Annotated in this window: 55 protein-coding genes (1 of these 55 cut by a window edge); 13 read left to right on the forward strand and 42 right to left on the reverse strand. The window is 61.8% G+C overall.

The features are described from left to right. The 11 genes from EOA16_RS21915 to EOA16_RS33565 all read right to left on the reverse strand — a co-directional run. Positions 1-832 (reverse strand): biotin/lipoyl-containing protein (locus tag EOA16_RS21915; protein WP_127260138.1); only part of this gene is annotated, 832 nt, incomplete at its 3' end. An 18-nt stretch (positions 833-850) separates the two neighbouring features. Beyond that, entirely contained in the window at positions 851-2,236 is a 1,386-nt protein-coding gene (locus EOA16_RS21920; RefSeq protein ID WP_127260139.1) for a pyruvate dehydrogenase complex E1 component subunit beta, read from the reverse strand. A 15-nt stretch (positions 2,237-2,251) separates the two neighbouring features. Next, complete coding sequence (pdhA, locus tag EOA16_RS21925) at positions 2,252-3,289, reverse strand: pyruvate dehydrogenase (acetyl-transferring) E1 component subunit alpha (RefSeq protein WP_127260140.1); 1,038 nt, start codon at positions 3,287-3,289, stop codon at positions 2,252-2,254. 194 nt (positions 3,290-3,483) lie between these two features. Next, complete coding sequence (locus EOA16_RS21930) at positions 3,484-3,807, reverse strand: septum formation initiator family protein (RefSeq protein ID WP_027038975.1); 324 nt, start codon at positions 3,805-3,807, stop codon at positions 3,484-3,486. Positions 3,808-4,083: 276 nt separating this feature from the next. Further along, the gene (gene eno / locus EOA16_RS21935; RefSeq protein WP_127260141.1) at positions 4,084-5,358 is read right to left on the reverse strand and encodes a phosphopyruvate hydratase; all 1,275 of its coding nucleotides are present in this window, start codon (positions 5,356-5,358) and stop codon (positions 4,084-4,086) included. Positions 5,359-5,840: 482 nt separating this feature from the next. Continuing rightward, positions 5,841-6,206: a PRC-barrel domain-containing protein gene (locus EOA16_RS21945; protein ID WP_127260143.1), complete on the reverse strand. Its 366-nt coding sequence runs from the start codon at positions 6,204-6,206 to the stop codon at positions 5,841-5,843. Between the two features lie 86 nt (positions 6,207-6,292). Further along, entirely contained in the window at positions 6,293-6,496 is a 204-nt protein-coding gene (locus EOA16_RS21950; protein ID WP_127260144.1) for a dodecin family protein, read from the reverse strand. 96 nt (positions 6,497-6,592) lie between these two features. After that, entirely contained in the window at positions 6,593-7,453 is an 861-nt protein-coding gene (gene kdsA, locus EOA16_RS21955; protein ID WP_127260145.1) for a 3-deoxy-8-phosphooctulonate synthase, read from the reverse strand. Continuing rightward, the gene (locus EOA16_RS21960) at positions 7,450-8,337 is read right to left on the reverse strand and encodes a VOC family protein (RefSeq protein ID WP_127260146.1); all 888 of its coding nucleotides are present in this window, start codon (positions 8,335-8,337) and stop codon (positions 7,450-7,452) included. Before EOA16_RS21960 ends, kdsA begins: the two co-directional genes overlap by 4 nt. A gap of 116 nt (positions 8,338-8,453) precedes the next feature. Beyond that, the gene (locus tag EOA16_RS21965; RefSeq protein WP_127260147.1) at positions 8,454-8,744 is read right to left on the reverse strand and encodes a Dabb family protein; all 291 of its coding nucleotides are present in this window, start codon (positions 8,742-8,744) and stop codon (positions 8,454-8,456) included. A gap of 100 nt (positions 8,745-8,844) precedes the next feature. Next, entirely contained in the window at positions 8,845-8,979 is a 135-nt protein-coding gene (locus EOA16_RS33565) for a hypothetical protein (RefSeq protein ID WP_263495447.1), read from the reverse strand. Between the two features lie 59 nt (positions 8,980-9,038). On the opposite strand from EOA16_RS33565, the gene EOA16_RS33665 reads away from it, so the two are divergent. From EOA16_RS33665 to EOA16_RS21975, 3 genes are all read left to right on the forward strand, one after another. Beyond that, on the forward strand, positions 9,039-9,380 hold the full coding sequence (locus EOA16_RS33665; RefSeq protein ID WP_348630361.1) for a DUF1365 family protein: 342 nt from the start codon (positions 9,039-9,041) through the stop codon (positions 9,378-9,380). Beyond that, positions 9,325-10,581, forward strand: a complete 1,257-nt coding sequence (locus tag EOA16_RS21970) for a cyclopropane-fatty-acyl-phospholipid synthase family protein (RefSeq protein ID WP_127260235.1) — start codon at positions 9,325-9,327, stop codon at positions 10,579-10,581. The genes EOA16_RS33665 and EOA16_RS21970 overlap by 56 nt, the downstream gene beginning before the upstream one ends. Positions 10,582-10,702: 121 nt before the next feature. Then, complete coding sequence (locus EOA16_RS21975) at positions 10,703-11,704, forward strand: glycerophosphodiester phosphodiesterase family protein (RefSeq protein ID WP_127260148.1); 1,002 nt, start codon at positions 10,703-10,705, stop codon at positions 11,702-11,704. A 33-nt stretch (positions 11,705-11,737) separates the two neighbouring features. Here the strand turns inward: EOA16_RS21975 and EOA16_RS21980 are convergent, their stop codons facing one another. Next, positions 11,738-13,717, reverse strand: a complete 1,980-nt coding sequence (locus EOA16_RS21980; RefSeq protein ID WP_127260149.1) for a bifunctional 2',3'-cyclic-nucleotide 2'-phosphodiesterase/3'-nucleotidase — start codon at positions 13,715-13,717, stop codon at positions 11,738-11,740. A 147-nt stretch (positions 13,718-13,864) separates the two neighbouring features. Next, the gene (locus EOA16_RS21985; protein ID WP_127260150.1) at positions 13,865-15,130 is read right to left on the reverse strand and encodes an NAD(P)/FAD-dependent oxidoreductase; all 1,266 of its coding nucleotides are present in this window, start codon (positions 15,128-15,130) and stop codon (positions 13,865-13,867) included. A 166-nt stretch (positions 15,131-15,296) separates the two neighbouring features. Here EOA16_RS21985 and EOA16_RS21990 point away from each other — a divergent pair, with 166 nt between their 5' ends. Beyond that, a complete protein-coding gene (locus tag EOA16_RS21990) occupies positions 15,297-15,947 on the forward strand; it encodes a 5-formyltetrahydrofolate cyclo-ligase (RefSeq protein WP_127260151.1) in 651 nt (216 codons plus the stop codon). Here the strand turns inward: EOA16_RS21990 and EOA16_RS21995 are convergent. Next, entirely contained in the window at positions 15,944-16,417 is a 474-nt protein-coding gene (locus EOA16_RS21995; RefSeq protein ID WP_013531467.1) for an Lrp/AsnC family transcriptional regulator, read from the reverse strand. The genes EOA16_RS21990 and EOA16_RS21995 overlap by 4 nt on opposite strands. 155 nt (positions 16,418-16,572) lie before the next feature. Between EOA16_RS21995 and ald the strand changes: the two genes are divergently transcribed. Together ald and EOA16_RS22005 are read left to right on the forward strand one after the other, a co-directional pair. After that, complete coding sequence (ald, locus tag EOA16_RS22000) at positions 16,573-17,688, forward strand: alanine dehydrogenase (protein ID WP_023812057.1); 1,116 nt, start codon at positions 16,573-16,575, stop codon at positions 17,686-17,688. 202 nt (positions 17,689-17,890) lie between these two features. Beyond that, positions 17,891-19,198 carry an outer membrane beta-barrel protein gene (locus EOA16_RS22005; protein WP_127260152.1) on the forward strand — a complete coding sequence of 436 codons (1,308 nt, stop codon included), beginning with the start codon at positions 17,891-17,893 and terminating at the stop codon, positions 19,196-19,198. Between the two features lie 236 nt (positions 19,199-19,434). Here EOA16_RS22005 and EOA16_RS22010 read toward each other — a convergent pair whose 3' ends face one another. From EOA16_RS22010 to EOA16_RS22035, 6 genes are all read right to left on the reverse strand, one after another. Next, complete coding sequence (locus EOA16_RS22010) at positions 19,435-19,902, reverse strand: DUF1203 domain-containing protein (RefSeq protein WP_127260153.1); 468 nt, start codon at positions 19,900-19,902, stop codon at positions 19,435-19,437. Positions 19,903-20,057: 155 nt separating this feature from the next. After that, the gene (locus EOA16_RS22015; protein ID WP_127260154.1) at positions 20,058-20,615 is read right to left on the reverse strand and encodes an OmpA family protein; all 558 of its coding nucleotides are present in this window, start codon (positions 20,613-20,615) and stop codon (positions 20,058-20,060) included. A 110-nt stretch (positions 20,616-20,725) separates the two neighbouring features. Then, complete coding sequence (locus EOA16_RS22020; RefSeq protein WP_127260155.1) at positions 20,726-21,289, reverse strand: GNAT family N-acetyltransferase; 564 nt, start codon at positions 21,287-21,289, stop codon at positions 20,726-20,728. Positions 21,290-21,294: 5 nt separating this feature from the next. After that, the gene (gene sseA, locus EOA16_RS22025; RefSeq protein ID WP_127260156.1) at positions 21,295-22,146 is read right to left on the reverse strand and encodes a 3-mercaptopyruvate sulfurtransferase; all 852 of its coding nucleotides are present in this window, start codon (positions 22,144-22,146) and stop codon (positions 21,295-21,297) included. A 38-nt stretch (positions 22,147-22,184) separates the two neighbouring features. Beyond that, entirely contained in the window at positions 22,185-22,928 is a 744-nt protein-coding gene (locus EOA16_RS22030) for an alanyl-tRNA editing protein (protein WP_127260157.1), read from the reverse strand. Continuing rightward, positions 22,928-23,962: a cysteine synthase A gene (locus EOA16_RS22035; RefSeq protein WP_127260158.1), complete on the reverse strand. Its 1,035-nt coding sequence runs from the start codon at positions 23,960-23,962 to the stop codon at positions 22,928-22,930. Before EOA16_RS22035 ends, EOA16_RS22030 begins: the two co-directional genes overlap by 1 nt. 227 nt (positions 23,963-24,189) lie before the next feature. On the opposite strand from EOA16_RS22035, the gene EOA16_RS22040 reads away from it, so the two are divergent. Both EOA16_RS22040 and EOA16_RS22045 read left to right on the forward strand, forming a co-directional pair. Then, a complete protein-coding gene (locus EOA16_RS22040) occupies positions 24,190-25,011 on the forward strand; it encodes an SDR family oxidoreductase (protein ID WP_023812065.1) in 822 nt (273 codons plus the stop codon). Positions 25,012-25,086: 75 nt separating this feature from the next. Further along, positions 25,087-26,061 carry an alpha/beta fold hydrolase gene (locus EOA16_RS22045; RefSeq protein ID WP_127260159.1) on the forward strand — a complete coding sequence of 325 codons (975 nt, stop codon included), beginning with the start codon at positions 25,087-25,089 and terminating at the stop codon, positions 26,059-26,061. Positions 26,062-26,162: 101 nt separating this feature from the next. Here the strand turns inward: EOA16_RS22045 and EOA16_RS22050 are convergent, their stop codons facing one another. Beyond that, a complete protein-coding gene (locus tag EOA16_RS22050; protein WP_127260160.1) occupies positions 26,163-27,587 on the reverse strand; it encodes a DEAD/DEAH box helicase in 1,425 nt (474 codons plus the stop codon). A 408-nt stretch (positions 27,588-27,995) separates the two neighbouring features. Here EOA16_RS22050 and EOA16_RS22055 point away from each other — a divergent pair, with 408 nt between their 5' ends. Continuing rightward, positions 27,996-29,528 (forward strand): acyl-CoA carboxylase subunit beta, encoded by a 1,533-nt coding sequence (locus EOA16_RS22055; protein ID WP_127260161.1) that lies wholly within the window; start codon positions 27,996-27,998, stop codon positions 29,526-29,528. A gap of 12 nt (positions 29,529-29,540) precedes the next feature. On the opposite strand, the gene EOA16_RS22060 is transcribed toward EOA16_RS22055, so the two are convergent. Beyond that, positions 29,541-31,541, reverse strand: coding sequence for a hypothetical protein (locus EOA16_RS22060; protein WP_127260162.1), 2,001 nt, complete (start codon positions 31,539-31,541; stop codon positions 29,541-29,543). Then, positions 31,538-33,082 carry an NAD(P)H-hydrate dehydratase gene (locus EOA16_RS22065; RefSeq protein ID WP_127260163.1) on the reverse strand — a complete coding sequence of 515 codons (1,545 nt, stop codon included), beginning with the start codon at positions 33,080-33,082 and terminating at the stop codon, positions 31,538-31,540. The genes EOA16_RS22060 and EOA16_RS22065 overlap by 4 nt, the downstream gene beginning before the upstream one ends. Before the next feature lie 358 nt (positions 33,083-33,440). On the opposite strand from EOA16_RS22065, the gene EOA16_RS22070 reads away from it, so the two are divergent. Both EOA16_RS22070 and glnA read left to right on the forward strand, forming a co-directional pair. Beyond that, a complete protein-coding gene (locus EOA16_RS22070; protein ID WP_006205430.1) occupies positions 33,441-33,779 on the forward strand; it encodes a P-II family nitrogen regulator in 339 nt (112 codons plus the stop codon). A gap of 64 nt (positions 33,780-33,843) precedes the next feature. After that, entirely contained in the window at positions 33,844-35,253 is a 1,410-nt protein-coding gene (gene glnA / locus EOA16_RS22075) for a type I glutamate--ammonia ligase (protein WP_112395089.1), read from the forward strand. Between the two features lie 723 nt (positions 35,254-35,976). Here glnA and EOA16_RS22080 read toward each other — a convergent pair. Then, positions 35,977-37,017, reverse strand: a complete 1,041-nt coding sequence (locus tag EOA16_RS22080) for a glutamine synthetase beta-grasp domain-containing protein (RefSeq protein WP_127260164.1) — start codon at positions 37,015-37,017, stop codon at positions 35,977-35,979. 317 nt (positions 37,018-37,334) lie between these two features. On the opposite strand from EOA16_RS22080, the gene EOA16_RS22085 reads away from it, so the two are divergent. After that, complete coding sequence (locus EOA16_RS22085) at positions 37,335-37,532, forward strand: DUF2735 domain-containing protein (protein WP_127260165.1); 198 nt, start codon at positions 37,335-37,337, stop codon at positions 37,530-37,532. Positions 37,533-37,624: 92 nt separating this feature from the next. Here the strand turns inward: EOA16_RS22085 and EOA16_RS22090 are convergent, their stop codons facing one another. The 10 genes from EOA16_RS22090 to EOA16_RS22135 all read right to left on the reverse strand — a co-directional run bounded on the left by EOA16_RS22090 (position 37,625) and on the right by EOA16_RS22135 (position 49,272). Next, positions 37,625-39,514 (reverse strand): MFS transporter, encoded by a 1,890-nt coding sequence (locus EOA16_RS22090; protein ID WP_127260166.1) that lies wholly within the window; start codon positions 39,512-39,514, stop codon positions 37,625-37,627. A gap of 191 nt (positions 39,515-39,705) precedes the next feature. Further along, the gene (locus tag EOA16_RS22095) at positions 39,706-40,497 is read right to left on the reverse strand and encodes an ATP12 family chaperone protein (RefSeq protein WP_127260167.1); all 792 of its coding nucleotides are present in this window, start codon (positions 40,495-40,497) and stop codon (positions 39,706-39,708) included. An 11-nt stretch (positions 40,498-40,508) separates the two neighbouring features. Continuing rightward, entirely contained in the window at positions 40,509-41,381 is an 873-nt protein-coding gene (locus EOA16_RS22100) for a DMT family transporter (protein WP_164754358.1), read from the reverse strand. 47 nt (positions 41,382-41,428) lie between these two features. Continuing rightward, positions 41,429-42,409, reverse strand: a complete 981-nt coding sequence (locus EOA16_RS22105; RefSeq protein ID WP_127260169.1) for an RluA family pseudouridine synthase — start codon at positions 42,407-42,409, stop codon at positions 41,429-41,431. A gap of 62 nt (positions 42,410-42,471) precedes the next feature. After that, positions 42,472-42,846 carry a fluoride efflux transporter CrcB gene (gene crcB / locus EOA16_RS22110; protein ID WP_127260170.1) on the reverse strand — a complete coding sequence of 125 codons (375 nt, stop codon included), beginning with the start codon at positions 42,844-42,846 and terminating at the stop codon, positions 42,472-42,474. A gap of 76 nt (positions 42,847-42,922) precedes the next feature. Then, positions 42,923-44,581 carry a hypothetical protein gene (locus tag EOA16_RS22115; protein ID WP_127260171.1) on the reverse strand — a complete coding sequence of 553 codons (1,659 nt, stop codon included), beginning with the start codon at positions 44,579-44,581 and terminating at the stop codon, positions 42,923-42,925. A gap of 170 nt (positions 44,582-44,751) precedes the next feature. Next, complete coding sequence (locus tag EOA16_RS22120; protein ID WP_127260172.1) at positions 44,752-45,582, reverse strand: aspartyl/asparaginyl beta-hydroxylase domain-containing protein; 831 nt, start codon at positions 45,580-45,582, stop codon at positions 44,752-44,754. A 161-nt stretch (positions 45,583-45,743) separates the two neighbouring features. Further along, positions 45,744-46,424, reverse strand: coding sequence for a DUF930 domain-containing protein (locus tag EOA16_RS33300; RefSeq protein ID WP_245455996.1), 681 nt, complete (start codon positions 46,422-46,424; stop codon positions 45,744-45,746). 5 nt (positions 46,425-46,429) lie between these two features. After that, positions 46,430-47,737 (reverse strand): replication-associated recombination protein A, encoded by a 1,308-nt coding sequence (locus tag EOA16_RS22130; protein WP_127260173.1) that lies wholly within the window; start codon positions 47,735-47,737, stop codon positions 46,430-46,432. A gap of 47 nt (positions 47,738-47,784) precedes the next feature. Continuing rightward, a complete protein-coding gene (locus EOA16_RS22135; protein ID WP_127260174.1) occupies positions 47,785-49,272 on the reverse strand; it encodes a DegQ family serine endoprotease in 1,488 nt (495 codons plus the stop codon). A gap of 112 nt (positions 49,273-49,384) precedes the next feature. On the opposite strand from EOA16_RS22135, the gene EOA16_RS22140 reads away from it, so the two are divergent. Next, positions 49,385-50,038 carry a hypothetical protein gene (locus EOA16_RS22140; RefSeq protein ID WP_127260175.1) on the forward strand — a complete coding sequence of 218 codons (654 nt, stop codon included), beginning with the start codon at positions 49,385-49,387 and terminating at the stop codon, positions 50,036-50,038. 66 nt (positions 50,039-50,104) lie between these two features. Here EOA16_RS22140 and rplQ read toward each other — a convergent pair whose 3' ends face one another. The 8 genes from rplQ to rpmD form a co-directional block, all read right to left on the reverse strand. Further along, the gene (gene rplQ / locus EOA16_RS22145; protein WP_127260176.1) at positions 50,105-50,536 is read right to left on the reverse strand and encodes a 50S ribosomal protein L17; all 432 of its coding nucleotides are present in this window, start codon (positions 50,534-50,536) and stop codon (positions 50,105-50,107) included. Between the two features lie 104 nt (positions 50,537-50,640). After that, complete coding sequence (locus EOA16_RS22150) at positions 50,641-51,651, reverse strand: DNA-directed RNA polymerase subunit alpha (RefSeq protein ID WP_013531438.1); 1,011 nt, start codon at positions 51,649-51,651, stop codon at positions 50,641-50,643. 101 nt (positions 51,652-51,752) lie between these two features. Next, positions 51,753-52,142 carry a 30S ribosomal protein S11 gene (gene rpsK, locus EOA16_RS22155; protein ID WP_006205444.1) on the reverse strand — a complete coding sequence of 130 codons (390 nt, stop codon included), beginning with the start codon at positions 52,140-52,142 and terminating at the stop codon, positions 51,753-51,755. A gap of 140 nt (positions 52,143-52,282) precedes the next feature. After that, complete coding sequence (gene rpsM, locus EOA16_RS22160; RefSeq protein ID WP_013531437.1) at positions 52,283-52,651, reverse strand: 30S ribosomal protein S13; 369 nt, start codon at positions 52,649-52,651, stop codon at positions 52,283-52,285. 210 nt (positions 52,652-52,861) lie between these two features. After that, the gene (locus tag EOA16_RS22165) at positions 52,862-53,458 is read right to left on the reverse strand and encodes an adenylate kinase (RefSeq protein ID WP_013531436.1); all 597 of its coding nucleotides are present in this window, start codon (positions 53,456-53,458) and stop codon (positions 52,862-52,864) included. Continuing rightward, the gene (secY, locus tag EOA16_RS22170) at positions 53,455-54,795 is read right to left on the reverse strand and encodes a preprotein translocase subunit SecY (RefSeq protein ID WP_127260177.1); all 1,341 of its coding nucleotides are present in this window, start codon (positions 54,793-54,795) and stop codon (positions 53,455-53,457) included. Before secY ends, EOA16_RS22165 begins: the two co-directional genes overlap by 4 nt. Positions 54,796-54,987: 192 nt before the next feature. Next, positions 54,988-55,464 carry a 50S ribosomal protein L15 gene (rplO, locus tag EOA16_RS22175; RefSeq protein ID WP_127260178.1) on the reverse strand — a complete coding sequence of 159 codons (477 nt, stop codon included), beginning with the start codon at positions 55,462-55,464 and terminating at the stop codon, positions 54,988-54,990. A 22-nt stretch (positions 55,465-55,486) separates the two neighbouring features. Continuing rightward, on the reverse strand, positions 55,487-55,657 hold the 3' portion of the coding sequence (gene rpmD / locus EOA16_RS22180; RefSeq protein WP_006205449.1) for a 50S ribosomal protein L30. Its footprint extends 27 nt past the window's final position; the window shows 171 of its 198 coding nt (coding positions 28-198); its start codon lies beyond the right edge, outside the window; its stop codon occupies positions 55,487-55,489.

Genomic DNA, 55,657 nt, shown 5'->3' on the forward strand with positions numbered 1-55,657 from the left:
TCTGCGTGCGCAACGCCAGCAGCGCATCGAGCTCGCAGTCGAGCGTCAGGTAGAAATGCGGGATGGTGGTCTTGGCCTCGACCAGGCGCCGCGCAATGGTCTTGCGCATATTGTCATGCGGGACGAGGTCGTAGGAGCCTTGTTCGAACAGCTTCAGCACCTGATCGTCCGACATCGCCTTTACCGCAGGCGCAGGAGCAGGAGCGCCGGCCGGAGCCTTGGCTGCGGGTGCTGCCTTGGCGCCACCGCCGGCAATCGCGGCATCGACATCGGCCTTCACCACACGGCCATGCGGGCCTGTGCCGGTCACACCGGACACATCGACGCCGGCCTCCTTGGCGATGCGGCGTGCAAGCGGCGAGGCGAAAGTGCGGCCTTCACCCTCCCCCTTGTGGGGAGGGTCGGCCGGCCTTCCGGCCGGGGTGGGGGTCGCGGCGGTGGGTTCACCCCCACCCGCGCCTGCGGCGCGACCTCCCCCATCGGAGGGGGAGGTGGGAGCCTGCGCCTTTGGGCCGTCATCCTTCTTTGCGGATGCTTCAGCCTTGGCCGGAGCAGCAGCACCGCTTTTCGCGGCAGCGCCTGCATCCTCACCTTCGGCGGCGAGCACCGCGATCAGCGCGTTGACCTTGACGCCTTCGGTTCCGGCGGGAACGACGAGCTTTGCAACCGTGCCCTCATCGACCGCTTCGACTTCCATCGTCGCCTTGTCGGTCTCGATCTCGGCGATGACATCGCCCGGCGAAACCTTGTCACCTTCCTTGACCAGCCACTTGGACAGATTGCCCTCTTCCATCGTGGGCGACAGGGCCGGCATGGTGATGTTGATTGGCATTTTGTCCTCCCGCCCGGTTCAGCGATACGTGACGGCTTTGACCGCCTCGATGACTTCGCCGACATTCGGCAAAGCCAGTTTTTCGAGGTTGGCCGCGTAGGGCATCGGCACATCCTTGCCGGCGATGGTGATTACAGGCGCATCGAGGAAATCGAAGGCGCGCTGCGACACCTGGTTGGCGATGTGATCGCCGACCGAGCTTTGCGGATAGCCCTCTTCCACCACGATCAGCCGGTTGGTCTTCTTGACCGAGGCGATGATGGTGTCGAGGTCAAGCGGACGGATCGTGCGCAAATCGATGATCTCGGCATCGATGCCCATGCCACGCAATTCTGCCTCGGCTTTGACCGCATAGGTCATGCCGATGCCGAACGAGACGATGGTAACGTCCTTGCCGGTCTTGTGAATACGCGCCTTGCCGATCGGCAGCACGAAATCATCCAGCTTCGGCACGTCGAAGGACTGGCCATAGAGGATCTCATTCTCGAGGAAGATGATCGGGTTCGGGTCGCGGATCGCTGCCTTCAGCAAGCCTTTGGCGTCGGCGGCGGTATAGGGCATCACCACTTTCAGGCCCGGAATGTGGCTATACCAGGCGGCATAGCACTGTGAATGCTGAGCGGCGACGCGTGCTGCGGCACCGTTCGGCCCACGGAACACGATCGGCGCGCCCATCTGGCCGCCAGACATGTAGAGCGTCTTGGCGGCGGAGTTGATGATCTGGTCGATCGCCTGCATGGCGAAGTTGAAGGTCATGAACTCGACGATCGGCTTCAGGCCGGCCATCGCCGCACCGACGCCGACGCCGGCAAAGCCGTGCTCGGTGATCGGCGTGTCGACGACGCGCCGCGGCCCGAACTCCTGCAGCAGCCCTTGCGTGATCTTGTAGGCGCCCTGGTATTCGGCGACCTCCTCGCCCATGACGAAAACATCGCCGTCGCGGCGCATTTCCTCGGCCATCGCATCGCGCAGCGCTTCACGCACCGTGGTCGAGACCATCTCCGTGCCGGCCGGAATATCCGGATCGGCGGCGATTTCCGTCTTTGGTGCAGCAGCCACCGGGGCGGCGGCCTCGCTTTTGGCCGGCGCCGGCGCAGGCCCCGCCGCTTCAGCCTTGACAGGCTCTTCGCCGATGCCTTCGCCAGCCTTGTCGACGTCCTCTCCGTCAACCGCGAGCACGGCGATCACGGCATTGACCTTGACGCCTTCGGTGCCGGCAGGAACCACGATCTTGGCAAGCGTGCCTTCATCGACGGCCTCGACTTCCATCGTCGCCTTGTCGGTTTCGATCTCGGCGATGACGTCGCCGGCGACGACCTTGTCGCCCTCGTTCTTCAACCACTTGGAAAGATTGCCCTCTTCCATGGTCGGCGAGAGAGCGGGCATGAGAATTTCGATCGGCATGTCCTTGCCCTCCCGTTACAATACGATATCGGTCCAGAGTTCGGACGGATCCGGCTCTGCATCGTTCTGGGCAAATTCGGCGGCGTCGGCGACGATGTCGCGGACCTCCTTGTCGATGGTCTTGAGCTCGTCTTCGGTCGCCCACTTCTTCTCGATCAGCCGCGCCTTGACCTGTTCGATCGGGTCATGGTCGGAGCGCATCTTCTGCACTTCTTCCTTCGAGCGGTATTTTGCCGGATCGGACATCGAGTGGCCGCGGTAGCGGTAGGTCTGCATTTCGAGAATGATCGGTCCGTTGCCGGTGCGGCACCATTCGGTCGCCTGGTCGCCGGCGGCCTTGACAGCGCGGACGTCCATGCCATCGACTTGGATGCCGGGAATCTTGAACGAAGCGCCACGGTGCGAGAAATTGGTTTCCGCCGAAGAGCGCGACACCGAGGTGCCCATGGCATAGCGGTTGTTCTCGATGATGTAGATCACCGGCAGCTTCCACAGCGAGGCCATGTTGAAGCTTTCGTAAACCTGGCCCTGGTTGGCCGCACCATCGCCGAAATAGGTCAGCGAGACATTGTTGTTGTCGCGGTAGCGGTTGGCGAAGGCCAAGCCCGTGCCGAGCGACACCTGCGCGCCGACGATGCCGTGGCCACCGTAAAAGTGCTTTTCCTTGGAGAACATGTGCATGGAGCCGCCCTTGCCCCGCGACAGGCCGCCGCGACGCCCGGTCAGTTCGGCCATGACGCCACGCGGCGACAGCTCCATCGCCAGCATGTGGCCGTGGTCGCGATAGGCGGTGATCATCTGATCGCCGTCGATCAGCGCCATCTTCATGCCGGTGACGACCGCTTCCTGGCCGATATAGAGGTGGCAGAAGCCGCCGATAAAACCCATGCCGTAGAGCTGGCCGGCCTTTTCCTCGAAGCGGCGGATGAGCAGCATGTGCCGGTAGGCGGCAAGCTCTTCGTCCTTGGTGAATTCGACAGGCTTGGGCGCGGAAAGCCCCGATTTGCCGTCGGATTTGGATTTGGCAGGCGCTTTTCTGGCTGCGGTGGCCATGCATCACTCCCTATTGGCGTCTCTTCGTGGACATTAGAGCAGGATCAAATCTGCTCTGGGGAGATCAGCTCCTCCCCACCGATTTTAGGGAGGCTAACACGCGTTAAAGCGTTGCGCCATGCCGAATTTGCATAGCTGGCATGCGCCTAAGCGATTAAAATCATTGAAAATATTGGCGATTAACTTAAAATCAGTTATTTCGCCGAGGTCGGCAACATAATGGTGATTTCGTCAGCCTGGGACAGATTGAGTGCCTTGCGCGCCTGCTCATCGAGCATGTCCTTCTCGAGCGTGCCTTCATGCATCAGTCGAACGCGGCGCTCAAGTTCCATGCGGCGCGCCTTGATCGCATCGAGCTGGCCTTGCAGCGCAACAGTCTGGGCTTCCAGCTGATATTTCGAGTAGATGCCGAATTCGCCGTGATAGGCATGAAAGCCGAAATAGGCCAGGAACGCCACGCAAAGCGAGGGAATGATCAGCCGGCCGGTGTTTCTCTGCTTGTGCTGACGCGTCCACATCGCCCGATTCCTCTAGAGCATGAGGCCGAAAAGCGTGAAGCGGTTTTCGGACGACATCATGCTCTATCTCTTTGATTTAGAGTCGGATTCAGATTTCAGGTCGAACAGACCTGAAATCATCCGGCTCTAGGCCGCGAACTCAGGCGGCTCACGATCTTTTTCGCCCGATTGTGCTTAACGGACGGTTACAGGCGGCCTGTTTGGCGGCGCCGAAACGAAAAAGGGCGAGAATGCTCCCGCCCTTTTGTCCGGTATCGATGAGCCGGCGTTTCCGGATCAGCCCTTGACCACCGACTTGCCGGCGTAGCTTGCCTGCTTGCCGAGTTCTTCCTCGATGCGGATCAGCTGGTTGTACTTGGCCATACGATCCGAGCGCGACAGCGAGCCGGTCTTGATCTGTCCGCAATTGGTGGCGACGGCGAGATCGGCGATGGTCGAATCCTCGGTTTCGCCCGAGCGGTGCGACATGACGGCGGTATAGCCGGCCTTGTGCGCGGTCTCGACGGCATCGAGCGTTTCCGTCAGCGAACCGATCTGGTTGACCTTGACCAGGATCGAATTGGCAACGCCCATGCGGATGCCGTCGCGCAGCCTTGCGGTGTTGGTGACGAACAGGTCGTCGCCGACCAGCTGGGTCTTGTTGCCGATCAGGTCGGTCAGGTACTTCCAGCCTTCCCAGTCGTCCTCGGCCAAGCCGTCCTCGATCGAAATGATGGGATAGTCGGCGGCAAGCTTGGCCAGGTACTTGGCCTGCGCCTTGGGGTCACGCGTCTTCTTCTCGCCCTCATAGACGTAGTTGCCGTCCTTGAAGAACTCGGTCGCGGCGCAATCGAGGCCGAGCGCAATCTCTTCGCCCGGCTTGAAGCCGGCCTGCTCGATCGATTCCATGATGAAATCGAGAGCCACCGGCGCGCTCTTCAAATTCGGGGCGAAGCCGCCCTCGTCGCCGACATTGGTGTTGTGGCCGGCATCCTTCAGCTTCTTGCGCAGCGTGTGGAAGATTTCCGAACCCCAGCGCACCCCTTCGCGCAGCGTCGGCGCGCCGATCGGCATGATCATGAATTCCTGGAAGTCGATCGGGTTGTCGGCATGCGCGCCGCCATTGATGATGTTCATCATCGGTACCGGCAGGACATGCGCCTTGGTGCCGCCGACATAACGGTAGAGCGGCAGACCCGAAGCATCGGCCGCGGCCTTGGCCACCGCCAGCGACACGCCGAGGATGGCGTTGGCGCCGAGCCGGCTCTTGTTGGGCGTGCCGTCAAGCTCGATCATGGTCTGGTCGATATGGATCTGGTTTTCGGCTTCCATGCCGCCGATCGCCTCGAACAGCTCGCCGTTCACCGCTTCGATCGCCTTGAGCACGCCCTTGCCGAGATAGCGGGCGCCGCCGTCGCGCAGTTCAACGGCCTCGTGGGCACCGGTCGAGGCGCCCGACGGCACCGCCGCGCGGCCCATCGAGCCGTCTTCGAGAATGACATCGACCTCGACGGTCGGATTTCCACGGCTGTCCAGGATTTCACGCCCGACAATGTCGATGATGGCGGTCATTTGCGATGTCCTCGATTGATCTGAAGAATGCCGCACGTCTTAGCCAAAGCGCCGCAAAAGGCAATCGGCCGGCTGGCAATTATTGCCGCGGCATCGGCCCAAAGTGCGCTGCGTTTAAACGGATTCAGTCGCCGCGCTTTAAGTTTTTCTTGTCAAGCATGTCGTTCTCCCAAAACCGGGATCACTTTTGGGCGATATGCATCAGGCGATTCACGAAGCGCAAATCGCTGTCATCATAAGTCATGTACGGCAGGCCGGCTTCCGGTTAAGGTGCAGCGCGCGGGGCGAAACAGGAGGAGTTTCGCCATGTCCCAGTTGAGTGGTATCGTGAGTCTGTTCCTGATCGCGGCGGCCTTCCTGACGTCGTGCGACCATCAGCAGTCACCATCCAAGGCGATGGTCCCCTCGCACCTCAGCGAGTAGCTGCCGCATCAAACCAAAAACGGCCCCGTCGCAACGGGGCCATTTTTGGTTTTGGGCCGTCAGTGCCAGTAAGGCGTGACTTTGTAATATTCGTAGGATGCGTCGCGAGCGGTCTCGCCATTCGCGTCGGTCAGTTCGTTGATCGAATAGGCGGGTGCCGCCTTCAACTGCTCCTTGGAGAACGGCACGACATAGCCGCCCATGTCCTCATCATAATCGAGGCTGGCCCACGGAATGGCGTGATATTTCTCGCCGATGCCGAGGAAGCCGCCAAAACCGATCACCGCGAACATAATGCCGTTCGCCATCTTGTCGAGCATCACATCCTCGATACTGCCGATGCTCGTGCCTTCGGTGTTGTAGACCGATGTGCCGATCACCCGGGAAGCGGCGATGGCTTGGGTGTGGCCTGTCTGGGTTGTCATCATTGTGCTCCTCATTGTGGTTTCGAACCATACTTGGACAATGAGGGGCGGGGGCGAAGGTTCCCGACTTTTTCGGCGTCGACCGATCACTCCGCGAGAATGAAGGTAACCTTCCTATTGACGCGATAGGCAGCAATCTTGCCGTCTTGGACGACGATCTTCTGGTCCTGGATCCAGGCGCCCTCGACGTTCTTCAGGGTTTTGGATGCGCGCGCAATTCCCTGTTCGATGGCGTCCTGAAAGCTCTTCTTGGACGACGATGTGATTTCGGTGGCGCGGGCGACAGACACATAGCTTCCTCCTGCCAAAACGCTCATTTCCCGGTCGAGCGTTCAGGCGGCTTGCGCCTCCACAAGCATCGGCGCTCAACAGAGGATATGGCCGGCCTAGAGACCCTTGGCGATGCGGTCGAATGCCATCAGCCGCTCGAGCAGGGCGGGCATGTCCTTCAACGGCAGCATGTTCGGGCCGTCGGAAGAGGTCGAATTGTCAGGATCCTCATGGGTCTCGATGAACACGCCGGCGACGCCGACAGCGACGGCCGCGCGCGCCAGCGTCTCGACAAAGCGGCGCTCGCCGCCCGAGGAGCCCCCCTGCCCGCCCGGCTGCTGCACCGAATGGGTAGCATCGAAGATCACCGGCGCGCCGATCTCGGCCATGATGGGAAGAGCGCGCATGTCGGAGACCAGCGTGTTGTAGCCGAAGGACGCGCCGCGCTCGGTGGTCAGCACATTGGCGTTGCCCGATCCGGTGATCTTGGCGACGACGTTCTTCATGTCCCAGGGGGCGAGGAACTGCCCCTTCTTCACGTTGATCACCTTGCCGGTTTTCGCCGCGGCGACCAGCATGTCGGTCTGGCGCGACAGGAAAGCCGGAATCTGCAGGACATCGACATGCGGCGCGACGATGGCGCACTGCTCCTCGGTGTGGACATCGGTCAGCACGGGGAGCGAAAATTCCTTTCGCAGTTCGTCGAAGACGGGAAGTGCCGCGTCCATGCCGGCGCCGCGCGTCGCCGACAGCGAGGTGCGGTTGGCCTTGTCGTAGCTGGTCTTGTAGACGAGGCCTATGCCGAGCCTGCCGGTCAGTTCCTTCAGCGCGCCGGCCATGTCGAAGGCGTGCTGCCGCGATTCGAACTGGCACGGGCCGGCGATCAGGGACAAAGCCGCCTTGTTGTCGAAGACGACATTGCCGACGGTTACAGACGGATTGGGCGTCATCGAATTGGACGCTTGCGGCTTGCTCATGGGATCTCCCGGAAGATGAAAGCCGCGCCCTGTCCGGGTGCGGGCCGCACGACAATATCATTGCCCGTTATATCGTGTTGGACGGAATTGGCTGCAAGCAGCCTCGATGTCACATCGGCGTTCCGAACCGAAAAGACCACCGCTGCGAAGCGTAGATCTGTCGGCGCACCGGCCGGCAGGCCAAAGCGCGCGGTGAAAGCCGCGCGGTCAAGCACGCTCAAATCTGCATTCGGCAAGGGAAACATGCCGCCCTGCCTGTCGGCGGCCGGATCATCCACCGCCACGGAAATCAGCCCATGCTGTTTTCCAGGCGCATCGCTGACCGCCAAGATCTCGACAATTCCGGTCGCGCCGTTGGCGTGGGCCTGCAAAGCCGTGCGGTCAACATCAGGCGCGTTGACGCGCTCGCAGGCAAACAGAAAGGCGTCCGTGGCTTCGGCTCCGGCCGCGAAGGCGAGCTTGAACGATGCGATGTCGCTTCTGCCGGCCGGGTCGGTGAAGGCGCGCGAAAAACCCAGCATGTCTCCCGCCGAGACGCCGGCATCGACATAGCGTGCATGGTCGGCATCGGCATTGCCCGTACCTAGAACAATGGCGGAAAATCCCTCGTCGCCGTTGCCGTCGCGATAGGCGCGATCACGCGTGACGAAGACATTGCCGTCTGCGATGGCCTTTGTCGCCACCTGTTCGTCGCCGACCGCCAGCGGTTCGAGATAGGGGCCGTCGGCCAGGAAAACACAGCAGTTTTCCGTTCCGAAGGGATGGATGCCGGTCGGGGCCACGACGAAGCCAAGAGCGGCGAGCCGGGCTCGCGCCACCTCCAGGCTCTGCGTCGGCAGCACCAGGTGATCGAGCGGATGAGTGCCAAGGGTGGTTCGGGTCATGCAGCCGCGATGTGCATCATTCCGCAAATCGGTTCAAGACTTGATCGCAATCCCGGCTAGTTCATCCGCCAGTTCACCGGACATCGAAAAAGGCACTAACTGGGACAAGGCCTCAATCAGCTTCCGGCAACGACATCGGCGGAATAGCGCAGCTCGCGCATCGGTTTGACCTTGCTGGTGGTCTGCGCATAGAGCGGGTGCGCCTTGTAGGCGGCCAGCGCGGCGTCATCGGCGAACTCCGCGTAGACGACCACGTCGACCTCATCCGACAGCGGATCGACCTTGGTGTTGAGCGTGACCTCGAACAGGCTGGAATGGGGAATCTCGCCGAGCGCCAGCAGGCCGGTGCGCACGGCCTCGACATCCTCTTTACGCCGCGCGCTGAAGAAAACGATATGCCGGATCAACGCCGCCTCCTCGATCGAAAATGCCGGGGTTCTTTTGTGACGGCAGGACTGTGGCGTCAATCGACAAGGATGTCGCGGGTGCCGATCGTTCGAATGGATGCTAGATCTGGCCGGTGATGGATCGCACGACGTGCGAGACACCCCTCACGGTGGCGTCGAGATACCGGCCCTCACGGTACATGCCGTCCCAGATCAGGAAGAACGCGATGGCGGCGATGACGATTACATAACGCATGGCTAAATCTATCGCACAAGCAAGGGAGCAGCCATAGGCGTTTTCGGCGCGCACGGCCTTTGCTGTGCAAAAGGCGGATCCATGCCAACGAGAGCAATCCGCTTGGCACAGCCCCGCTTACAGCCTGCCTCTTGAAGTCCCCCCTCATGACGTGGAAGATTGTCGCAGGGATTCACTGGGAAGTGCTGAAGCTCCGGTTAAGGGGCACGCGCTTTCGTTCGACCCGCCCGCCGCCGAACCGGGCAGCTACCGGATCAAGGCAACGGCGTTCGGACCTGGCGAATGATCCAAGAGAACCGCGGGTCGGCAATTTGCGCCGGCATCGCGGAAATCCAGGGGCGCGAGATGGCACAAAAGGAACATTTTGGCGTAGTGTTGAGCGATGCGATCCGGCTCGATGAATTCAATTTCGCCGAGATCGTCAGGGGCCTGCCGGCCAAGGCCCGCATGGTGCTGTCGGCGGCGATGAACCTGCCGCGCGGGTCGCTCAAGGTCAGGATGCCGGATGGCCGCGCCGTCCTCGTCGGCGGCAAAGGACCTGGCCCGGACGCCGAACTGGTGCTCAAGAACTGGCGCTTGCCCGGCCGCGCCTTTTCCGGCGGCACGATCGGCGTTGCCGAGTCCTATATGGACGGCGATTGGGAAAGCCCCGATGTGACCAGCTTCCTGGAGCTGTTCGTGGTCAATTCGGTCGTCGGCGAGCGTATCGCGGGCGGCACCAGCTGGCTGATCAACACCGTCCAGCGCATTCGCCACTGGTTCAACCAGAACACGCGCACCGGCTCGAAGCGCAACATCTCGGCGCATTACGACCTCGGCAACGCCTTCTACAAGGAATGGCTCGATCCGAGCATGACCTATTCCTCGGCGCTCTACGCGACCGGCGCCAACGACCTGGAAAGTGCCCAGGCCGCCAAATATCGCGCCTTGGCCAAGGATATAGGAATCGGCCCGAAGGACCACGTGCTGGAAATCGGCTGCGGCTGGGGCGGCTTCGCCGAATTCGCGGCGCGCGAGATCGGCTGCCGCGTCACCGGACTGACGATCAGCCGCGAGCAGCACGACTTCGCCACGGCGCGCATCGCCAAGGCCGGGCTTGCCGACAAGGTCGACATCAAGCTGCAGGACTATCGCGACGAAACCGGCACCTATGACCGCATTGCCTCGATCGAGATGTTCGAAGCGGTCGGCGAGAAATACTGGCCGGTGTTTTTCGGCAAGATGAAGGCATGCCTGAGGCCCGGCGGCACCGCCGGCCTGCAGATCATCACCATCAACGAAGCTTCTTACGACACGTATCGCGCAAGGCCGGATTTCATCCAGCGCTACGTGTTCCCCGGTGGCATGCTGCCGACGCCGTCGATCCTGAAGGCACTGGGCAAGGATCACGGCCTCGCCCATCTGCGAGAGCGCGTGTTTCCGGACGACTACGCGCGCACACTCGCCGAATGGCGCCTCCGGTTCTGGGCGTCATGGGAGAAGATCGTCCCGCTGGGCTTCGACGACCGCTTCAAGAAGCTGTGGGAATTCTACCTGCATTATTGCGAGGCCGGATTCCGCGCCAGCTACATCGACGTGCGCCAGGTGATCTACAAGGCGTAAGCCGACACGCTCTTGACCAGGCTATGTCGAGCATGATCTCGACATCGCCGCGCCGTCGCCGTCAAAAAGTCCGATCGTGAAGCAGGATGCCGCGCGGGACCGACGAATCGGAAATCACCTGATGCGCAAACGGACGATCTTCTTCGGTGTCATTGTTGTCGCTGCGGTGGGAATCTGGCTCAACAACACCTCCCTGTTGTCAAGCCGCCCCGCCGGCAGTCCGGAGATGCTTGCCCATCGCGGCCTTGCCCAGGACTATTTGCGCGCAGGCATGACAGGGCAGACTTGCACGGCCAGTCGCATGTTGCCGCCGCGCCATGGCTACCTCGAAAACACAATTCCCTCGATGGAGGCCGCCTTCGCGCTGGGCGCTGACGCGCTCGAACTGGATGTTCACCCGACGACGGATGGCAAGTTCGCCGTCCTCCATGACTGGACGCTGGATTGCCGCACGGAAGGCAAGGGAGAAACGCGCAGCCATTCCATGGCCGAGTTGAAGACCCTCGATGTCGGCTATGGCTACACCGCGGATGGCGGCAAGACCTTTCCATTCCGCGGCAAGGGTATCGGCATGATGCCATCCTTGGATGAGGTTCTGGCGCACTTCCCGGCCCGCCGCTTCAACATCAACGTCAAGAGCAACGATCCGGGCGAAGGCGAAAAGCTGGCCGCATGGCTTGCCACGCTGGCACCAGCCGAGCGCGGTTATCTCTCGGTCTATGGCGGCGACAAGCCGATTGCCGCGGTCAAGGCTGCGCTGCCGGACATGCATACGCTAAGCCGCGCATCGCTGACGCAATGCATCCTGCGCTATACCGCGATTGGTTGGACCGGCTATGTACCGGATGCTTGCCGCAAAGGCACTCTGCTCATCCCCGTCAACATCGCGAAATGGATGTGGGGTTGGCCGAACCGGTTTCTCGATCGCATGCAAGGCGTCGACAGCCGCGTCTATCTGCTCGGCCCTTACACCGGCGGTGACTTTTCGCAAGGGCTCGATGATCCCGAACTAATCGAGCAACTGCCGGACGGCTATTCCGGCGGCATTTCCACGGATGCACTGGATCTTGTCATGCCAGTGATCAAGGAACGTTTCTCATCGCCGGCTCAATCCACGCCATAGAGGTTTGGATCGAGCCGACCCACAAACCACCCTTCAAAGCAGGATGCGGTATTTCGCGAAGCCTGCCTCGCCCTCGCCCGCCGGTTCGATCTTCAGCGATTTCACCTGCGCAATGAAATCCTTCGCCCTGGCGCCGGTTTCGAACACGGCGCTGGTTCCAGGCAGCGGCGCGAACGACCAGTTGCCGTCCGCCGACGGGTTGATCGTGCCCTCGCTGACGATATAGCGGACGATGACGTCGCGATTGGTGTCCGGTGCTTCGTAGATGATCTTCGAAGCATTGATATCGGGGAAATTGCCGCCGCCACCGGCCCGGTAGTTGTTGGTCGCGACGACGAATTTCTGTTTGGGATCAATCGCTTTTCCATCGAAACTCAGGTCGACAATGCGATTGGCGCCAGCGTTAGCCGGCCCGCCCTTGGCATCGTATTTCGACGGCTGCGACAGGTCTATTTTATAGGTCACACCGTCGATGACGTCGAAATTGTAGGATGGGAAGTCGGTGTTGATAAGGGCCTGATCGGCCTTCCCTGGCTCGATCCGGTTGAAGATGCCGGCCGACATTTCCAGCCATTCCTTGACCTGCGCCCCGGTGATTTCGACCGCACGCACGGTGTTGGGATAGAGGTAGAGGTCGGCAACGTTCTTGATGGCGATGTCGCCGGCCGGCACGTCGGTGTAGTAGTCGGCGCCGTTGCGCCCACCGGCCTTGAACGGAGCGGCGGCCGACAGCAGCGGCACATCCTTCCATTGCGTGTTCTTGAGAATGTCTTTGAGGTACCAGGTCTGCGCCTGGCTGACGACCTGCACCGACGGGTCGTCGGCGACCAGCGCGAAATAGGAATAGAGCGGCGCGGAGGTCTTGCCGACAGGACGCCGCACATAGGCCAGCGTCGCCTGGTGGTCCTGCTCGAGCGCCGCGATGATGCGCTTGTCGTCCTGGACAGTCGGCTTGTTCTTGTTGTCGACGCGCTCGAAGATCGGCCGCGCCTCGGAAGTGGCTGAAACGACCTGCCATTTCGACCCGTCGCGTTCCAGCATCAGGTCGATCAGCCCCATATGCGAGCCCCAGAAGCCGCCCATGACGGCGGGTTTGCCCTGCAGGGTGCCTTTTTGCGTGTCGACACCATCGAGCGACTGGAAATCCTTCTTGCCGGGAAACACCAGATGCTGGTGACCGGTGAACACCGCATCGATGCCGTCGACACCGGCGACGAAGAACGAGGCGTTCTCCATCGTGTCGCCCTGCTTCACGTCGATGCCGGAATGCGACAGCGCAATGACGATGTCGGCGCCCTCCTCCTTCATCTGCGGCACCCAGGCCTTGGCCGCCTCGACGATGTCGCGTGTCTTGACGTTGCCCTCCAGATTCTTGAGATCCCAGACCATGATCTGCGGCGGCACAAAGCCGATGATGCCGATCCTGATCGGCTGCTCGGCGCCCGAGCCGTCCTTGATCTTCTTGTCGAGGATGACGTAGGGCTTCAGATAGAGCTTGTCGTCGCGCGGGTTCGCGGCAAGCTCGGTGCCTCGGATCAGATTGGCGCAGACGAAGGGAAAATTGGCGCCGGCCAGTACCTTGTCCAGGAACGACAGGCCGTAGTTGAACTCGTGATTGCCCAGCGTCGAGCACTCGTAGCCGAGCAGGTTCATGCCTTTCATGATCGGATGCAGGTCGCCGTCCTTCAGCCCCCTCTCATAGGCGATGTAGTCACCCATCGGATTGCCTTGCAGCAGGTCGCCATTGTCGATCAGCATCGAATTGATGGCTTCCTTGCGCACTGCGTCGATCAGGGAAGCCGTGCGCGACAGGCCCATCGTGTCGTTCGCTTTGTCGGCGTAGTAGTCGTAAGGCAGCACGTTCACATGGATGTCGGTGGTCTCCATGATCCGCAGATGCGCCTGGTTACCTTGAGCCCTGGCTGAGAACGGATGCAGCATGATCAGTGCCCCTGTGGCGGCGGCGCCCGCAAGGAGATCACGACGGGAAACGGGACGGAGCAGTTGCGACATGTTTTCTCCTTCGACAACCTGACAAGCCCTGCCCCGAAAGCGAATTTCGCTCTGAAACCCGCTCAAGTCCACTCAACAAGTCGCGCGCATGAAGCCGCCACTCGATCAGCAACAGATGACGTGCGGATGAACGATCCCGGTGAAAAATCAGCCCTTGTCGTCGTCGCCTTGGGTGATCAGCCGCGCGCTGCGTTGCCCCGTCGCGTAGATCCATAGCCAGCTCAGCGAAACGGCAAGCCGGTTGCGAAAGCCGATCAGGAAATAGATGTGGGCCACGCCCCATAGCCACCAGGCGAGCCAGCCGGTGAGCTTGATCCAGCCGAAATCGATGGCGGCGGCGCGTTTGCCGATCGTCGCAAGATCACCGGCATGCCTGTAGTGGAAAGGACGCTCGGTCGTGTCACCGCCGAGCCTGGCCTTGATGGTAGCCGCAACATGTCGGCCCTCCTGCTTGGCGGAAGGCGCCACGCCGGGAACCGGCCGCCCGTCCGGCCGCAGCACATAAGCGGCGTCGCCGATGACGAAGATCTCCGGGCTGCCGGGCACGCTGAGGTCAGGCTCGACCAGCACCCTGCCCGCGCGGTCCGCCTTCGCTCCCAGCCATTCGGCGGCTGGCGAAGCGGCAACGCCGGCTGCCCACAGGATCGTTCGGGCTGCCAGTTGCTTATCGCCAAACACAACACCTTCGGCGTCGCAGCGCGTGACGGCCCGGCCGAGCTCCACCTTCACGCCGAGCCGCTCGAGCGCCTTCGATGCATAGTCGGAAAGCTTCGGTGCGAAATTGGCCAGGATGCGGTCACCGGCCTCGATCAGCACCACGCGCGTCTGCCGCGTGTCGATGTTGCGGAATTCGCCGCGCAGCGTGTCATGCGCCAGCTCGACGATGGTGCCGGCAAGCTCGACGCCGGTCGGCCCGCCACCGACGATCGCAATGGTCAGCAACGCCTGGCGTTTGGCGGGATCGGTCTCCCGCTCGGCCTGCTCGAATGCCAGAAGAATGCGGCGCCGAATGGTGGTGGCGTCCTCCAGCGTCTTCAGGCCAGGTGCGAAAGGTTCCCATTCGTCATGGCCGAAATAGGCATGGCGGGCACCGGTGGCGAGCAGCAGCGTGTTGTAGGCGACGGCGCTGCCGTCATCGAGCAGCACGCGCTTGCCGGCGCGGTCGACACCGGTGACATTGGCGAGCAGCGTTGTCACGTCCTTGCGCTTGCGCAGGAGGTGGCGGACCGGCCAGGCAATTTCGGAGGTCGCCAGCGCCGTGGTCGCCACCTGGTAGAGCAGTGGCTGGAAGAGGTGATGGTTGCGCTTGTCGATCATGGTGATGCGCACCGGCGCGCCAGCAAGCGCGCGGGTGAATTCGAGACCGCCGAAACCCGCGCCGACTACAACGACATGATGGCTGGCCTGGTTCATCTTATTCACCCCTGACGGGCAATATTGCCTGGCTGAAATGTAGGTGCTTTTGTGCAATGCAGCAACAGACCGCCGGTGCCCGAGACTCGTCGTTGCATGTCGTGAATGCACGTGTTGTATCGTATCGCGAGGTATAGCGTCATCGAACACGCTTACGAGGTAACGCATGGCCAACGATCATGACGACCCAAGTCCGGCGCAGTATTCGTCGCCGCCCTGCTTCATGCACGAGCTCGATCCGGAATTCCGTGCGCCGCTGTCCGACTGGACCGATGTCAGGCGCTGGCGCAAGGCCGAGCGCGAACGGCTGATCGCCGCCCGGCTGGCGGTTTCGGCCGACGCGCGAACGGTGATGTCGCAACGCATCGCCGAAGGCCTCGACGCGATCATCGGCGAGATCGCCGGCCGCATGGTCAGTCTTTACTGGCCGTTTCGCGGCGAGCCGGATTTGCGGCCTTGGATGGCATCCATAAACGAACGCGGCGGCCGCACCGCCCTGCCCATCGTCATCGAGAAGAGGCAGCCGCTGATCTTTCGCGCCTACAAAGCGGGCGACCGGCTGGAGAAAGGTGTCTGGAACATCCCGATCCCGGCCGAGGGCGATCCGGTGCTGCCGGATATCGTCATCTCGCCGATCGTCGGCATCGATCCCCAGAACTACCGCCTCGGTTATGGCGGCGGTTTCTTCGACCGCACGCTGGCAGCGATGCCGTTCAAGCCGCTGGTCATCGGCGTCGGCTACGAACTGCAGCGCATCGCGACGATCTACCCGCAGCCGCACGATATCCCGATGGATCGGGTGGTAACGGCGGTCTAAGCCATTTCCGGCTTCATCCCCATGGCGGTCCTATCGACGATTTCGCGTAGGGCAAAGGACGAATTGATCTTGGTCACGTGCGGCATCGCCGACAGCCACTCCTTGTGGATCCGCTCATAGTCGACGAGATCCTTCGCTGCGATCCGCAGGATGTAGTCGTATTCGCCCGACATCAGGTGACAGGACAGCACGTTCGGACAGCGCTTGATCGCCGCCTCGAAATCCGACAGCGTCTTCTCGAACTGTCCCGACAGCGATATGTGCACGATCGCCGTCATCTGATGGCCAAGTGCTGCATTGGAAAGCCGGGCATGGTAGCCACGAATGGTTCCGGATTTCTCCAGATTGTCGAGCCGGCGCGAACAGGCCGACTGCGACAGGCCGACCTTCTCGGCCAGCGCCGCATTGGGTATCCTGCCATCCTTCTGCAAAGCCTCGAGAATGGCGATATCAATCCTGTCGAGCGGCATTATTCGTGAATCCTGCGAATATCCTGTTGTTTTGCGCAACGATTATCGAAACCGGCCAGTTGACGCAAGCGCATTCGCAAACACCTGCGCAACGATTCGTGGTTCACTCCATCCATACAGGGAACGAGCCCTAAGGGCCGGATCAGGAGAAGAAAATGCGCGTCGGCTGCCCCAAGGAAATCAAGAACCACGAATACCGCGTCGGCCTCACCCCCGGCTCGGTCCGCGAATATGTCGCCCATGGCCACGAAGTGCTGGTTGAGACCGGCGCCGGGGCCGGCATCGGCGCCGATGACAACGCCTATCGCGCCGCCGGCGCCACGATTGCCAAGACGGCCGCCGAGGTGTTCGCCAGGTCGGATATGATCGTCAAGGTCAAGGAGCCGCAGCCTAGCGAATGGGCGCAGCTTCGCGAAGGCCAGATCCTGTACACCTATCTTCATCTTGCCCCGGATCCGGAGCAGACCAAGGGCCTGCTTGCGTCCGGCGTGACCGCAATCGCCTACGAGACCGTGACCGACGACCGTGGCGGCCTGCCGCTGCTGGCGCCGATGTCGGAAGTTGCCGGACGCCTGTCGATCCAGGCCGGCGCCACGGCGCTGCAGAAGGCCAATGGCGGCCGCGGCGTGCTGCTCGGCGGCGTGCCCGGCGTGCTGCCCGGCAAGGTCACCGTGCTCGGTGGCGGCGTCGTCGGCCTGCACGCTGCCAGGATGGCGGCGGGACTTGGCGCCGACGTCACCATCATCGATCGCTCGATCCCGCGTCTGCGCCAGCTCGACGACCTCTTCGCCGGCCGCGTCCATACCCGTTACTCGACTGTCGAGGCGCTCGAAGAAGAGTGTTTTTCAGCCGACATCGTCGTCGGCGCGGTGCTGATCCCGGGCGCCGCGGCACCAAAACTGGTTTCGCGCGAAATGCTGTCGGGCATGAAGAAGGGCTCGGTTCTGGTCGACGTCGCCATAGACCAGGGCGGCTGCTTCGAGACCTCGCACGCCACCACTCATGCCGAGCCGACCTATGAGGTCGATGGCGTCATCCACTACTGCGTTGCCAATATGCCCGGCGCCGTGCCGGTCACCTCGGCCCACGCGCTCAACAACGCGACGCTTCACTATGGCCTGCAGCTTGCCGACAAGGGCCTGAAGGCGCTGGTCGACGATCATCATCTGCGCAACGGCCTCAACGTCCATAAAGGCAAGATCACCAACCGGGCGGTCGCCGAGGCGCTCGGCTACGAACTGGTGGAGCCGAAAGCCGTTCTCGCCGCCTGATTTTCACGAAAACAGCTCCTTTCAGCCCGCCGGTTCCATGCCGGCGGGTTTTTTCTTGCGAGCCTGTTTTTCAGGCAAAGCATGGCGTGGAAAAATGTGACGCAACGGCACTTTGCTCATCATTGTTGCATATTTGTCATTCCCGCACCGGCCGACTCCCTGCTAGAGACATTTCTGGGTTTACTCATTGGGGTACGGGCATATGTTCATTCGCACATCCGCGAAATCTTTTCTTCTTGGTGCTGTTTCTGCCGTGGCTTTGATGTCTGCTGCTCATGCAGCTGACGTCGTGCAGCCGGTAGAAGAAGCTGCCGGCTTTAACTGGAGCGGTCTGTACGTTGGTTTTGGCGTCGGTGCCGGTGCTAACGTACACAAGCTCAGCAGCGATTTTATTCCAGTATCGCTGAATGGCATTGGTGGCGAAGGCGTCTATGGTGAGCTGACGGTTGGCTATGACTATATGGTCTCGCCCCGGTTCCTCATCGGCGGTCTGCTCGACGCTCACGTCGGCAATATCGGGACCACGCTGGACATTACGGGGTTCGACGCTTCGATCAAGGAAACCTACGGTTTCGACGCTGGTCTGCGTCTCGGCTACCTCTTGACGCCAAACACTCTGGGCTACGTGCTGGGTGGCTATTCCTGGCAGAAGTACAAGCTCGATACGGACGCTGGCTTCGGCTTCGATTGGGACCAGAGCGGATACTTCGTCGGCGGCGGCATTGAAACGGCCCTCAACAGCAATTGGACGATCAAGACCGAATATCGCTATACGAGCTTCGGCACCAAGGGAGATCTTCTTTCCGAGGCTGGCCTTATCGGAGCTCCGGATGGCCTCCTCAATCTCGATACGTCGCGGCATACTTTCCAGATCGCAGCCAATTACCGTTTCGGCGCCCAGAACGGCGGCGGCGCCGCCTTCGAGACGCCCGCTTACAACTGGACCGGCTTTTACATCGGTGGCGCCGGTGGTGCCGGTGCGTCCGTGCATCAGATCAACGTTCCGCCGCTCGGCGACCTGGAATTCAATGGTCTCGGTGGCGAAGGTGCCTTTGGTGAGCTGAACGTCGGTTACGATCATGACTTCGGCAGCTGGGTCGCAGGCGTCATGGTCGATGCACGCTACTCCGGCATGACTTCCAAGCTGGATCTCGGCGGCGGATCGATCAACGTCGATACCGACTATGGGTTCGATGTGTTGGGCCGCGTCGGCATGAAGATGAACGAATCGACCCTTGCCTATGCGCTTGCCGGCTACAGCTGGCAGCATTTCGATCTGAATGCTTCCGATCCGATCGGCGACATTCTCGACTGGGGTTCCAGCGGCTTCTCGGTCGGTGGCGGACTGGAAACAGCTTTGTCCAGCAATGTCACCGTCGGCCTCGAATATCGTTATTCGCAGTTCGCCAAGAAGGACTTTTCTTCGGAATTCGGCGCACCTGACGACACCCTTACCTCGACTTCCTCTTTCCACACTGTGCGTCTCGGCGCGAAGTACAAGTTCAACTAAAAGGCCCTCCAGCCAAACAGTTGCAGCCCGTCGGCTCCATGCCGGCGGGCTTTTTTGTTGCGCGGAATACCTCCGCGCCAGACGCATGCAACAAAAAAGCGGAGCCAAAGCCCCGCTTCCTCGATGTCGAGATTTGCCGCCGGTTCATCCGCGGTCGGCAAATCGATCGACAGTGGCTTTCTATCGCGAATATGCGACGGGAGTACGACAACTGTTTCCAGCGGCGAATCTCAGCCTCAAGCGCGCTCGATGCGGCACTGGTAGCAATTGTTGCGCGCCGAACGGACATGGACGTAGGCGATCTCGTCGCGTTCCAACAAGGTCTTGGCCCGCCCGGTGATGTCTCCGGTCGGGATCACGCCGCCGCTGCCATAGACGATGCGATCATCACTGCCATAGCCGCGCACGATGTAGTCGGGGCTTTCGAGAATCTCGGGCAGCGCCTCGCTCTCGGCAGCGCGGTCGCATGCCTCGGCATGCAGGAAGATCGGCCCTGTTTCGGCATAGGGCTGAAGCTCCGGGAATGGCCTGTATGCCAGGACAAGATAGGCTTCGCCGGCTCCTATGTTCTTCAAGCAATGCCGGCAAGGCATGCCGTCACCGTCGGAGATCTTTCGCTCGGGCGTTTGGCCATAGGCATCGACGCCACCGCGCCGCAACGCCCTGACATCTTCGGTCGGCAAAGCTTTGAACTGGATGGTCATGGAAAAATCTCCGGTGTCGTCGACCGGAAATTATGCCGTTCAACTCTCGCCGCCCACCCGATTCCTGCCAAATGTCGAAGAGCCGATCGCCCTCGGCGATCGGCTCTCATCAAGTCCCGTCAAAGGCGGCGGCTAATTAAATTCGGAGCTGCGACTCAACGGATGAAATCGTCAAAGCGGCGCAGCGTTACCCGGCGATTTTGCCAATTTTCGTTCTGCGTCTGCACCAGCAAAAACTCCTCGCCATAGCCGACTGTCTCGAGAGCATGACCCGGCACCCTAAATTCGCGCACCAATGTGCGCTTGAGCGAAACGGCCCGCTGTTCGGACAGGACCTGGTTCGACTGGAAGGAGCCGACGGCGTCGGTATGGCCCTCGATCAGCACGCGGGCACCGGGATCGCGGCGCAGGATGCGCCGCAGCGCGTCGGCAATGGTCTCGATCTTGTCGTATTGCGAGTTGGCAATAGCCGCCGAACCAAAGGCGAAGTTGATCGACTGGATGTCGATCGAGCGGGCCATGCGGCGCAAATCCGGACGCCGCTTGAATTCCCGGATGGTGACGCGCTCGTTCGGCCGCAATTTCACACGCGGCGCCGCCTCGAGCTTCCGCTCGATCGTCGCGGCCGAAGGCGTTGTCGCCTGGGCTGCGGCCAGGCTTGGCATGGCAATCGCCGCAATCAGCGCGGCGGCAAGTGTACGGCGGGTCAGCATGTCTTCGTCTCCTTCGGCCTTGGCCGCATTGATGGTGCGGGTAACATGCCAAAAGCAGCCTGAAGGGCCGATGAACGACGAGTTCAGATTCGAGCTGGTGTCAGCTCCGGCTAGGGCCGCATGACGCTGGCCGCGCGCTCGGTGAAAGGCAGCGGATGGACGATTTCCTTCTTTTGCGCCACGGGTGCGAAGCCGAGCTTCTGGTAGAGCGGCAGAGCCGCCGGATGATCGAGCGTGCAGGTCTGCACCGTCACCCGCTTCGGCCCATGCGACCATGCGGCAGCGATCGCGGAGCCCAGGAACCAGCGGCCGATGCCTTGCCCGGTCGCATGTTCCATCATGCCGAAATAGGCGAGCTCGACTTCTTCCGGCAGATGCGGCTTGAGATCGAAGAAGCCGGCCGGCGCGCCGTCGAGATAGAGCACCCTGATGTCGCGATCCTCGCGATGGATGCCGGCGGAAAGCTCGTCGTCATCCAGCCTCAGCACATTGACCCAGTGCCATTTGCGCCCCACCCGGTCCATCAGATAACGGTAGAAATGCAGCGGAATGTCCTTGGTCTTCAGCAGCGCGACCTGACGGTTATACGGCACAGGCGGCGAATGGGCCGGCGGCACATGCATCTCGAGGAACGTCACCGTGACGTCAATGTCTTCCAGCGTGCCGTTTTCCATCGTCTTCATTCCTTGCCGGTCACGACAGGCGTGTCGGAAAGCCCGCCCCACTCCGTCCAGGAGCCGTCGTAAAGCCTGTTGTTCGTATGGCCAAGCGTTTCCAGCGCCAGCGTCACCACCGCCGCGGTAATACCGGAGCCACATGACGTGACGACAGGTTTCGACAGATCGATGCCGGCCTCCTCGATCACCTTGCGCAGGCGGTCCTTCGACAGCAGCTCGCCATTTTCCGACAGCGTCGAATAGGGCAGATTGAGCGCGCCAGGCATATGGCCGGAGCGGATACCCGCGCGCGGCTCCGGCTCGGCGCCGGTGAAGCGGCCCGGCCCGCGGGCGTCGGCGATCTGGCTTGCCCTGGTGTCGACGATCCGGCGCATGTCGGCGAGGCTGGCGACGCGCCCGGCGTCGAAATCGGCATGAAACACGCTTGGCGCGATCTTGGTCGGCTCAGCCGTCACCGGCCTGCCGGCGGCTTTCCAGCCATCGAAGCCGCCATCCAGAATATAGGTCTGGAAGACGCCCATCACCCTGAACATCCACCACGCCCGGGGCGCCGAGAAGAAGCCCGGACCATCGTAGACGACGATGGTGTCATCGGCAGAGACGCCCATGGCGCCGACATACTGGGCGAAATGCTGCGGCGACGGCAAGGTATGCGGCAGGGGCGAATCCGGGTCCGAAACGGCATCCTGATCGAGAAATCGTGCGCCGGGGATGTGGGCCGACTCATATTCGCCGCGCGCATCGCGCTTCTGCGCCGGCAGATACCAGGATGCGTCGATGATCGTCAGGCCCGGCTCGCCGAGACGTTGCTGCAGCCAGTCTGCGTCGACGGTGAAGGGGCTGTCCTCGGCCATTTTGTTCTCCTGCTCGCCTTTTGGCGATCACTGTCTGTTCAGTTTGCCGGCATCGGCCCAAAGCGGATGCGGAAGCGCCTGTTTTCGCGGCCCTTCTTCTCGATCTTGCCGATGTGGATTTCGCCGACTTCGCCGGTGCTTCTCACATGGGTGCCGCCGCAGGGCTGGCTGTCCACCGAGGCGTTGTCGCCGATACAGACCAGGCGGATCTTGCCGGTGCCGACCGGCGGCCGGACGTTCTTGGATTTCACCAGGCCGGGATTGGCGGCCAGTTCCTCGTCGCTGATCAGCCTGACAAAGATCGGATGGTCGGCCCGCACCAGGTCCATCAGCCCGGCGGTGACGTCCTCCTTGGTGAAGCCGGCATCCGGAGCGTCGAAGTCGACCCGGCTGTCGTCCTCGGAAACCGAAGCACCGGTGATCGGAAATGGACAGACGACGGTGAGCAGATGGCAAGCCGCGTGCATGCGCATCAAGAGATGCCGCCGCTCCCAGTCGATGGCGAGCCCCACCTTCTCGCCGACCTGCGGAACCGCCTGCTCCGGCGCTAGCACGTGTATGATCTCGTCCTTGGTCTCACCTGTGAGGGTAGCGGCAATGGCGATGCGACTACCATCGCCGCGTTCGAGATACCCGGTATCGCCCGGTTGGCCGCCCGAAGTGGCGTAGAAGATCGTCCGCTCGAGGATGATGCCGCCGCGATCGTTGACAGCAACGACCGTTGCGTCCGCCGTCCGCAGATAGGCATCGTCGCGAAACAGGGCGTCCGTCCTGTTTGCCATCACGCGACCCTTTCGAACGGCACCGAAATTGTGCTCTTCAGCTCCATCCAGCCCGGCACCGGCAGCTGCCTCTCGCGCAGGAATTCCGGGTTGAACAGTTTTGATTGATAGCGCGTGCCGTAGTCACAAAGAATGGTCACGATGGTGTGGCCGGGGCCTAATTCCCGGGCCAGGCGGATCGCACCGGCAATGTTGATGCCGGTCGAGCCGCCGACGCAAAGGCCCTCTTCCTGGATCAGGTCGAAAACGATCGGCAACGCATCCTCATCGGGGATCTGGAATGAAAAGTCCGGCGTGAACCCTTCGAGATTGGCGGTGATGCGCCCCTGCCCGATGCCTTCGGTGATCGAGCTGCCTTCGGACTTCAGCTCGCCGCTGGTGTAGAAGGAGTAGAGCGCGGCCCCCAGCGGATCGGCGAGTGCGATCTTCACGTCCCGGCTTTTGGCCTTCAGACCGGAAGCGACGCCGGCCAGCGTGCCGCCCGAACCGACCGCCGAGACAAAGCCATCGACCTCGCCGCCGGTCTGGTTCCAGATTTCCTCCGCTGTGGTGCGGATATGGCCGTCACGGTTGGCGACATTGTCGAACTGGTTGGCCCAGATGGCGCCGTTCGGCTCGGTCCTTGCCAGTTGCTCGGCCAGCCGCCCCGACAGTTTCACGTAATTGTTGGGGTTCTTGTAGGGCACGGCAGGCACCTCGATCAGTTCGGCGCCGAGCAGTTTGATCGTGTCCTTTTTCTCCTGGCTCTGTGTGTCCGGAATGACGATGACGGTGCGATAGCCGAGCGCCTTGGCGACCAACGTCAGCCCGATGCCGGTATTGCCCGCCGTTCCCTCGACGATTACACCGCCGGGCCTCAGCAGCCCACGCTTCTCGGCATCGCGGATGATGAATAGACCCGCGCGATCCTTGACCGATTGGCCCGGATTCATGAATTCGGCCTTGCCCAGGATCTCGCAACCGGTTTGTTCCGAAGCTTTGTTGAGGCGGATCAGAGGCGTGTTGCCGATCGCGTCGATCACAGAACGGGGCATTCAGGATTCCTTGTGTAGGTGCGCCGAAACCCTAGAAACCCGAAGCTGCGGTTTCAAGGCAAGAATTTGTCTGGTCCAGTCGCATTTGCGGCACTGTTATCGCGCCAACGCTTCTCAACATCGCCTTCATGCCCCACAGTTCATTTCCGCACGGCGATGAAAAGCACCCTTTTCATTCGATTTCTTCACCGTTAGAGCAAAGCACCAACAAGTCGACAGGGCGCAGCATGACACTCTACCGGGCTAACCCGAAGCACGGCGTCGCCTGGATCACGGGCGGCTCAAGCGGCATCGGCCGTGCCCTGGCCAGGGATCTTGCTTCCCAGGGCTATGCCGTCGCGGTGACGGCGCTTGACGACGATCCGATCGACACGCTTGTCGTCGAGACCGCGCAGATGCCGGGCAGCGTCACGGCCTTTCCCTGCGATGTCACCGACGAGCCGCGCATGGCAAGAACCGTCGCCGCGATCGAGAAGGAGCTCGGTCCCATCGTGCTCGCCATCTTCAATGCAGGGAACTACATTTCGACGCCGGGGGAGAATCTTGTCGTCAACGACTTTCGCCGGTCCTTTGAGGTCAATTATTTCGGCATCATCAACGGCCTCGTGCCCGCGGTCGAACGCATGCGTGTGCGGGCGCGCGGCCATGTCGTGCTGGTCGGCTCCGTGACGTCCTATTTCGGCTGGCCGACAACTGCCGCCTATGGCGGCACCAAGGCGGCCATCAACATCCTGGCCGAGTCGCTGAAGTATGATTTCGACAAGATGAACGTGCGTATCCAGGTGTTCAATCCAGGCTTCATCGACACCCCGCTGACCGAGAAGAACATGCTGCCCATGCCGGGACTGATGCCGGTCAGCCGCGCATCGCGCCGCATGGCGCGAGGCATCAAGTCGGGCGGCTTCGAAGTCCATTTCCCGCGCCGGACAAGCTGGCCCCTGAAACTGCTCGGCCTGCTGCCGAGGCCGCTGTGCAGAGGGTTTATCAGCCTGATGACCAGTTGGAAGGCGCGGCCTCTGCACTACGACCGCAAGCCGCCGATCGAATAGGACGCCTGTGAATTGGCAGGCTCCCATTCCGGGCCGCCGTCGCCATGGTGAGACAAGTGCTGCGTGGAGTCTGCGATGGGGCGACGGATCGTGCTTGCTGTGCTGGGCCTTGTCGCCATCCTCGCACTGGCCTTCGTCCTCGGCCCACGCGTTCCCGTCGACACCACGATCCGTTTCGATCCCTCGGTCATCGGCGACGATCCGCAGGCCTATGTGGCCAAGGTGGAAGCCGCCATCCCCGGAATCCGTGACGGGCTGGAGAAGGAGATCGTCTGGGCCGATCCGTTGGTGCATGCCAGGACGCCGCTGTCGATCGTCTACATCCACGGCTTTTCCGCATCGAAGGGCGAGGTCCGCCCGCTGCCCGACGACGTGGCCGACCAGCTCGACGCCAATCTCTTCTACACCCGCCTCACCGGTCATGGACAGGACGGCGCGGCGATGACGCAAGGCAGCATCAATGCTTGGATCAACGACTATGAGGAAGCGATCGCCGTCGGCCGCGCGATCGGCGACAAGGTGATCGTTATCTGCACCTCGACCGGCGGCTCGCTGGCGGTCTGGGCGGCAACGCAGCCGGGCGCATCGGATGGGGTGGCGGCGATCGCGTTCATCTCGCCGAATTTCGGCGTCAAGGTGTCCGGCGCCGAGATCCTGACCATGCCATGGGGCAAACAGATCGCCAGGCTGGTGGCCGGCAAGGAACACAGCTTCGTGCCGCGCAACGCGCTGAATGAAAAATTCTGGACCACCCGCTATCCGATCGAGGCAACCTTGCCGATGCAGGCGCTGACCGAGCTTGCCTATGGCGCGCCGGTAGAGAAGGCGACCGTCCCTGCTTTGTTCATCTTTTCTGATTCGGACAAAGTGGTGCGGGCCGACCGCACCCGCGAGATTGCCGGGCGCTGGGGCGCGCCGCATGAACTGGTTCCGGTCGACGACACCGGCGACCCGGACAATCACGTCATTGCCGGCGACGCGCTGTCGCCATCGACCACGGCGTTTCTGGCGCAAAGGATCGCCGTCTGGATCGAAGCAGTGGTGAAGTAAGCAGACGAAAAGGGCGACGGAAGCATCGCTTCAGCCGCCCTTCCTTGGTTTGTCCCGGCAATCAGCCAGCCTGAGCTGGACTAACTACAACGCGATCTGGCTTACGCAGCCCGCGCCGCCGGACGCTTGCCGCCGAAGCGGCGCTTGTTGTTGCCCTTGAAGGCCGGCTTGGCGCCATCCGGCTTGCGCTCACCAGCGAAAGCCGGCTTGTCGCCGAAGCGCTTCTTGCCAAAGCCGTTGCCTTTGTTCTCGCCACCGGGCCGCCTGCCGTCACGACGGCCATTGCGGTCGTGGCGATCATTGGCGGGCTCGAAACGCTCGTTCTTTTCAGCCGGATTGCGCGCCGGGTCGGGGCTGCCGAGATGGTCGGCAACGATCGGCAGCTTGGTGCGGATGATGCGCTCGACCTGGCGCAGCTTGCTGTTCTCGGAAGGATCGCAAAGCGTGATCGCGATGCCGTCCATGCCGTTGCGGCCGGTGCGCCCGATGCGGTGGACGTAGCTCTCCGCTTCGTCCGGCAGGTCGAAATTCACGACATGGCTGATGCCGGGCACGTCGATGCCGCGCGCCGCGATATCGGTCGCCACCAGAATGCGCACCGAGCCATCGCGGAAATCGTTCAGCGCTTTCTGGCGGGCGTTCTGCGACTTGTTGCCGTGGATAACGGCGGCCTTGAAGCCATCGCGCTCGAGGTCCTTGGTCACCCTGTCGGCGCCATGCTTGGTGCGCGAAAAGATGATGACGGATTTCATCGCCTCGTCGGCGAGCATCGTCGACAGCACCTGGCGCTTCTGCTTGGTGCGGGCAAAGACGACGCCCTGCACGATCTCGGCAGCCGCCGTGCTTTGCGGCGCGACTTCGACGCGGATCGGGTTCTTCAGCAGGCCCTTGGCCAACTCGGCGATTTCATTGGGCATGGTCGCCGAGAACAGCACCGTCTGACGGTCGGGCGCGGTCGCCTTGGCGATGCGCTTGACGTCGTTGATGAAGCCCATATCGAGCATGCGGTCGCCTTCGTCCAGTACCAGCCATTTGGTGTCGGCAAGCACGAGATCGCCCTCACGCACCAGGTCGGTCAACCGGCCGGGCGTTGCGATCAGGATGTCGACGCCGGGAGCAACCTTCTTCACCTGGCTGAAGCGCGAGACGCCGCCGAGCACGAGCGCGGTCGAGACATGCGCGCCCTTGGCGAGGATCTTGATGGTGTCCTCGATCTGCACCGCGAGTTCGCGCGTCGGCGCCAGAATCAGTGCACGTGCCGTCTTCGGCCGGCGCTTGGTGCCGAGTGCGATGATCTTCGACAGGATCGGCAGCGCGAAGGCCGCGGTCTTGCCCGAGCCGGTCTGGGCGATGCCGAAAATGTCACGGCCTTCCATCTGCGGCGGGATCGCCTGCGCCTGGATTGGCTTCGGCTCGGCGAAGCCAGCGTTGTGGGTGGCCTTGAGCAGCGCGCCCGTAATACCCAGTGCCGCGAAACCGGTGAGGTCCGCAGTGTTGCTACCGGGCAAAGTGTTTTCGTTGGTCAAAATAATCTTCTTTCACGCGGCTTCTGGCCGCAAACATCGATGGCGGCAGGGCGCAACCTGCCGTCGAACAAATTGTCATGGAACGACAAGGCGGGCGGACGGTAACGTCCACTCGGCTGCGCTGTCGTGCCCGCAGGCATCATGCCACGGGGCTTTTTCGCCGCTTTGTGATGTACCGGAAAGAGGGGCCGGCATACCGGAAAGAGGGAAAACAGACGCAACCAGTCTCATTTGTCGAGAAGGCCGGAATCTCCCGGCCCAAGCGCCTATGTCGCCGCATATGGCCCAGTTCGTCGCTAAATGCAAGGGGCGTCATGCTGCGGTGCAACAAAACCACGACGCAAGCGGCGCTTGCGCTCGCCTGCCGGCACGATTACCACGAAATGCCGCTGGCCTGGGAGGTAATCGATGAAAGACGTGCTGAAGGAACTCGAGCGCCGCCGCGACATCGCCCGAATGGGTGGCGGACAGGCTCGCATCGACGCCCAGCACAAGAAGGGCAAGCTCACCGCGCGCGAACGCATCGAGGTGTTTCTCGACGAGGGCTCGTTCGAGGAATTCGACATGTATGTCGAGCACCGCTCGACCGATTTCGGCATGGAGAAGACCAAGATCGCCGGCGACGGCGTCGTCACCGGCTGGGGCACCGTCAACGGCCGCCCGGTCTACCTCTTCGCCAAGGATTTTACCGTGTTCGGCGGCTCGCTGTCGGAAGCGCATGCCGAGAAGGTCATCAAGGTGCAGGAGATGGCGCTGCGCAACCGCGCGCCGATCATCGGCCTCTACGATGCAGGCGGCGCGCGCATCCAGGAAGGCGTCGCCGCACTCGGCGGCTACGCCGAGATATTTCAGCGCAACGTGCTGGCCTCCGGCGTCATTCCGCAGATCTCGGTGATCATGGGCCCATGCGCCGGCGGCGACGTCTATTCGCCTGCCATGACCGACTTCATCTTCATGGTGCGCGACACATCCTACATGTTCGTCACCGGGCCGGATGTGGTGAAGACCGTGACCAACGAGACGGTGACCGCCGAGAGCCTCGGTGGCGCCTCCGTCCACACGACCAAATCCTCGATCGCCGACGGCGCCTATGACAATGACGTCGAGGCACTGCTGCAGATGCGCCGGCTGGTCGACCTGCTGCCGGCCTCCAACACATCGGAGCTTCCCGAGATCGAATGCTACCAGTCGGTGACCGACCATGATTTGTCGCTCGACCGGCTGATCCCCGACAACGCCAACAAGCCTTACGACATCAAGGAGCTGATCCTGAAGGTCGCCGATGAAGGCGACTTCTTCGAGATCCAGCAGAATTTCGCGAAAAACATCGTCACCGGCTTCGGGCGCGTCGAGGGCCGCACGGTCGGTTTCGTCGCCAACCAGCCAATGGTATTGGCCGGCGTGCTCGATTCCGATGCCAGCCGCAAGGCGGCGCGTTTTGTGCGCTTCTGCGATTGTTTTTCGATCCCGATCGTCACCTTCGTCGATGTCCCCGGCTTCCTGCCTGGCACGGCGCAAGAATATGGCGGGCTGATCAAGCATGGCGCGAAACTCCTGTTCGCCTATGCCGAGGCCACCGTTCCGAAGATCACCGTCATCACCAGAAAAGCCTATGGCGGCGCCTATGACGTGATGGCCTCAAAACACCTACGCGGCGACATGAACTATGCCTGGCCGACGGCGCAGATCGCGGTGATGGGCGCCAGGGGCGCGGTCGAGATCATTTACCGCAAGGACATCGGTGACGCAGAAAAGATCGCAGCGCATACAAAGGCTTACGAGGATCGCTTCCTGTCGCCCTTCGTAGCCGCCGAACGCGGTTATGTCGACGAGGTGATCATGCCGCACTCAACCCGCCGCCGCATAGCGCGAGCGCTGCGCATGCTGCGCAACAAGGATATGCAGAACCCCTGGAAGAAGCACGACAATATACCGTTGTGAGGCTTCGGCAGCTCACTCCTCTTCCGCCGCGCCAAATCCCGCTCCCATGGTGGCGCGGACAGGGCTGCCCCACGGCGTTGCGTGATTGTCGATACGCATCTGGAAGATAAAATAGGTCGGCGAACAGAAGCCGATGCCTATGACTTTGCCGATGCCAGGCGTGTCCGGCGGCAGCGACTGGCACATATAGTCCTCACGGCAGAAATGATCGGCCGAGCAGGCCGGTCGGTTGCCGCGATTAACGGCGCCGCCAAGGCATTGATCGAAGTTGTTGGTGGCCACGCAGATGTCGAATTTCTTGCCGCCGACCAGCCCGCAGATCTCGTTCGGTATAGGCTTGCCGGCTTTGAAGGCTGCAAATGTACGGTCCTTGTCGTCACAGCCGCGATAGGCGATCCCGGCAGGCACGCCGATCTTCGGCGGACGGCAGGTGTAGGCGGTGCGCGACACGTCAGGCGCGAAGGCCGCGAACTGGCCCGATTTGCTGTAGCGGTCGTTGAAAGGCTGCGCCGCGTTGCTGGCGATCGAACCGGTCAGGCAGGGATGGCCGGAAAACATTTTTTCGCTGTCCTTGGGCAGCAGGCATTGCGCCAGTTTCGTCCGCACTCCCGAAGCGGTGGCCAACGGGGTGCAGACGGTGCCGCCGCCGCATTGCCAGGTCGCACCGAAGCGGGCCGCATCTTCCGGCATCAGGCATGGCATCGCCATCTCGGCCGGCGCGTAGTCGACCGCGGTATCCGTCCAGGTCGCCGGCGGCGCAAAGGAGAGCGGCCGGAAGCGGTTCGGCTGCTTGCCTTCGGCCGTGGCGGCGAGCCATGCCTGGCGGCGCGGAATCTCGGCATGAAGATGCGGTGAAATATCAACCTCGATGCGGTTCAACGGCGACGTCGTCTTGTCGTCGAGTCCGATGAAATGGAAGCCGGCGGTGGAGCCGGCCTGATGGCAACCCTGGCAGGCGCCATTGTCCAGCCGCTCGACCAGCGCTTCCGGCGTGCGCACCAGTTTCAGCGTGGAATAATCGAGGGGTGCGAATTCCTTGGGTTGGAACAGTTGCGTAAACGGATGATTGGCCTGCCGCGCACTGCCGAAGGTCGACCATGAGATGATTTTCCTGGCCAGGAACTCGTCGGGAATTTCATAGACGCCTTCGTCAACCCCCGGCAGATTGGCGCCGACATAGGCGGCGAGCCGTGCCTTCAGCGCCGCGTCCTGCGAGAGCCGTACGATGTCAGGCGTGTTCTCCAGCGGCTTCTCGCTGATATCAGCGCCATCGATGCCGAATATCCGCATCAGATAGGCAGCCTGCCCGCCGAACTCGGTTTCCTGTCCGGAGGGAAAGCGCACCACCTGCGCGTTGAGCTCCAGCTGCTTGAAGGTCAGCCCGACCTTCTCCAGCGGCCCGCCGGTCAGCCAGCCGGCATCGACGGTCTCGTCGATCTGGGGCGTCCAGCGTCCGGCAACCCCGACGCAGCCGCCATCGGCATCGGGTGCGGCGTTGTAGACGGCGTTGAAATTGAACGGCAGGCGCGACGCCAGCAGCTTGCCGTTTTTGCGAAAGCTGTAGGCCAGGCGGTAGATGAAGCGCACCTCGCCGCAGCTCTTGTCGCCTTGCAGCACCGCAAAATCGCGACGGTCGAGCCGGTTGACGACGCCGACCAGCCGAAAACGCGCGGCATCGGTCTTCAGCCAGCGCATGTCCATGATGCGGCCGACATTGCCGTCGGTGACCTCGTAGAGCGGCCGCCCGCCGGCCTTCATCTCGGTGCGCAGCAGCGCAACATCGGAGGCTACCGTTTCGACGATGGCGTGATAGGCCGGCGCCTCGTCGTAGAGCGTCTTCAGACCGTCCTCACCGTCGACTCCGAAGACGTCTGCGAAGGCGAAACCCTTGGCATCGAGCGCGGCGAGCACCGCCGGATTGTCGACGACGGTCACAGGGCCTTCGGCGCGCGCCGTCGACGCCACGAAGGCGCCAAAGAGAGTAGCGAGCAACAGAGACAGAGGGCTGTTCATTGAGCAGCCGTGCGCGCGTCGAACAGTTCGCGCAGCACCGGCAGCAGCGCCAGCGGCAGATCCTCGGCGATCAGGCCGGGGCCGAACCGGCTGCCGGCCTCGGCATGCAGCCACACCGCCGCACAGGCCGCTTCGAACGCTGGCATGCCTTGTGCGAGCAGACCGGCAATGATGCCTGACAGCACATCGCCTGACCCGGCTGTGGCCAGCCAAGGCGCGCCGTTGGAATTGATCGCCGCTCTGCCATTCGGCGCCGCGATCACCGTATCGGCGCCCTTGTAGACGATGACGGCATTGGTCCGCGCTGCGGCAGCACGCGCTCTGTCTAGTTTCGACAGGGTCTTGTCGCCGGCGATATCGGCGAACAAGCGGCCGAATTCACCCTCATGCGGTGTGACCACCAAGGCTGGCGCATTCGGCTGACGGGCAGCTTCGAACAGCGCCTGCGGCTGATGGGCCAGAGAGGTGATGGCATCGGCATCGAGCACCATCGCACCGGCGTTGCTTGCAGCCGCCGATGTGCGTGCCTCCGTCGTCAGAGCTTTGATCAGTTGCAGGGCGAAATCGCCCACCTTGGGTTTGGGGCCGAGCCCCGGTCCGAACACCAATGCTTCGGGATGGCGGGCCGCCAAAAATTCCTGCACCTCTTCGAGCGAGCCCGCTTCTCGCAGCATGATCGAAGTCAAATGCGCGGCGTTCACCTGCATGGCATTGCCTGGCGACAGCACGGTGACCGCCCCCGTCCCGCTTCTCGCGGCAGCGAGCGCCGACAGCCGCGCCGCACCGGTCGCGCTGGGGCCGCCGGAAAAGACGCCGACATGGCCACGCTTGTATTTGTGAGCATCCACCGCCGGCACGGGCAAATCCCCCAACCACAGGTCCGGCACATTCTCGAAGGTCGAGACGGCGAGTTGGGCGATGATGCCGTCTGCAATGCCGATATCGGCGAGCACGATTTCACCGCATTGCCCGCGTCCCGGCAGCAGCAGGTGGCCAGGTTTCTTCCGTGCGAAGGTGATGGTGAGTTCGGCGCGAAACGCCCTGCCCAATATGTCGCCGCTGGTTCCCGAGACGCCCGACGGCAGGTCGACCGCAACCACAGGCATGCGCAGGGCTGTGGCGGTATCGACAGCTTTCGCGGCATCGCCGGACAGCGGCTTGGACAGCCCTGCCCCATAGAGCGCATCGACCACGATCGAGCCGGGCTCGGCGTCGAACCCAGACAGCGGCCGAGGCTTGATCGGGCATTCGGCGGCGGCGAGCGCCGCATCGCTTTCCGGCCTCGGCGCTCCGGATGACCAGATCGTTGTGCCGATGCCGCTGGCGGCCAGGATGCGGGCGACGACATAGCCATCACCGCCATTGTTGCCGGGACCGCACAGCACATGGACATGCGTCGCTGCGGGATAACGCTTGAGAATCTCAGCCGCGACCGCTTCGCCAGCGCGCCACATCAGGCCGATGCCGTCGGCTGGACCGGCGGCAATCGTCAGCCGATCGGCCTCGCTCATTTCGGCCGGGGAAAGAAGTTCGTTGCTCATGGATTGCCCATCCGCATGCGATCAAGCATTGTCCAATTTCGATCCTAAGCAAACAAGGGGGAGTTGCCGAGATCTGCAGCCATAACGTTGGCACGAAGGCATCGCGGGCAGAAAATTGCCTGAGGGATAGGCGATATGCCTGATTTTTGTGCGGACGTGAGTGCTGGCGCTGTGTAGGCTCTGGAAACCCATGCCGCTTCCGGTGCAGTGAATGACGCGAATTTGCATCCCGGTGCGGCGCGGCTTTGAAATCTTATGAGACCGCTTAGAATCCGCAGAATTGGCACAGTTCGTGCTTGATGGAGGCGCAAGCGGGGGGTCACAACCCGTTTTTTTGGCAGTGGAGGCCACTTTTTACATGAAAAAGATCGAAGCGATCATCAAGCCATTCAAGCTGGACGAAGTGAAGGAAGCGCTTCAGGAAGCCGGACTGCAAGGCATCACCGTCACCGAAGCAAAAGGCTTCGGTCGTCAGAAGGGCCATACCGAACTCTATCGCGGCGCCGAATATGTCGTCGACTTCCTGCCCAAGGTGAAGATCGAGGTCGTGCTCGGCGACGATGCGGTCGAAGGTGCGATCGAGGCCATCCGCAAGGCGGCCCAGACCGGCCGTATTGGCGACGGCAAGATTTTCGTTTCCAATATCGAGGAAGTCGTGCGAATCCGCACCGGCGAAACGGGCATGGACGCGGTCTGACCTGACCCCGCCATCTCCTGAAAACGTCATCATCAAAAAACGTCATCACACAGGGATACACGACATGACGACAGCCAAAGACATCATGAAGCAGATCAAGGACAACGACGTGAAATTCGTCGACCTGCGCTTCACAGACCCGAAGGGCAAGCTGCAGCACGTGACGATGGATGTCATCGAGGTCGAGGAAGACATGTTCGCCGACGGCGTGATGTTCGACGGCTCTTCGATTGCCGGCTGGAAGGCCATCAACGAGTCCGACATGGTGCTGATGCCCGATCCGGACACGGTTCACATGGATCCGTTCTTCGCCCAGTCGACCATGGTCATCCTGTGCGACATCCTCGATCCGGTTTCGGGTGAATCCTACAACCGCGATCCGCGCGGCACGGCCAAGAAGGCCGAGGCCTACATGAAGGCCGAAGGCATCGGCGACACCATCTACGTCGGCCCTGAAGCCGAGTTCTTCGTCTTCGACGACGTGAAATACAAGGCTGATCCCTACAACACCGGCTTCAAGCTCGACTCGACCGAACTGCCGTCGAACGACGACACCGACTACGAGACTGGCAATCTCGGCCACCGTCCGCGCGTCAAGGGCGGCTACTTCCCGGTGCCGCCGATCGACAGCGCGCAGGACATGCGCTCGGAAATGCTGACTGTGCTCGCCGAGATGGGCGTGCGCGTCGAAAAGCATCACCATGAGGTGGCGGCGGCCCAGCACGAACTCGGCATCAAGTTCGACGCACTGGTGCGCAACGCCGACAAGATGCTGATCTACAAATATGTCGTCCACCAGGTCGCCAACGCCTATGGCAAGACGGCCACCTTCATGCCGAAGCCGATCTTCGGCGACAACGGCTCGGGCATGCACGTCCACATGTCGATCTGGAAGAACGGCAAGCCGACCTTCGCCGGCAATGAATATGCCGGTCTGTCGGAAAGCTGCCTGTTCTTCATCGGCGGCGTCATCAAGCACGCCAAGGCGATCAACGCCTTCACAAACCCGCTGACCAATTCCTACAAGCGCCTGGTTCCGGGCTATGAAGCGCCGGTGCTGCTCGCCTATTCGGCGCGCAACCGCTCGGCCTCCTGCCGTATCCCGTTCGGCTCGTCGCCGAAGGCCAAGCGCGTCGAAGTCCGCTTCCCCGATCCGGGCGCGAACCCCTACCTCGCCTTCTCCGCACTGCTGATGGCCGGCCTCGACGGCATCAAGAACAAGATCCATCCCGGCCAGCCGATGGACAAGGATCTCTACGACCTGCCGCCGAAGGAGTTGAAGAAGATCCCGACCGTCTGCGGCTCGCTGCGCGAAGCCCTGCAAAGCCTCGACAAGGACCGCGGCTTCCTGAAAGCCGGCGGCGTCTTCGACGACGACCAGATCGACAGCTACATCGAGCTGAAGATGGCCGAAGTGATGCGCTTCGAAATGACCCCGCATCCGGTCGAATACGACATGTACTACTCCGTCTGAGATTTCAATCTCAGTCCAAGATTAGCTATAACGCTCAAGCCCTTGAAAGACTTCCCTCTTTCAAGGGCTTTTTGCTGCGCTCCGATAGGCCGCACCTGCTGATCGACCCGCGCGCGCCGGCTGGACATGAATCTGCGGTGAGTTTTCGATGATCGCGCGTATGCCTGGGTTCATGAGCCTGCGGTCCATGGCACGCACATGACGTCAATCCGGTGACTCAGTCCCAGGCTCAGCAACGTCCGATGGATGGAAAGCGGATCACTGTTCGATCGCGAACATGAAGCCTGGAGCGAGCGGAGCACTGTCTCAGGCTACAGTGACCGCTCGTCCGGCGCCCACGCCAATGCCGCCGTTCAAGAAAACCCCGCCCGTCCGAACAGCATTGCGTGACGTAACCCCAAGGACTGCGAATACGCATGCCGCAGCGTGATCTGTCAACGCCGCCAGCCGCGCCGCGAATGACCGATTCCGTTGTATGAACAGATGCTTATGGAAGGACCATCGCCCCGGATAAGGCTGGGAAAGGCGCTTTGCCGGGCTTTCTGGCGAGTGATCGCCGGAGACTCACACGGCTGCGGCCAGCATTCCCGGGCGATTTGCGACCGCCTGAATTGCCTGACTTTTTCTGGGTATGTTTTCCCAGGGATGCAGCCAGCCGGGTAGCGGCCAAAAAAAACCCCGGCGCGAACGAACGCCGGGGTCTTCTTGTCATAGTCCAAAAACTTACGCCGCGGCCGAAACCTGGGCGCTTGCCGGAACCGAGGCGATCGTCTTCAGGATCTGCGAGGCGATCTGGTAAGGGTCGCCCTGCGAGTTCGGACGGCGGTCCTCCAGATAACCCTTGTAGTCGCTCTTGATGAAGGAATGCGGCACGCGGATCGAGGCGCCACGGTCGGCAATGCCATAGCTGAACCGGTTCCACGGCGCGGTCTCGTGCTTGCCGGTCAAGCGCTTGTCGTTGTCCGGGCCGTAGACGGCGATGTGATCCATCAGGTTCTTGTCGAAGGCCGCCATCAGCGCTTCGAAATAGGCCTTGCCGCCCACTTCGCGCATATAGGCGGTCGAGAAGTTGGCGTGCATGCCCGAGCCGTTCCAGTCGGTGTCGCCGAGCGGCTTGCAATGGTATTCGATGTCGATGCCGTATTTCTCGGTCAGGCGCTGCATGAGGTAGCGGGCCATCCACATCTGGTCGGCGGCTTTCTTGGAGCCCTTGCCGAAAATCTGGAATTCCCACTGGCCTTTGGCCACTTCGGCGTTGATGCCTTCGTGGTTGATGCCGGCGGCGAGGCAGAGGTCGAGATGCTCCTCGACGATCTGGCGCGCGACAGAGCCGACATTGGAGTAGCCGACGCCGGTGTAGTACGGGCCCTGGGGTGCGGGGTAGCCGCTCTCGGGGAAGCCGAGCGGGCGGCCGTCCTTGTAGAAGAAGTACTCCTGCTCGAAGCCGAACCAGGCGCCCTCGTCATCGAGGATGGTGGCGCGCTTGTTGGAGGCATGCGGCGTGACGCCATCGGGCATCATGACTTCGCACATGACCAGCACGCCGTTGGTGCGGGCGGGATCCGGATAGACCGCAACCGGCTTCAGCACGCAATCGGAGCTGTGCCCTTCGGCCTGCTGGGTCGAGGAACCATCGAAGCCCCACAGCGGCAGCTGCTCGAGATCAGGGAATTCGGCGAATTCCTTGATCTGCGTCTTGCCGCGAAGGTTGGGGACCGGGGTGTATCCATCGAGCCAGATATACTCGAGCTTGTATTTCGTCATTCTAGAGCCTCTCGTTGCTGATCACCGAAGCTGGACGATGCCGGCATATGCCGAGCCATCCGGCAGACCGGCTGCCGGTTAATAAAATGCAAGTCATGTGCCATTTGCGCAGCGCGGGGTGCGTCAAAAGTGCCCATTTTATCCCGCCGATGCGGCCAGCCGTCTAAGCGATGCGTGGGGATCGATCAAAAGCCAAATCTGTTTAAATAACAGGCAAATACTGATCTTTCTTTAGGCATATTGCCTAAACGAGTCGCAGTACCTATCTTGATGGAAAGATGAATCGATAAGGGTTCGCAAGAGAAAGGCGACCGACCATGGAAATCACGTCAGCCCGTCCGTCGGCAAAAATCCTGATGTTCCCGGTGGCATCCCGGGCCTCTGCCTCAAATTTAGGCGTAAAGGCTAAGTTCGCGGCAGAGCTTGCTTCCCTGCGCGATCACCCGGCGAACCATGGCGAGGCCTGGTACCACGAGGCCGCCATCGCTGAAGCGGATCAGCCTCGCAAGAGCTAAGGCAATTCGCGGGACTGGCCAAAGAGAGGCCCTGGAATTGAAAAGCCCGGCGCGATTGCTCGCGCCGGGCTTTTTTACACCTGTGTCCTCGCCTATTCCTTGGCGTGCAGGTCGGTACCGAGCGTGTCCTTGACGAAGATCATGCCGATGACCAGCGTTATCGCCGCGATCACAACCGGATACCAAAGGCCGTAATAGATGTCGCCTTTGTAGGCACTGAGCGCGAACACGGTGGCCGGCAGCAGGCCGCCGAACCAACCATTGCCGATGTGATAGGGCAGCGACATGCCGGTGTAGCGGATGCGGGTCGGGAACATCTCGACCAGGATCGCCGCGATCGGCCCGTAGACCATGGTCACGAACAACACCAGAATGAACAGGATGCCGATCGTCATCGGCCAATTCACGGACGCCGGATCGGCGTACATGGCGAACGCGCCGCCGCCTGGAATATTGTAGACGGTGACTTCGGGTGCGCCCGCTGCCTCGTCGGTGGTCAGCAGCTTGTCCTTGACCGCCTGGTCGATCGGCACCGTCGCCTTCTCACCGGCGCGGATGGCGGCGGCGTCCAGCTTCAGTTCCGGGTTGGCGGCGACAAACGCGTCGAGCTTCTGGTCCGCAACCTTGATTGCCGCGCGCTTCAGCGGATAGCCGCCATCCCGCAACGAGATGTTGACGGCTTTCACGAAGGCCGCGTCCTTGGCCTTGGCCTGATCGCCGGCGGCGACAGCGTCGTAGGAATCCACCGTTTCGTTGCCGATCTTGACCGATGCGGGTGTTCCGGCCGCGGCCGTCGACACCACATCATAGGGAACCGAGTTCTTGGTCAGGAACGAAGTCGCGATATCGCAGGATGTCGTGAACTTCGCTGTGCCGACCGGATTGAACTGGAACTTGCAGTCGCCAGGTGCAGCCGTCACCGTCGCCCGTGTGTTCTGCTGGGCCGTGGCAAGCGCCGGATTGGCAGCCCAGGTCAGCGCCTTGAACAGCGGGAAGGTGCAGACAATCGCCAAGGCAAGCCCAGCCATAATAATCGGCTTGCGGCCGATCTTGTCAGAGAGCCAGCCGAAGACGACGAAGAAGATCGAGCCGATCGCCAGTGCGATGGCGATCATGATGTTGACCGACTGCGCATCGACCTTCAGCACGTTGGTCAGGAAGAACAGCGCGTAGAACTGGCCGTTGTACCAGACTACGGCCTGGCCGGCGGTGAGGCCGAGCAGCGCCAGGATCGCAATCTTAGCATTCTTCCACTGGCCGAAGGCTTCCGTCAGTGGCGCCTTGGAGCCCTTGCCCTCATCCTTCATGCGCTGGAAGGTCGGTGATTCGGAGAGAGAAAGCCGGATCCAAATCGAGATGCCCAGCAGCAGAAAGGATACGATGAACGGAATACGCCAGCCCCAGGCAGCATAGTTTTCCTTGCTCAATGAAGCCTGGACGATCAGGATCACAATCAGCGACAGGAACAGGCCGAGCGTCGCCGTCGTCTGGATCCACGAGGTGTAGTAGCCGCGCCGGTTGTCCGGCGCATGCTCGGCGACGTAAGTGGCCGCACCGCCATATTCGCCACCGAGCGCCAGGCCCTGCAGCATGCGCAGGATGATCAGGATCACGGGAGCCGCGATGCCCAAGGTCGCATAGCCAGGCAGCAAGCCGACCAGGAAAGTCGACAAGCCCATGATCGTCATGGTGACGAGGAAGGTATATTTACGGCCGACAAGGTCACCGATGCGGCCGAACAGCAAGGCGCCGAACGGGCGCACCAAGAAGCCGGCGGCGAAAGCCAGCAGCGCAAAGATGTTGCGCGTCGCTTCCGGAATGGCAGGACTGAAAAAGGTCGAACCAATGAACACTGCCAGCGATCCGTAGAGATAGAAATCATACCATTCGAAAACGGTGCCGAGCGAGGAAGCGAAGATGACTTTCTTCTCTTCCCGCGTCATGCCGCGGCTTGTTCCGCCGGCGGTCGATGCTATTGCCATTGCGTTTATCCTCCCGTGAGACCCGTTCTCGATGCTGCGCGACACCGTCCGCGTTCTCCTCCGAGCACGGACTCAACGACAGCCATTCGGGAAAAATGACAGAAACCGCCCGCCAAAGGCAGCGCGTCTTTGGGATTATGACTTTGGTATTAGGTGCGCTGCGGGATGAAACCGGGCGAGCTGGGAAACCCCTAGCCCTTGAGCGCTTCCAGCAGGCCGACAGCAGCCATCATGTCGCGCTTGCGAGCCGCGCGGCGGGCAACGGCCTCTGCATCCTGCCCCCAGTGCTCGATCTGCCAGTCCTCGTCGACATAGCCGGCGGCCCAGGCAGAATCGGCATCGAGTTCGCCGAAATCGACAGCCAGCGCCAGCAGAGCCGAGCCGGTCAGCGAGGTCATCACGTGGATGGCGGCCAGCCGCAGCGGCTCAGTTCGCTGGGCAAGATGGCTGCCCAGCACGGCGATGCTTTCGCGCGGCTGCTCGACATGGATGATCCCCTCGGCGAGATTGAAGCGAGCCCCGAGCGTCGCCCTCGCCCAGTCGATCACAGGGTCCCAATGCTGGTTCTGCCGCTCCACCAGCCCTTGGGGTGCGTCGGCGCGATAGCAGAGCAGATCGGATGAGGCAAAGCGCAGGATATCCTCCAGCACCGCCTGCGGGTCGCTGGCGACGCCGTCGATGGCGGTGTTGACGAGACGCATCACCGGCATGGTCACCGGATCGATGGTCTCGCTTTGGGCGGCGAACTCGTCGGCGACGAGCGCGGCTGCCGCCTCGGTAGGCAGCGCCAGCAGCGCCTTGCCTGGGGTGCGCACCGGCTTGCCGTCGAGATGCACGGCGAAGCCATTGTCGACAGGTGCGACAGAGGCGGCCTTGTAGAAGCGCTTCGGCAGATGCGTCTTCATCTGGATCCGGGCGCGGCGCACAGGATCCGGGTCGGAGAGATATTTGCCCGCTTCGAGGTCGTTGAGGATATCACGCATGAAGGTCTCTCTTACACCGGCGTCAGCTTGCGCGCCGGCCGGTTGACGATGATCAGGCCGGCGGCAATGAGGCCAAGTGCCAGGAAAATGCGCATGGTCAGCGGCTCATTCAAGAACATGGCGCCGCACAAAACGCCGAAAACCGGCGACAGGAAGGTGAAACTGGACAGGCCTGATGCCGGATAGCGCCGCAGCAGCCAGAACCACAGCACATAGGTGAAGGCGACGATGTAGACAGCCTGGAAAAGCAGCGCCAAAGTCGGCAGCACGGTCGGGTCGCGAACGGGCGGGCCGGCGAGAGGCAGCACCAATACGCCTACGATCGCTGCCCCGGCGAGCTGGTAAAGCAGAAGCTTCTCGGCGCTCGCCTCGACCAGCTTCGACCGCTTGATGAGGACGTTGGTCAAAGCCCAGAAGAATCCGGAGCCAAGGCTCAGCAGATCGCCGAACAGCATGTCTCCACCACCGCCAAGCTTGTCGGAAAACACCGCGGCAAGGCCGGCAAAGGCCAGCAGCAGGCCAAGGAATTTTCTCAACGTGATCTGCTCGCCGAGCAGGAAATGGCCGCCGAGCAGCATCCAGAACGGCATCGTGTTGACCAGCAGCGTGTTGCGGGCAACGGTCGTATGCTCCAGGCCGACATAAAGGCAAAGGAACTCGATGCCGAAAAGCGCGCCAACCACGATGCCGGCGAGCAAAGTCCCGTCGGGCGTGAAAAGCGCGATGCCGCGCCACCGGCACCAGGCAAAGACACACAGGCCACCGATGATCGAGCGCGCGATCGACAGGAAAACCGGGTCATAGCCGGCGTAGGAGATCTTGGCGGCGACGTAATTCAGCCCCCAGGAAAAGGTCAGTCCGACCATGATGGCGGCGGCGGCCATGTCGACCGTGTCGCGCCGGTCGAGCGCGTCGGTGGCGCCGCTCACGATCAGTCCTCCGCGCTGGCGTCGTCGAAGCCGATCAGGTTCCAGCTCTGGCGCATGTGCGGTGGCATTGGCGCGGTGACATCGATGACGCCCTTGTCGGGATGCGGAATGATGATGCGGCGGGCGTGCAGATGCAGGCGGTTTTGAATGCCGCCGGGAAAGTCCCAGTTGGTGTCGGCCTCGAAATATTTCGGATCGCCCAGGATCGGGCAGCCGATGTGGGCGGCATGAACGCGAAGCTGGTGGGTGCGGCCGGTATAAGGCTCCATCTCCAGCCAGGTCATCGTCTGCGCCGCCTGCTCGATGATCCGGTAATAGGACACGGCATGGTCGGCGCCCTTTTCGCCGTGCGCGGCGATACGCACGCGGTCACCATCCGGCGTCGGCTCCTTGATCAGCCAAGTCGAGATCTTGTCCTCGCGCTTGGGCGGCACGCCCTTGACCAGTGCCCAATAGGTCTTCTTGGTCTCGCGGGCGCGAAACGCTTCCGAGAGCTTCATGGCGGCCAGCCGGCTGCGGGCGACGACCAGCACGCCCGAGGTGTCGCGGTCGAGCCTGTGAACCAATCTGGGCTTCTCGCCCTTCTGGTTGCGCCAGGCCTCCAGCATGTCGTCGACATTGCGGGTGACGCCCGAGCCGCCCTGCACCGCAAGGCCCGCCGGCTTGTTGAAGACGAAAACCTTAGGGTCTTCATGGATCAGCATTTTCGACAGGACATCGGCATCGCCCTGGTTGCGGATCGAGTGGCCAGTCAGCGCACTCTCGCCCTTCTTGTCGACCTCGAGCGGTGGGACGCGAACCATCTGGCCGGGCTCGACACGAGTGTCGGCCTTGACCCGGCCGCCGTCGACACGGATCTGGCCGGAGCGCAGAAGCTTCTGCAAATGGCCGAAACCAAGGCCCGGGAAATGGGTCTTGAACCAGCGGTCGAGCCGCATGCCCGCCTCGCCGGCCTCCACCGTGATCTGTTCAACGCCTGCCATGTTTTTTGTCGCTTATCCGTTTCCCGAGCGAAGCCCGGCCTGTTCTTGGCGCGGCAATAGCACTAAGGCAGGCTTCTTGCGAGCCAAAGTCCCAGAAACAGGGCGATAATGGCGCCAATGACGCTGGCAAGGGCATAACCCAGCGCAGGCAGCGTGGCTCCCCGCTCCCACAGCGTCGCGAAGTCGAGCGAAAAGGCTGAGAAGGTTGTGAAGCCGCCAAGAATGCCGGTCGCAACGAACAGCCTGATCTCGTTCGATCCGCCACGGCGCATCATGGAGGCGATGAACAGCCCCATGGCGAAGGAGCCGATGACGTTGATGGCCATCGTGCCCCAGGGATAGTTAGGGCCGACAAGGCGCAGCGCGCCGATGTTGGTGAGGTGACGAATTCCGGCACCGATCCCGCCACCGGCGATGACGAGAAGCAGATTGAACATGACCGTTTACTGCCCCCACAGGGCTGCCCGGTCAATCCCTCGTTGTGGGCGCAACCGCACAGATCAGCCGAGCTCGTCACCACTCAGGCGTTGCCCATCCCGGATATTTTTTCCTGAGTTCGTTATAGAGGTCATCGATCTCCGTTTTGCCGACAGGGCGCACCTGTTCGTAGAGGTAGCCCTTGACGTTGCCGGACAGCTGGTACGCTGCAATGCGCCTGTATGCTGCGCCGATGCCTTTGCCTTCGACAATGTATTGGTCTGGTATCGAGACACAGAGCTGCGCACCCGGCTGCAGATGGACGACAGGCGGGTCGGTCACGACAACGTATTTGGACTTCAACGCCGCCGGTCTGAATCGATCGCGACTATCGACCTGACAAGCCCACTCGATGCGAGGGTAAAGGTCCTTGTCCATTTCATACAGCAATGAGTCGCTCATGATCCCGCTGGATGCAAATACCGACAGCCGGTCCCCCGGTCCCATCTTTCCAAGAAGGTCATCGATAAGGCGCCTGTATTCTGGAAGATTGTCGAGGTGCAGCGGGAGCGTGGCTTCCCTGGCAAAGACGTAGCTGATCGGTGACAGCACCTGACGGCCAATCGGGAAAAAAGTACCGAAAAACGCCAGCACGGCGCCAACGGCTATCGCGGCGTTCGACCATCGCGATCTCAGCGCCGGCATCGAAACGATCGCAACGATTGCTTGGGCGTAGGCAGGAAAGAGCCAAAGAAACATTGGCACCGAATGATGGCGATCCGGGTCCTGCATGCGGGTGAAGAGGAAGAAGGTGAGTACCGAAGCAACGGCACAGAACAGGGAAAATATGTTTCGGCGTATGATGGAGACGTAAAGGCCAAATAAGATCAACAGCCAGTTCACATAGCTGAGCCGTGATCCTACCTGGTCAAGCTGTGAAACGAAGCTTGTCTTGTATCCGCTGTAAAGGTCGCCATAGCTGGTTCCCAGTATCTTGAGGATCAGGGGCTGCTGGAAGGTCAGGGCGGCTCCGACAACCACGAGGATCGCACACAGGCCCCCGACGGCGGCATTGCGGAGTGCCGGAAAGTCCCGGTCTTTCGCGACCTGCAGAAGACAGAAGAAGGCTGCGGAAATTCCGACCCCGATGACGGGATAGGCATACCAGCGGCGCAGCACGAATGCCAACCACAGGCATACGCCGACACGTATACCGCTGATCACCGGTTCACGGGTCAGGAACCTCGATTTCCAGAGAAAATAGGTTGCCGCGCAAAGCGCGAGACAGCCGGCAATGTCAGGCAACCCACGAAGCGTTGCCGCCCAGAAGGGCGTGTAGAGAAAGGCCGCAATCCATACGGTGAGCCAGCTTCGGCATGAAGACGTCCCGGTCGCCGCCTCCAGATAGCTCATTCTGCCGACAAGAAGAGCGGTCGGGACCAGATAAACAGCGACTATTCCGGCGATGTAGGAAAACCTCGAATCGCCAAAAATGATGTGAAACGGCATCAGCGGCACCAGGATCGCCGCACTGTAGTCATCCGTGGCGATCGAGGTCCTCAAATGGCTGAGCCACTCGAGAGGGCTCTGAATCAAGAGCGTGCCTTGCCGGCTAAACGTGTCGAAATAGGCAGCGAAGTCCCAGTAATAGACAGGCTGTTCAAGCCCTACATAGCTGAGAGCAAGAGCGACTCCCAGAAGAGCGGCGCACACATATGTCGTTGCCCAAAATCCGAGAGATTTGTTCTTCGTCACTTGCGGCCGCCAGAAGGAGAAGAGGCAGAACTATCGAAGCCAGCCCGGGACCACCGTTTATGCAGCCAGGACCCGTTCCGGCGCATGAGCGGCCGACAAGGATGGCCAAGTCTCACATGCAGAGCACCCAAATGCCGCCGGCGGGGCCGGCAGCGCCGATTTTCTAAAGCTCAGGTCGTCCCGGCATTCTTCGGCTTGGTCGAACCGATCATCTTCCAGTTCTTGTAGAACATGGAATTGATGCGCTCGACGCTCACCGAGACAATGGCGAGCATGCCCGCGATGAGGCGGGGAACCGGGGATGGCCTGATAATGTCCATGAACACGCAGTAGCGGCGGCCGTCATACTCGTTGACCGAGCGATGCAGCAGCGTGTCGTCGAAGATGAACAGCGGATTGTCGTACCAGTAATTCTTGACGTTGCCGCATTCGACGAAAATCTCCGACTTCACCGGGATCAGATTGTAGAGAATGCGCAGGCTGAGCCGCAGCGGGCCGAAATGCCAGGACGTCGATTCGCGCTTGCTGAACACGGAAACGGCGATGGTCTTGATGTATTTGAAATCCTTGTTGAACTCGGCGACATTGTCGATCCTGTGCTTGCCGTACCACTGGTAGACATACATGCCGCGCCGGCCGGCGCCGAAATTGGCATCGATGTCGGCGATGATCTCATCCTTGCGCGCCTTGAAGATGTCCAGGACCTCGTTGACCTCGCGCTGATAGTCGGCGGGAAACTGCTCCAGCTTCCAGACGCCCGGATTTCTGTAGCACAGGAGGTCGACCAGCAGATTGAACGGCGAAAGCAGCCAGGTGAACAGGCCATTGCCGAGAAAATAGCCTGAGAACAGCGACAGATCCTTCCTGTCGTTGCGCAACACATCGATGAGGCCGCAGATGATGAAGATCGTCGTCAGGATGGGAATGAAATAGAAGCCAAGGGCGAGGAGCGGGATGGCAATGGCGAATTTGCGAAGGGATTTGCGAAGGTTTTTTGTCATTTTTCCACGCGCGACGCGCGATCCTGTTGCGAATGAGGGTGCCAAAATCAGGGCAACGGCCACCGCCCGGCCGTGCGCCTTGATAAGGTTTTTTGGGTCACCACACAACGGCCGCGGTATCGCGGCCGGCTGGCTGCCTGGTGAAGCCTGCCGGTGTCAGGTCAGTGCACCGCCGGCAGGCCAAGCTCGTCCCATTTTTCCCTGGGGACCAGATCGCCAACCAGGAATTCGAAGCCGACGACGCTTTCGCCGTCGCCAGCCAGTTGGCACCTGAATTTCAGACCATACCAGTTTCTGCGACTGCGGAAAGCAGCACCATTCGCGGCGATCGTGGTTCCAGTGATTTTTTCCTGCGCCGTTGCGTAGGGTACGACCCGCTCCGGCTGAAAATCCGTGCGCCATCGGCGGATCTGATCCATGGCTTCGAGATTGCACAATTGCACCATGCGCTCGTCGGACGCGAAGGTGGCGAGATCGGCGCGCGCCTGCCGGCTGCGCGGATCGGCCAGCGTCTTGGCCGACAGCATTTCGGTCGGCCGGATCATGGCCGCGGCGGTGGGCGGTTGGGATACGGGTGGGCTCGAAGCGAGTGGCGGTACAGCTGCTTCCCGCACCTCAGGCACTGCCGGTGCCACTGGCGTCGGCGGCGGCCTGGTCGAGGCCTCGAACTGTTGCGGCGTCAGGATGTCGACCGACACCCGCTCCTCATCCAACCGCTTCGGCCGCTTCGGCAACGGCATCAAGGCCAGCATCGCGGCGAGCAGCGTGTGGAAAACGACCGCGGCGGGAATGCCCCACGGCGAAGCCTCATCTCGGAGCGTGACGACGACCGGGTCACGCAAGCCTGCTATTCCCGCTCTTTGCGCAGCTTCGCCCAATAATCGAGCCGCTTCCTGATGTCGCGCTCGAAGCCGCGCTCGGGGGGATCGTAGAAGGTCTGGCGGCCCATTTTCTCCGGAAAATAATCCTGCCCCGAAAAGGCATCCGGCTCGTCATGATCGTAACGATAGCCGGCGCCGTAATCCTCCTCTTTCATCAGCTTGGTCGGCGCATTGAGGATGTGCTTGGGCGGCAGCAGCGAGCCGTGCTCCTTCGCGGCCCGCGTGGCCGCTTTGAAAGCGTTGTAGACGGCGTTGGATTTGGGTGCGGTGGCGAGATAGACGGTGGCCTCGGCAAAGGCGAGTTCGCCTTCGGGCGAGCCGAGATAGTCGTAGGCATCCTTGGCGGCATTGGCGACGACAAGCGCCTGCGGGTCGGCAAGGCCGATGTCTTCCATGGCCATGCGCACCAGCCGGCGGCCTAGATAGAGCGGATCCTCGCCGGCATCGAACATGCGTGCAAGATAGTAGAGAGCCGCGTCAGGATCTGAACCGCGTACCGATTTGTGCAGCGCCGAGATCAGATTGTAATGGCCGTCCTGGCCCTTGTCGTAGATCGGCGCTCGGCGCTGGACGATGCGCTGCAGGCCCTCAGGATCGAAGACCTCGCCCGGTTTGGCTGCCCGCCAGACTTCTTCCGCGAGTGTCAGCGAGGCCCGGCCATCGCCATCGCTCATGCGTATGAGCATGGCCCGCGCCTCGTCGTCGAGCGGCAGCGCCCTGCCCTCGGTTTCCTCGGCCCGTACCATCAGCTTGGAGATGCTCTCCTCGCCAAGCGAATGGAAGACCAGAACGCGCGCGCGCGACAGCAGAGCGGCATTGAGTTCGAAGGACGGGTTTTCGGTCGTGGCGCCAACCAGCACGACTGTCCCGTCCTCCATGACGGGGAGGAAACTGTCCTGCTGGGCGCGGTTGAAGCGATGTATCTCATCGACGAACAGCAAGGTCTGGCGGCCATTGGCGCGGCGCAGCTTGGCTGCTTCGAACACCTTCTTCAGGTCGGCGACGCCAGAAAAGACGGCCGATATCTGCTCGAAGGCCAGGCTGGTTTCGCCGGCGAGCAACCGCGCCACGGTCGTCTTGCCGGTGCCGGGCGGCCCCCAGAAGATCATTGAGCCGAGCGAACCCGAACCGATCAGCCGGGTCAGCGCGCCGTCGGGGCCGGTCAGATGCTCCTGGCCGACGACCTCGCCAAGATTCTTCGGCCGCAGCCTGTCGGCCAGCGGCCGCCCTAGCGGCGCCTTTTCCGGTTCATCGACGCTGAACAGATCGGCCATGCACTTCTTTTTCGTTGGAGCATGAGCCCGAATGGACGGGCTGTGCCCTAGTAACGCAACACCTGACGCAGTATCTGCCCGCCGCGCTCGACGGTAAAGCGCCACCAGCGTGTATCCGTCTTGGCCGCCAGCTCCAGGGTCGCGGCGGTATCGATGGTGGTGCCGTTCACCTCGCGCACGATGTCGCCCGGCTGGAAGCCGAAATCGGCGGCCGGTGAATCGCGGTTGATGTCGACCACGGTGACGCCCTTGATGTCCGTGCGCAGGCCAAGCCGCTGAGCGAGCCGGGGCGACAGTTCCGCGACCTTGGCGCCCGAGAACGGGCTGCGGCCATGCAGCGTCACCTCGGCAGCCTTCATGCCTTCCGGGGCGCGCTCGAGCGCGATGTCCATCGCCGCCTGCTGGCCCTTGGTCAAAACCGCGAAATTGGCGGTGGTGCCGATCGACAGCGTCGCCATCCGGTAGTCCAGCGCTTCGATGCTCTCGACCGGCTTGCCGTTGAGCTGCAGCACGACGTCGCCAGGCTTGAGCCCCGCCTTGGCGGCCGGGCCGGTCGCCTCGACCGACGAGACCAGTGCACCGGTCGGCTTCTCCATGCCGAGCGATTCTGCGATCTGCGGCGTCACCGCTTCGAACTCGGCGCCGATATAGGGCCTCTCGAAGAAGTCGAGCCCGGCCTTGGCCGCGTCGGCAAAGGCGCGAACCATGTTCGAGGGAATGGCAAAGCCGATGCCGATCGAACCGCCGCTGCGGCTGTAGATGGCCGTGTTGATGCCGACCAGCTGGCCGCCCATATTGATCAGCGCACCGCCGGAATTGCCGGGATTGATGGCGGCGTCGGTCTGGATGAAGAAGCTGGAATCGGAGACGCCGATATGGCTGCGGGCCAGTGCCGAGACGATGCCGCTGGTGGTGGTCTGGCCGACGCCGAAGGGGTTGCCGATGGCCAGCAGCAGATCGCCGACCTCGAGCGCGTCGGAATCGCCGATGGCAATGACCGGAAACGGCTTGTCCGAGGTGATCTTGAGCACGGCAAGGTCGAGCGTCTCGTCCTTGAGCAGCACCTTGCTGTCGAACTCACGCCCGTCCGCGGTCGCCACCTTGACCTGATCGGCATCCTTGATGACGTGGTAATTGGTGACCACGACGCCGGTCGGGTCGACCAGCACGCCGGAGCCCAGAGAAGACTGCGCCCGCGGCTGCGAATGGCCAAAGAATTCCTCGAAGAACGGATCGCCGTCGAAAGGCGACGTCACCTTTGCGGTCTGCGAGGCATAGACATTGACCACGGCCGGCGCCGTTTGCTTGACCAGCGGCGCAAACGAGAGCTGCACTTCTTCGCGGCCGAACGGCACGCGCTTGTCGGGACCAGCCGTGGCGTTTTCGCCTTCCACGCCATGCAGAAGGTCGGTCAGCACATCGGACAGGCCGGGATCGGTCTTGGTCTCCTCGGCCAATGCCTGCCTGACCGCCGGTGCGGCCGCAAACGCCATCATGGCGAAAAGCAGAACGAAGGGCAGTCTTCTGGCGCGCATTCGCGAATCCTCCAAGGCAAGTTCGGGGGCATTGTCCCGACGATTGTGCAAAATGAAAGGCTAAGCCGCTGAAATCCGATTATTTTGGACTGCAAAGCAGCTATAGGTCGACTTGGAACTGAAAAACTGGTCGGACCTCATGACAAAAAAACTCCTGTCATTCCGTGACTTTTTGAGGACCGGCACTTTGGGGCCTGTTTCCCCTTTTCTGAAAATGATCGACATCGCCAGTGTGCTAGGTCCGCCCGACGGCTGGATCACGGAACATGCAGAGACAATTCCGGTCTACTGGACTTTTGGAAAGCTCGAAATTTCCTTTGCTGAAGAAGCACCTCATCAGATGAACTGGTTTCAGATCGAAGAAGCAGGCTATCTCGAAGGAGATTTTGAGATTCTCACCGATCGCCTTGTGCTCTCATTGGATGGGTTCCGTGGAGACACGAAGCCTTCGGAATTCCTGGCTGCCGGCCTTTGGACTCCAGAAGAGGCAGCAGTGTTCTACGCCGCCGTGAGCGACGATATCTTGCTGAACATCTGCGCGGGTCCCATCCAGATTCATTTCCGAGTCGATACGGACTTCATCGAAGACGGGGACGCCAAAGAATACCTGGCCGGTTCCGCCGTGCCGCAATTGGTCAGAGATATCGATTCCCATGCCACTCTCGACAGTATCTATTCCTATTCCCAGCCGGCGTTCGAAGAGATCCCCGGCGCTTTCAATTGGAATCTACTGAGCGGTCGCGACTACCTGACCGTCGCTCGATAGACCAAAGACGCTGGCAACAAAAAAGGGCCCGCAGGCCCCTTTGAACTCAATTGGGAAAACCGAGCCTTATGCGGCTGCGGCGTCCGCGTCAGCGCTTTCGGCTTCGATGCGGGCGCGGTCGCCGGCGCCCTTGGCCGAGACGTCGCGATCGACGAACTCGATGACGGCCATGGCGGCGTTGTCACCGTGGCGGAAGCCGGCCTTCATGATGCGCAGATAGCCGCCATTGCGGCTGGCGTAGCGCGGCGCGATGGTGTCGAACAGACGCTTGACGACGCCTTCATTGCCGATCTGGGCAATGACCTGGCGGCGGGCATGCAGGTCGCCGCGCTTGCCGAGCGTCACCAGCTTCTCGACGATCGGACGCAGGTCCTTCGCCTTCGGCAAGGTCGTGACGATCTGCTCGTGCTCGAGCAGCGACACGGCGAGGTTGGCGAACATCGACTTGCGATGGCTAATGCTTCGGGCGAAGCGACGGCCTTTGAAACCGTGGCGCATGGCTCTTTTCCTTCTTCAGTTGTTCAAGAGGCCGCGGCCTCTGATGGTTTTCCGCATGACCGTCGGATCGAGCGGCTCACGCCGCCGATCCTTGGAATTCATGCTCAATATTGGTCTTCGTAACGCTTGGCGAGGTCTTCGATGTTTTCCGGCGGCCAGTCCGGCACTTCCATGCCGAGGTGCAGGCCCATCGCCGCCAGGACTTCCTTGATCTCGTTCAGCGACTTGCGGCCGAAGTTCGGGGTGCGCAGCATCTCGGCTTCGGTCTTCTGGATCAGGTCGCCGATATAGACGATGTTGTCGTTCTTCAGGCAGTTGGCCGAACGCACCGAAAGCTCGAGTTCGTCGACCTTCTTGAGCAGCGCCGGGTTGAAGGCGAGCTCGGTGACGGCCTCGGCGGCGACTTCCTTCTGCGGCTCGTCGAAGTTGACGAACAGGCCGAGCTGGTCCTGCAGGATGCGGGCGGCGAAAGCCACCGCGTCCTCGCCGGTGATCGAACCGTCGGTCTCGATCGTCATGGTCAGCTTGTCATAGTCGAGAACCTGGCCCTCGCGGGTGTTTTCGACCTTGTAGGAGACCTTCTTGACCGGCGAATAAAGGCTGTCGACCGGGATCAGGCCGATCGGCGCGTCTTCGGCGCGGTTGCGGTCGGCCGGCACGTAACCCTTGCCGGTGTCGACGGTGAATTCCATGCGGATTTCAGCGCCTTCGTCCAGCGTGCAGATGACGTGGTCGGGATTGAGGATCTCGACGTCGCCAACCGTCTGGATGTCGCCGGCAAGAACCGCACCCGGTCCCTGCTTGCGAACGACCATGCGCTTGGGACCATCGCCTTCCATGCGGATGGCGATTTCCTTGATATTCAAGACGATGTCGGTCACGTCCTCGCGCACACCGGCGATGGACGAGAATTCATGCAGAACGCCGTCGATCTGCACGGCGGTGACAGCCGCACCGCGCAGCGAAGACAGAAGCACGCGGCGCAGCGCGTTGCCCAGCGTCAGGCCAAAGCCACGCTCGAGCGGTTCGGCGACCAGCGTGGTCAGCGTCTTCTTCTTCGACGAGAACTCGATCTTGTTCGGCTTGATCAGTTCCTGCCAATTTTTCTGGATCATGATGCTTTCCTTCCGTTGACCCGCCACCATCCAATCGTGGCGGGCGACCTGGAATGCCGTGGAGGAGCGCCCAGGGCGCTCGCGCGGCGTTCGGTAAATGCTTAGACGCGACGCTTCTTGCGCGGGCGGCAGCCATTGTGCGGGATCGGCGTCACATCACGGATCGAGGTGATGGTGAAGCCGGCCGCCTGCAAGGCGCGCAGTGCCGATTCACGACCGGAGCCGGGTCCGCAGACCTCGACTTCGAGCATGCGCATGCCGTGTTCCTGGGCCTTCTTGGCAACATCCTCGGCAGCCATCTGGGCAGCGAACGGGGTCGACTTGCGCGAACCCTTGAAGCCCTGGGCACCGGCCGACGACCAGGCGATCGAATTGCCCTGCGCGTCGGTGATGGTGATCATCGTGTTGTTGAAGGTCGAATTGACGTGGGCAACGCCCGACGAGATGTTCTTGCGTTCGCGACGGCGAACACGAGCGGCTTCCTTGGCCATGATAGTCCTTTCAGTTGATCTCTACACCGCCGTAATGCCAGCGGCTCCACCTAGAAGAGTGAATAGGGAGTTAGTGGGTAGTGACGAGGTGCGGGCGCTAGCGCCGCTTCTCACTACTCACTACCAACTACTTACTCTTATTACTTCTTCTTGCCGGCGATCGACTTGGCCGGGCCCTTGCGGGTGCGCGCATTGGTATGCGTGCGCTGGCCACGGACCGGCAGCGAGCGGCGGTGACGCAGGCCGCGGTAGCAGCCGAGGTCCATGAGCCGCTTGATGTTCATCGAGACTTCGCGGCGCAGGTCGCCTTCAACCTGGTAATCGCGGTCGATGGTTTCGCGGATCTGCAGCACTTCCGCGTCGGTCAGCTGGTTGACGCGACGCTCGGCCGGGATGCCGACCTTGTCGACGATCTCCTGGGCGAACCGCTTGCCAATGCCGTGAATGTACTGAAGCGCAATGACAACGCGCTTGTTGGTCGGAATGTTGACGCCGGCTATACGAGCCATGTTCTTCCCTTCTCCATGTGGGCCAGCCAATCCTCAAAAACAAGGCAGGCTCGGCGCTGTCTTAAGTTGCCCCGCGTCCGGTGGAGGCCGGCCCATGCGGGAGTTTCCAGTTCAATGCGGCTGCCTTGCCCTTGCGGACAAGCAAAGCTCATGCCTGATAGGAAGACGGGCCGCCATACCGCAGCGGACCGCTCCCGTCAAGTGCAATCGTTAATTTCCCCGCACTGCGTCCTTGAGCACCGCTTCGATCTGTTCCGTCACGGCGTCGATATCGGCCATGCCGTCGACACTGCGGAGCTTGCCCTTGGCATAGTAGTAACCAATCAGCGGCGACGTCTTCTTGTAATATTCCCTCAGGCGTTCTTCGAACACGGTCGGGTTGTCATCCTTGCGAACGGGAAGGCCGGCAGCCTGCGCCTCGTCGGCACGCTTGACGATCCGGCCAACCAGGGCCTTGTCGTCGACCACGAGCTCAATGACGGCGTCGAGGCCCTGGGAGCGATCCGACAGCATCTGCTCGACCGCATCCGCCTGCACCAGGGTCCGCGGATAGCCGTCGAGGATGAACCCCTTGGCGCAGTCGGGCTGATCGATACGTTCGGCGACGATCGCGTTGACGATCGCGTCGGACACCAGTTCACCGGCATCCATCACCGCCTTGGCGCGCTTGCCCACTTCGGTGCCTGCCTGGACGGCAGCACGCAGCATGTCGCCCGTCGAGAGCTGGGGTATGCCGTGTTTTTCTACCAGTCTTTGTGCTTGCGTCCCCTTGCCCGCTCCTGGCGGCCCAAGCAATATCAACCTCATCTGGCTTTCTTCCCCCCGCGCAGCTTCGACTTCTTGATCAGGCCTTCATACTGGTGCGCGATCAGGTGACCCTGAATCTGCGCAACCGTATCGAGCGTGACACTGACCACGATCAGAAGCGATGTGCCACCAAGGTAGAATGGTACGCCAGTCGCCGAGATCAGGAACTCCGGCAGCAGGCACACCAGCACCAGATAGATGGCGCCGACGACGGTGATGCGGGTGAGAACGTAATCGATGTAATCGGCGGTGCGCTCGCCCGGACGATAACCCGGGATGAAGCCTGAATGCTTCTTGAGCTGGTCGGCGGTGTCCTTCGGGTTGAAGACAATCGCAGTGTAGAAGAAGGCGAAGAACACGATCATCGCCGCATAGAATGCCATGTAGAGCGGCTGGCCATGGCCGAGCGCGGCCAGGATGGTGCTTGCCCAAGCCGGCATGTTGGTCGTCTGCGAGAAGCCTGCGACGGTGGCCGGCAGCAACAGCAGCGACGAGGCGAAGATCGGCGGAATGACACCCGACGTGTTGAGCTTCAGCGGCAGATGCGAGGTATCGCCCTGGAACATGCGGTTGCCGACCTGGCGTTTCGGATACTGGATCAGCAAGCGGCGCTGGGCGCGCTCGAAGAACACGATGAGCGCGATGACGACGACGGCCAGCACGATGATCGCCAGGATCAGGCCGGTCGACAGCGCGCCGGTGCGGCCAAGCTCCAGCGTGCCGGAGATGGCGTGCGGCAGGCCGGCGACGATGCCGGAGAAGATGATCAGCGAAATGCCGTTGCCGATGCCGCGGGCGGTGATCTGCTCGCCCAGCCACATCAGGAACATGGTGCCGCCGACCAGCGTGACGACGGTCGAGATGCGGAAGAACATGCCGGGATCGCTGACGATGCCATTGCCGCCTTCCAGACCGACAGAAATGCCATAGGCCTGAACCAGTGCAAGCAGCACGGTGCCGTAGCGCGTGTACTGGTTGATGACCTTGCGGCCCTGTTCGCCTTCCTTCTTCAGCGCTTCCAGGGACGGGATGACAGAGGTCATCAGCTGCATGATGATGGAGGCTGAGATGTAAGGCATGATGCCGAGCGCAAAGATCGCCATGCGCTGCACGGCGCCGCCGGCGAACATATTGAACATGCCGAGCACACCCTTGCTCTGCGAAGAGAAGGCCTGGGCGAAGGCGTCGGGATTGATACCGGGAAGCGGGATGTAGGTGCCGAGGCGATAAACGAGCAGCGCGCCGATCGTGAACCAGATGCGCTTCTTCAAATCCTCCGCCTTGGCGAAGGCCGAGAAATTCAGATTCGAGGCTAATTGTTCAGCAGCCGAAGCCATGCCTGATTCTCCGCTTGGTAACGCTTGATGGCCCTGAGGTCAGGCGGCGCGTTTCACCGAAGCTCACGAGATAAGCTCCGGGCTCTAAACATGCAAGCGGCCGCGTTGACGCGGCCGCCTCGTTGAGCAGATCAAAGCGCAATCGTGAGCAAAAACGGATCCCACTCCTGCCGATCGCGCTTCAAATTGCCGTTACTCGGCAGCTGCCTTTTCCTGCGGCAGCTTGACCGAACCGCCGGCCTTTTCGATCTTCTCGATCGCGGCCTTGGAGGCGCCGGCGACGTCAAAGGCGAGCTTCGCCTTGATGTCGCCGTCCGAGAGGATGCGCACGCCGTCCTTGACGCGGCGGATGACGCCGGCGGCAACCAGCGATTCAGCCGTCACGGTTGCCTTGGCGTCGAGCTTCTTGGCGTCGATGGCGACCTGGATGCGGGCCAGCGATACGACGGTGAAGCTCTTGGCGAAGATGTTGTTGAAGCCACGCTTCGGCAGACGCCGGTAGAGCGGCATCTGGCCGCCCTCGAAGCCGTTGATGGCGACGCCGGAGCGCGCCTTCTGGCCCTTGACGCCGCGACCGCCGGTCTTGCCGGAGCCGGAGCCGATACCACGGCCGAGACGCTTCTTGGAGTGCGTCGCGCCGTCCTTGTCACGCAGATCGTTGAGTTTCATCTGAGTTCTCCTGCGCTCTGGCTCAGCCCTCGTCCACGACGCGGACGAGATGCTGGACGGCAGCGATCATGCCGCGCACGGAGGGCGTATCTTCCAGCGTGCGCTGCTTGTGCATCTTGTTGAGGCCGAGGCCGACCAGCGTCGCGCGCTGTTCCTTCGGACGGCGGATCGGCGAACCGATCTGCTCAACGGT

Origin of the sequence: Mesorhizobium sp. M7A.F.Ca.US.008.03.1.1 (assembly GCF_003997495.1) — a bacterium.
In the GTDB taxonomy this organism is placed as follows: domain Bacteria; phylum Pseudomonadota; class Alphaproteobacteria; order Rhizobiales; family Rhizobiaceae; genus Mesorhizobium.

What these genes read in the sequence shown, in the direction of transcription:
- EOA16_RS21920 (WP_127260139.1), bottom strand. Translation starts at nt 2,236, where the DNA reads ATGCCGATCGAAATTCTCATGCCCGCTCTCTCGCCGACCATGGAAGAG.
- pdhA (WP_127260140.1), bottom strand. Translation starts at nt 3,289, where the DNA reads ATGGCCACCGCAGCCAGAAAAGCGCCTGCCAAATCCAAATCCGACGGC.
- EOA16_RS21930 (WP_027038975.1), bottom strand. Translation starts at nt 3,807, where the DNA reads ATGTGGACGCGTCAGCACAAGCAGAGAAACACCGGCCGGCTGATCATT.
- eno (WP_127260141.1), bottom strand. Translation starts at nt 5,358, where the DNA reads ATGACCGCCATCATCGACATTGTCGGGCGTGAAATCCTGGACAGCCGT.
- EOA16_RS21945 (WP_127260143.1), bottom strand. Translation starts at nt 6,206, where the DNA reads ATGACAACCCAGACAGGCCACACCCAAGCCATCGCCGCTTCCCGGGTG.
- kdsA (WP_127260145.1), bottom strand. Translation starts at nt 7,453, where the DNA reads ATGAGCAAGCCGCAAGCGTCCAATTCGATGACGCCCAATCCGTCTGTA.
- EOA16_RS21960 (WP_127260146.1), bottom strand. Translation starts at nt 8,337, where the DNA reads ATGACCCGAACCACCCTTGGCACTCATCCGCTCGATCACCTGGTGCTG.
- EOA16_RS33565 (WP_263495447.1), bottom strand. Translation starts at nt 8,979, where the DNA reads ATGCGTTATGTAATCGTCATCGCCGCCATCGCGTTCTTCCTGATCTGG.
- EOA16_RS21970 (WP_127260235.1), top strand. Translation starts at nt 9,325, where the DNA reads ATGGCACAAAAGGAACATTTTGGCGTAGTGTTGAGCGATGCGATCCGG.
- EOA16_RS21975 (WP_127260148.1), top strand. Translation starts at nt 10,703, where the DNA reads ATGCGCAAACGGACGATCTTCTTCGGTGTCATTGTTGTCGCTGCGGTG.
- EOA16_RS21980 (WP_127260149.1), bottom strand. Translation starts at nt 13,717, where the DNA reads ATGTCGCAACTGCTCCGTCCCGTTTCCCGTCGTGATCTCCTTGCGGGC.
- EOA16_RS21985 (WP_127260150.1), bottom strand. Translation starts at nt 15,130, where the DNA reads ATGAACCAGGCCAGCCATCATGTCGTTGTAGTCGGCGCGGGTTTCGGC.
- EOA16_RS21990 (WP_127260151.1), top strand. Translation starts at nt 15,297, where the DNA reads ATGGCCAACGATCATGACGACCCAAGTCCGGCGCAGTATTCGTCGCCG.
- EOA16_RS21995 (WP_013531467.1), bottom strand. Translation starts at nt 16,417, where the DNA reads ATGCCGCTCGACAGGATTGATATCGCCATTCTCGAGGCTTTGCAGAAG.
- ald (WP_023812057.1), top strand. Translation starts at nt 16,573, where the DNA reads ATGCGCGTCGGCTGCCCCAAGGAAATCAAGAACCACGAATACCGCGTC.
- EOA16_RS22005 (WP_127260152.1), top strand. Translation starts at nt 17,891, where the DNA reads ATGTTCATTCGCACATCCGCGAAATCTTTTCTTCTTGGTGCTGTTTCT.
- EOA16_RS22010 (WP_127260153.1), bottom strand. Translation starts at nt 19,902, where the DNA reads ATGACCATCCAGTTCAAAGCTTTGCCGACCGAAGATGTCAGGGCGTTG.
- EOA16_RS22015 (WP_127260154.1), bottom strand. Translation starts at nt 20,615, where the DNA reads ATGCTGACCCGCCGTACACTTGCCGCCGCGCTGATTGCGGCGATTGCC.
- EOA16_RS22020 (WP_127260155.1), bottom strand. Translation starts at nt 21,289, where the DNA reads ATGGAAAACGGCACGCTGGAAGACATTGACGTCACGGTGACGTTCCTC.
- sseA (WP_127260156.1), bottom strand. Translation starts at nt 22,146, where the DNA reads ATGGCCGAGGACAGCCCCTTCACCGTCGACGCAGACTGGCTGCAGCAA.
- EOA16_RS22030 (WP_127260157.1), bottom strand. Translation starts at nt 22,928, where the DNA reads ATGGCAAACAGGACGGACGCCCTGTTTCGCGACGATGCCTATCTGCGG.
- EOA16_RS22035 (WP_127260158.1), bottom strand. Translation starts at nt 23,962, where the DNA reads ATGCCCCGTTCTGTGATCGACGCGATCGGCAACACGCCTCTGATCCGC.
- EOA16_RS22040 (WP_023812065.1), top strand. Translation starts at nt 24,190, where the DNA reads ATGACACTCTACCGGGCTAACCCGAAGCACGGCGTCGCCTGGATCACG.
- EOA16_RS22045 (WP_127260159.1), top strand. Translation starts at nt 25,087, where the DNA reads ATGGGGCGACGGATCGTGCTTGCTGTGCTGGGCCTTGTCGCCATCCTC.
- EOA16_RS22055 (WP_127260161.1), top strand. Translation starts at nt 27,996, where the DNA reads ATGAAAGACGTGCTGAAGGAACTCGAGCGCCGCCGCGACATCGCCCGA.
- EOA16_RS22060 (WP_127260162.1), bottom strand. Translation starts at nt 31,541, where the DNA reads ATGAACAGCCCTCTGTCTCTGTTGCTCGCTACTCTCTTTGGCGCCTTC.
- EOA16_RS22065 (WP_127260163.1), bottom strand. Translation starts at nt 33,082, where the DNA reads ATGAGCAACGAACTTCTTTCCCCGGCCGAAATGAGCGAGGCCGATCGG.
- EOA16_RS22070 (WP_006205430.1), top strand. Translation starts at nt 33,441, where the DNA reads ATGAAAAAGATCGAAGCGATCATCAAGCCATTCAAGCTGGACGAAGTG.
- glnA (WP_112395089.1), top strand. Translation starts at nt 33,844, where the DNA reads ATGACGACAGCCAAAGACATCATGAAGCAGATCAAGGACAACGACGTG.
- EOA16_RS22080 (WP_127260164.1), bottom strand. Translation starts at nt 37,017, where the DNA reads ATGACGAAATACAAGCTCGAGTATATCTGGCTCGATGGATACACCCCG.
- EOA16_RS22085 (WP_127260165.1), top strand. Translation starts at nt 37,335, where the DNA reads ATGGAAATCACGTCAGCCCGTCCGTCGGCAAAAATCCTGATGTTCCCG.
- EOA16_RS22090 (WP_127260166.1), bottom strand. Translation starts at nt 39,514, where the DNA reads ATGGCAATAGCATCGACCGCCGGCGGAACAAGCCGCGGCATGACGCGG.
- EOA16_RS22095 (WP_127260167.1), bottom strand. Translation starts at nt 40,497, where the DNA reads ATGCGTGATATCCTCAACGACCTCGAAGCGGGCAAATATCTCTCCGAC.
- EOA16_RS22100 (WP_164754358.1), bottom strand. Translation starts at nt 41,381, where the DNA reads ATGGCCGCCGCCGCCATCATGGTCGGACTGACCTTTTCCTGGGGGCTG.
- EOA16_RS22105 (WP_127260169.1), bottom strand. Translation starts at nt 42,409, where the DNA reads ATGGCAGGCGTTGAACAGATCACGGTGGAGGCCGGCGAGGCGGGCATG.
- crcB (WP_127260170.1), bottom strand. Translation starts at nt 42,846, where the DNA reads ATGTTCAATCTGCTTCTCGTCATCGCCGGTGGCGGGATCGGTGCCGGA.
- EOA16_RS22120 (WP_127260172.1), bottom strand. Translation starts at nt 45,582, where the DNA reads ATGACAAAAAACCTTCGCAAATCCCTTCGCAAATTCGCCATTGCCATC.
- EOA16_RS22130 (WP_127260173.1), bottom strand. Translation starts at nt 47,737, where the DNA reads ATGGCCGATCTGTTCAGCGTCGATGAACCGGAAAAGGCGCCGCTAGGG.
- EOA16_RS22135 (WP_127260174.1), bottom strand. Translation starts at nt 49,272, where the DNA reads ATGCGCGCCAGAAGACTGCCCTTCGTTCTGCTTTTCGCCATGATGGCG.
- rplQ (WP_127260176.1), bottom strand. Translation starts at nt 50,536, where the DNA reads ATGCGCCACGGTTTCAAAGGCCGTCGCTTCGCCCGAAGCATTAGCCAT.
- EOA16_RS22150 (WP_013531438.1), bottom strand. Translation starts at nt 51,651, where the DNA reads ATGATCCAGAAAAATTGGCAGGAACTGATCAAGCCGAACAAGATCGAG.
- rpsK (WP_006205444.1), bottom strand. Translation starts at nt 52,142, where the DNA reads ATGGCCAAGGAAGCCGCTCGTGTTCGCCGTCGCGAACGCAAGAACATC.
- rpsM (WP_013531437.1), bottom strand. Translation starts at nt 52,651, where the DNA reads ATGGCTCGTATAGCCGGCGTCAACATTCCGACCAACAAGCGCGTTGTC.
- EOA16_RS22165 (WP_013531436.1), bottom strand. Translation starts at nt 53,458, where the DNA reads ATGAGGTTGATATTGCTTGGGCCGCCAGGAGCGGGCAAGGGGACGCAA.
- secY (WP_127260177.1), bottom strand. Translation starts at nt 54,795, where the DNA reads ATGGCTTCGGCTGCTGAACAATTAGCCTCGAATCTGAATTTCTCGGCC.
- rplO (WP_127260178.1), bottom strand. Translation starts at nt 55,464, where the DNA reads ATGAAACTCAACGATCTGCGTGACAAGGACGGCGCGACGCACTCCAAG.